This is a genomic window from Rathayibacter sp. AY1A3 (assembly GCF_002930975.1).
Taxonomy (GTDB): domain Bacteria; phylum Actinomycetota; class Actinomycetes; order Actinomycetales; family Microbacteriaceae; genus Rathayibacter.
The window spans coordinates 1-56,110 of sequence record NZ_PSTO01000022.1; the positions used below are offsets into that span (position 1 = coordinate 1).

Genomic DNA, 56,110 nt, shown 5'->3' on the forward strand with positions numbered 1-56,110 from the left:
GGGGGAGAGGGGGGTTCTCGGGGCGGTGCAGGAGGAGCGCTGCGGGACGCTCCTCCCCCGGCCCGTCGCGCGGGGGCGCTCCGGGCCGGGTGGAGAGGGGATCAGCTCGCGAAGGTCCAGGTGAGCGGGAGCGAGGCGGACAGGCCCTGGTAGGCGTTGGTGGCCGACGAGTCGAGGGTCACGGCGATGGAGAAGGGGGTGGAGGTGCCGGGGGTGACCGGGGCGGTGTTGAGGGTCTTGACGGCCGAGCCGGCGAGGGTCGCGGCGGTGCCGGTGAAGACGGTGGTCCCGCCGGAGGTGATCACGACGTTGAGCTTGCCGCAGAAGTCGGTGGCGGAGCCGGAGGCGCCGGCCGCGACGTTGTTGCTCTGCGAGCAGGTGGCGCCGGGGGTCAGCGTGAAGGTGTTGGCGGCGACGGTGCCGGTGTTCTTCAGCGTGATCGCGGTGGTGACGGTCTGGCCGGGGACCATCGTGGTCGATCCGCCGAACTTGTTGATGGTCGCGCAGGTCGCGGTGTTGGTGCTGATCGAGCCGCCGTCGGTGCTGAGGCAGGTGATGGGGCTGGCGCCGGTCGACTTCTCCTCCATGACGAGCGAGCCGGAGGCGGCGGTGTTGCCGGTGTTGGAGATGCTCGCGACGAAGCCGGACAGGGTGCCGGACATCGAGACGGAGAGGAGAGCGGCGGCGGCGATGCTCGTCGCGATGGCGAGGGGAGCGAAGCGGACGCGCTTGGACTTGGCGGTGTGGGTCGACATGGCAGGACTCCTGATCGGGTGGGGCGGGCTGATGCTGAAGGGGGAGGGTCCGGCTGGTGGTCCGCCGAACTCGATTGACCGCTAAGTTACTTGATGGCAAAGATACATTGCAATCGTTCTTTCACCCCCTGTCCGGGTGACAGGCCGGGACCCCCGAGGGCGACCCGTACGATGACCCCAGCCCTACCCCGAGAAGGACGAATGACCACCGAGAGACCGACCCCGCGCGACGTCGACCAGGACGCGCCCGCCGTGCAGCTGCGGCAGTCGCTCCGCCTGCTCGAGAACGCGCAGCGGCACCTCCGCGCGAGCATCGCCGCGGGCGTGGGCGTGGGCATCTCGGAGCTCACCGCGCTCGAGGTGCTCGGCGAGTCGCCCGACCTCACGCCGAAGTGGCTGGGTCTCGAGCTCTCCCTCTCGACAGGCGCCGTGACCGCGCTCCTCGACCGGCTGGCGACCGCCGGCCACGTCGACCGGCTCGCCAACCCGCAGGACCGCCGCAGCGTCCTGCTGCGCCTCACCGCCTCCGGGGAGCAGCTGCTCGCGCAGGTGGACGAGCGCTACGACGAGGTCAGCGCGGAGGTGCTGAAGGCCTCCCCCGGGCTGAACGGCATGGCGGACGACCTGGCGCGTGCCGCCGCGGTCATCACCGCGCACACGATCCGCTGATCCGCGCCAGTCGCTAGGAGTCCAGCGCCCGGGTCAGGGTCCAGACGTTGCGCCCCTCGGAGCGCTCGTGCTCGAACGTGGTCGTCAGCGCCTGGATGAGGGCGAGCCCGCGGCCCGACTCGGCGAAGACGTCCGGCATCTCCCGCGGCCCCGTGCCGATGTCCGGCGGATCGGCCGTGTCGACCAGCTCCGCGTGGATCGCGTCTCCCTCGACGCGCACGACGAGGCGGCAGACGATCGTCGTCGTCGACGTCGCGTGCTGGATGACGTTGTCGACCAGCTCGACCAGCGCCGTCTCGACGGCCATGCGGTCGCGGGTCGGCAGGTCCGGGCGCTCGCCCCAGAGCTCGGCGAGCATCTCGTGGACGACCTCGGTGTCGTCCGGGGGCGTGCGGAACCCGACGCTGCGCTCAGTCACGGTACGCGTCGCCGGCCGTGTCGAAGAGGGTGAGCACCCGGTCGAGGTTGGACAGCTGCAGCACCATCACGACCTGCTCGCTGGGCGCCGCGATCCGCAGGTCGCCGCCCGCCTGCCGCGCGGTCTTGAGAGCGCCGACCAGGGCGCCGAGGCCGGAGGAGTCCATGAACGTCACCGCGCTGAGCTCGACGACGATGCGGGGGCTGCCCTCGTCGATCGCCCGGCGGACGGCCGAGCGCAGCTCCGGAGCCGAGGCCGCGTTGAGCCGCCCCTCCCCCCGCAGCACGGCGATGTCGGGGGCGATCGTCTCGGTCGTGAACGTCATGCGGGGTCCTTCTCGGCGGAGCGGTCGGCGCCCGTGCGGGTCAGCACGAGGGCGGTGATGTCGTCGGACGCGGAGCCGGAGGCGGCGAGCGCCCTCAGCGCCTGCAGGAACGCGGCGGTGTCGGCGGAGTCGCGGGCGAGGTCGACCGCGCGCGCCAGGGACTGCAGCGTCCCGTCGTAGAGGTCGAGGACGCCGTCGGTGAAGGCCAGGAGCGAGTCGCCGACCGCGAGCTCCACGGTCTGGGTGATCCAGCCGCCGTCCTCCGCGATGCCCAGCGGGAGGCCCAGTGCCGCGAGCCGCTGGAACGAGCCGTCGGCGCGGAGGAGGACGGTGAGCCCGTGGCCCGCGTCGACGAAGTCGATCCGGCCGGACGCGGTGTCGAGGCGCCCGTGGAAGAGGGTCGCGAAGGTCTCGGTGGCCGTGAAGTCGTCGTGCAGCTGGGCGCTCACCGCGCTGACGACCGCGTCGGGGTCGCCGCCCAGGCGCGCCCGGAACGCGGAGCGGATCGAGGCGGCCACGATCGCCGCTGCCGTCCCCTTGCCCATCACGTCCACGAGGGTCAGGTCGACCGTCTCGTCGTCGCCGCGCCAGCTGTAGAAGTCGCCGGTGATCGTCCACCGCGGCAGCGAGAGCCCCGAGAGCTCGTAGCCGGCGGGGTGGTGGAGGGAGGAGGGAGCCATCTGCGTCTGCATGTCGGCGGCGCGGTCGCGCTCCGCCGTGTCGCGCAGCTCCCGCTCGACCCACTCGCCGAACTCCTCGAGCAGCTGCCGCTCGTCCGGGGTGAGGCTCCGGGGCACGAAGTCGATGAGGCAGAGCGTGCCCAGCTGCAGGTCGCCCTCGACCGACAGCGGCCGCCCGGCGTAGAAGCGGACGTGCGGGTACCCCGCGACGTGCTCGTGCCCGACCCACGCCTCGTCGGCACCGAGGTCCGGCACGACGAAGGTGGTGCGCTTCTCGAGCGTCGCGTCGCAGAAGGTGCCGGCGCGCGGGTAGGCGAGCACGGCGTCCGGACGCTGCGGGGACTTCGTGAACAGCGTGGTGTCGTCGAGGAAGTGGATCTCGGCCACGGGCACGCGGAACAGCTCCTCGGCCATCCGCGTGATCCGGTCGAAGCGCTCCTCCGGAGCCGACCCCATCATCTCGAGCGCCTCGAGCGCCACCAGCCGCGGATCCTGCTCGGCCTCGATCATCCGTGCCCCCTTCCCCCTGCGCGCCGCGCCGGGACTCCCCGGAGCGCACACGCACCTCCGACCGTATCGCCCCGCTTGACGGGTGGGGGACCTTCGGCGCCTCTGTACCCCTCACGGGGTACGGCTGTCGCAGATCGCGCGGTCGGGAGCGTCGGCGGTGGCCGATCCCGGCCGTCCTCGCCTCCGTCTCTTGCCGCCGGACGGAGCGGACCCCTACTCTTCACCCGACGCTCCCCCGGCGACCCGCGAGCACCCGAAGCCCGCAGGCTCGTGGGCGTCGCCTCAGGAGCGCCCGTGCCCACCCAGCCGCGTCCCCTCCGCCGAACGCGCGCGGAGACGAACCGACCCTCTCGATCCGACGCGCCCCGGCGCGGGAGCCCGCTCGCTGCGGCGCTCCTGCTGGTGACCGCCCTGATCCTCCCGCTCGCCGCCGCGCCGACCGCGTCCGCCGTCGACTCGGCGGGCGACGAGTACGACGCGATGCGCCTCGGCCTCGTCGCCGACCTGACGGGCACGATCCCGGGCAGCGCGAGCGTCGGCGGCCTCGCCGCGGCGAAGGGCCGCCTCGTCGCCGAGGCCGAGGGCTACTGGTCGACGCTCGAGACCGACGGCGGCGAGCCCTGGCCCGACCTGGTCACGGGCACCTCGGCGGTGGAGGTGTGGGCCGCCTACAAGCGGGTCACCGTCCTCGCGACCGCGCTGAAGACCCCCGGCACCGCCCTCAGCGGCGACCCGGCGCTCCTCCGCGACGTCGTCACGACCGCCGACTGGCTCTCGGCGAACCGCTACAACCGCTCGACCACCGGCACCTCCCGCTGGTGGGAGCAGCAGATCGGCATCCCGCTCGAGCTGAACAGCATCACCGCCCTCCTCTTCCCCGACCTCTCGGCGGAGCAGGTGCAGGCCTACCTGTCGGCCTCGACGCGCTTCGCCGACACCGTCACCCGGACCGGCGCCAACCGCGTCTGGACGGCGGCGGTCATCGCCGGGCGGGCGGTGCTGCTGAAGCAGCCGGCGAAGATCGCGGAGGCGGCCGCCGGCATCGACCCGGCGCTGCGGACGGTGGCGTCCGGCGACGGCTTCCACGCCGACGGCTCCTTCGTGCAGCACAGCGTCTTCGCCTACAGCGGCGGGTACGGGCTCTCGATGCTCGACACCCTCGACGACCTGTACGCGCTGCTCGACGGCTCCCGCTGGGAGATCACGAGCCCGGAGGGGCTCGGCGTGTGCGACCGGCTCGCCTCCTCCTTCGCCCCCGTCACCTGGTGCGGCGCCGTGATGTCGACGGTCCGCGGCCGCGAGACCGCGCGGGCGGAGTCGGAGGACGGCGACGTCGGCGTCCAGCTGCAGGCGGCGGTGCTGCGCCTCGCCGACAGCGCCCCTCCCTCGGCCAGGACACGGACGAACGCGCTGGCGAAGAGCTGGCTGGCCTGCAACTCCGGCAGCCCCGTGAGCATCGAGACGGCCGGATCCGTCAGCGACGTCGTGCGCGCGCGGCTCGTCCTCGCCGACACCGGCCTGACCGCGACCCCGATCGGCTCGGGCGTCCGGGCCTTCGCCGGGATGGACCGCTTCACGCGGACCACGGCGACCTCGGGCTTCGCCGTCGGCCTGTCGAGCACGCGGATCGCCCGCTACGAGTCGCTCAACGGCGAGAACCGCAGCGGCTGGTACACCGGCGACGGCGCGACCTCGCTCCACCTCGGCAGCGGGCGCCAGTACGACGACGGCTACTGGGCCACGGCGAACCCGTACCGGATGCCCGGCACCACCGAGGACACGATCGTCCGGAGCGCGGGCGAGGGCGCGTCGTCCCGCCCGACGACGACATTCTCCGGGAGCCTCGAGAGCCCGTCGCGGCGGACGGGGATCGCGGCGCTCGACTTCGACGCGGCGTCGGTGAGCCTGGTCGCGAAGAAGGCCTGGTTCACCTTCGACGACGAGATCCTCGCGCTCGGCTCCGGGATCACGGCGACCGACATGTCCGGGACCGGCTGGGACGGGGCGCGCCGGCGCGCGGAGACGGTGATCGACGACCGCCGCGACCTCGCTCCCGATGCGAGGCTCCGCGTGGACGGCGTCCTCCGCGGTGCGGAGGCGACCGCCACGAGCACCGCCCGCTGGGCCTCGATCACCGGTTCCGCGGAGTCGGTGGGCTACGTCTTCCCGGCGCCGATCGCCCTGACCGCGCAGGGACGGACCCGCACCGGAGCCTGGAGCGCCGTGAGCGCCGCCGGCTCGCCGGCGCCGGTAACCGGCCACTACTACTCCCTCACGACGAGCCACGGCACGAACCCGACCGGTGCCTCGTACGCGTACACGGTCCTCCCCGGCGCCTCCGAGGCGGCGACCGCCGCGTACGCGGCGGACCCGGACGTGACCGTGCTCAGCAACACCCCCCAGCTGAGCGCCGCCCGCGACCGCTCGACCGGCACCGTGAGCGCCGTGTCGTGGAAGGCCGGGACCACGAGCCCCGTGCTCGTCGGAGGCACCCGGGTCGCGAGCATCACCGGCGCCGGACTGGTCTCGATCCGGGAGGACGCGGACACGGTGACCGTCTCGACCGTCGACCCGACGCAGGTCTCGACGAGCGCGCTCACCGTGACGCTGGCGCGGCCGACCGCGGGCACGGTGTCCTCGAGCGCCGCCCTGAGCGTGACGAGCAGGACGAGCACCGCGACGACGATCACGTTCCGGCCGAGCGGGCTGAAGGGAGCGACGGCGTCCATCGTGCTCGCGAAGAGCGCCACCACCCCTGTGCCGACGACCACGCCGACCGCGACCGCAGCGCCGACCTCCACGCCGACCGCCACCGCGACGCCGCTCGCCGCCGTCGGAGCCGGCACCCACCAGAACGGCTCGCCGGCCGTCGCCGTCACGGGCACCTGGTCCACGACCTCCTCCTCCGCGGACAGCGGCGGCGGCGTCTCCTTCTCGTCGACAGGGGGCGCCTCCGCCACCCTCCGCTTCACCGGCACCGGAGTCTCGTGGGTGAGCCGCCGGTCCAGCACGTCCGGGATCGACGAGGTCCGCCTCGACGGCGTCCTCGTGGCCTCGGTCGACCGCTACAGCGCCACCACCCGCTCCGCCCAGACCGTCTGGACCAGCGGGACCCTGCCCGCCGGCACCCACACCGTCACGATCACCCGCGGCAGCACACGGAATCCGGCGGCGACCGGGGGCAATCTGATCCACGACGCCTTCGTCGTGAGGGGCTGACCGCCCGGCTATCACCGGCCGCGGTGCCTGGCCAGGCCCTCGCTCGGCGGCGGGCGGGCCCGTAGCGTCGCCAGGACCGATCGACCCGCCGGGGTCACGACGAGAGGACGCGCCACGAGCAGCACGAGCGACATGATCCGGAGCCACCCCGAGGAGCTGCGCGGCGTCGATCCGGAGGTCCTGGCCGAGTGCATCGACGCGTGCGGCGCCTGCGCACTCACCTGCACCGCCTGCGCCGACGCGTGCCTCGGCGAGGAGTCGGTCGCCGAGCTGGTCCACTGCATCCGCACCGACCTCGCCTGCGCCGACGTGTGCGCCGCGACCGGCGCCGTGCTCTCCCGCCGCGGCGTCGTCGGATCCGCGGCCGTCCGCGCCCTCGTCGAGGCCTGCCTCCTGGCCTGCCGCGCCTGCGCCGACGACTGCGAGCAGCACGCCGGGATGCACGAGCACTGCCGGATCTGCGCCGAGGCCTGCCGCCGCTGCGAGCAGGCGTGCGAGAGGCTGCTCGCGCAGCTCTGAGCGCGGGCTCCACCGCGGGACACCTCCCCCACCGGACTCGACGGGCGGCTGTCAACCGTCCTGCCCTGAGCGTCCGGCGCTCGTACGGTCGGTGGCGAGCACGGCGTCGTCGGGGCTCGGAGCGATCGCAGGCGGTCCTTCCGTCCCCGACGATCCGCAGACGCTCGAGATGGAGGACGACCGTGGCCCAGACCAGCACCGAGCGCGACCGCACCGCGCCCGACCCCGACGACTCCCGCAAGCCCGACGGACCGACCGAGGTCACCAAGCGCTCGTGGGGCTACGTCCTCAAGAAGACGCTCCGCGAGTTCGGCGCCGACCAGTGCACCGACATCGCGGCCGGCCTCACCTACTACGCCGTCCTCGCGCTGTTCCCCGGGCTGCTCGCGATCGTCTCGATCCTCGGCCTCTTCGGCCAGGCCGAGACCACGACCGACACTGTGCTCGAGATCGCCGGCGGATTCGTGTCGGCCGACGTCCTCGACACGGTCCGCGGCCCGATCCAGGAGCTCACCTCCAGCCCCGCCGCCGGTCTGGCCTTCGTCACCGGTGTCCTCGGCGCCCTCTGGTCCGCCTCCGGCTACGTCGGCGCGTTCGGGCGCGGCATGAACCGCGTCTACGAGATCGACGAGGGCCGCCCGATCTGGAAGCTGCGCCCCACGATGCTCGCCGTCACCCTCGTGACGGTCCTCCTGCTCGTGATCGCCGGGCTGATCCTCGTGCTCAGCGGACCCGTCGCGCAGACCATCGGCGACGCCGTCGGCCTCGGCGAGGTCGCCCTGACGGTGTGGAGCATCGCCAAGTGGCCGGTGCTGATCGCGATCATGGTCGTGATCGTCGCGGTCCTCTACCACTGGTCCCCCAACGTCCGGCAGCCGAAGTTCCGCTGGACGAGCATGGGCTCGCTCCTCGCGCTCGTGGTGTGGGCACTGGCGTCGGCCGGCTTCGCGTTCTACGTCGCCAACTTCAGCAACTACAACAAGACGTACGGCGCGCTCGGCGGCGTGATCGTCTTCCTCCTCTGGCTCTGGATCACGAACCTCGCCCTGCTCTTCGGGGCGGAGTTCGACGCCGAGCTCGAGCGCGGCCGCCAGCTGCAGGCCGGCATCGAAGCCGAGGAGCACATCCAGCTCCCGCCCCGCGACACCCGGCAGAGCGAGAAGAAGGCGGAGAAGCACGCCGAGGACGTCGCCGACGGCCGCGAGCTCCGCGAGAGCGCCGGGCGCCCCGAGCGGTGATTCCGACCGGGCGGGACCTCCCGGCCCGTTAGGGGAGCCGCCTCCCCGCGGCAACCCTCTTGAGGTCCCGCGGGCGGCGCGCGGAGGCTGGTCGCATGCGGAAACTGCACTACTCCAGCGGCCACCTCCTCGTCGGCGACCTGACCTGCAAGGCGGTCCTCCGGTACGCCCGGGCCCTCGCGGACGTCAACAAGTCGGACGTCGTCTCGGTGCCGGTCCTGACCGAGGGCGGCGGCCGCGCCTACGCCCACCTGCTGATCGGGCCGGCGAGCCAGCTCTGGTCGCTGCCGATCGACAGCAGCGAGGTGGAGGAGCCGGACGACGCGGAGGTCATCGCCCACATCGAGCTCGAGACGCGCCGCATGCAGCCGGCCCGCCCCTCCTGGAGCGAGGAGATGACGGACATCCCGCCGCTGGACTTCCTCGAGTACACGGACATCGCCGACCTCGAGGACGCCCGGCGCGACCCGATGGACTAGGCCGCCGCCGGCTCCTCGGTGGAGCGGGAGTCGCTGAGGGACAGCGAGCCGATCGTCGCGATCACGCCGACGAGGACCGCCACGACCAGGAAGGCGACCCGCTCACCCGCGAAGAAGCTCCGGACGAGGTCCGCGCTCCACGCGCCCGCCGGGAGGGTGGTCGCCACCAGTGCGGCGATCAGCGTGCCGACGACGGCCGTGCCGATGCTGGTGCCGATCTCCTGGGCCGTGTCGTTGAGCGCCGCACCGATCGAGGTGCGGTTCGCGGGCATCGCCTCGACGAGGGCGACGGCGCAGATGGTCATGATCGTCCGCAGGCCCACCGTCATCACGACCATCATCACGGCGATCGCGAGGTAGCCCCGGTCCACCGCCCAGGACATCCCGAGCAGCGCGCCGACCAGGAGCCCGGTGCCGATCAGGCAGGCCGCGCGGTGCCCCAGCTTCGCGGCGAGGCGCTCGGTGATCGGAGTGGCGGCGAGCATCGTGACGATGACGGGCAGGTTCGCGAGGCCGGCGCGCACCGGGCTCCAGCCGTAGGCGTACTGGAAGTGCAGGATCAGGCCGAACAGGACGCTCGCGAAGGCGACCGAGGCGCCGAGCTGCGTGAGCGCCGCTCCCCGCGCGGGGCCGGCGCGGAAGATCGCGAGGTCGATCATGGGCGAGACGGCGCGGCGCTCGCGGACGACGAATCCCGCGACGGCGGCGACGGTGCCCGCGGCGCAGGCGATCGTGAGGAGCGACAGCCAGCCGTTCTCGACTCCGCTGGTGAGCGTGTAGCAGCCGAGCCCCACCGCGGCGACGGTGAGGGCGGTCCCCGGCAGGTCGAGCCGACCGGAGGTGAGGTCGGCGCGCTGGTCCGCGGGGACTCCGAGGCGCACGCCGATCCAGACCAGCAGCGCGATCGGGGCGTTGACGACGAGCAGCCACTGCCAGCTGACGGTGCTGAGGATCGAGCCGCCGAGGAGGGGGCCGAGGACCATGCCGGACATCCCGACGATCATCACGATCGTGATAGACCGCATGCGGAGCCTCTCGTCGTCGAAGAGCCGGAACACCAGCGACATCGTGACGGGCGCCATGGCGGCCGCGGCGCAGCCGAGCGCCGCGCGGAGGGCGATCAGCTGGCCGATGTCGGTGACGAGGACGACGGCGAGGCTGATCAGCCCGAACGCGGCGAGGCCGGTGAGGAGCACGCGGCGGCGGCCGAACCGGTCGGCGGCGGACCCGGCTGTCAGCAGCAGCCCGCCGAAGGTCAGGGAGTAGGCACCGGTCACCCACTGCAGTCCGGCGGTCGACCCGTCGAGTGAGCGTCCGATCGTCGGGAGGGCGATCGAGAGCAGCGTGTTGTCGACCATCTCGACGAAGAACGCGAGGCAGAGAGCGGCGAGCGGGAGTGCCGCGGAGCGGAGGGAGGTGTGAGCGCGGGACTCGGCGGAGGTGGTCGTCGGAGCGGACATCGAGGCGCCTTCCTATCGAACGCCGTTCGACTCTCGTACGGCGTTCGATAGTATGGAACGCCGTTCGGTAAGATGCAAGCCATGCCTGCAGATCGCCCGACGGAGACCGCTGCCGCGCCCTCCCCCGCCCGGGGCCGCCGCCGAGCGTCGCACTCGCTCGACACCGTGCTGGCCGAGGCGATCGCGATCCTCGACGAGTCCGGGGAGTCGGCCCTCACGTTCCGCGCGCTCGCGGCCCGACTCGGCGGCGGCGTGGCGAGCATCTACTGGTACGTCGGCAGCCGCGACGAGCTGCTGGAGCGGGCGACCGACGAGGTCATGGGTCGGGTCCTCGCCGACAGCGAGCCGCTCACCCACGGGCCGGACCCGATCGACAACGTCCGCGCCGTCGCACTGGCCCTCTTCGACGAGTGCGTCCGCCGACCCTGGTTCGGCCTCTACATGCTCCGCACGACCGGGGTGCAGCCCAACTCGATGGCGATGTACGAGCGCCTCGGGCAGCAGCTCATGGCTCTCGACCTGACGCCCCGGCAGCGGTTCCACGCCGTGTCGTCCATCGTCAGCTACGTCGTCGGAGTCGCGGCCGACCTGGCGCAGCCGCCGCCCCGCGAGTTCCTCGAGAGCGGGATGGAGAGGGGCGAGTTCCTCGAGCACCTGGCCGACCGCTGGCGCGCCCTCGATCCGGAGGAGTTCCCCTTCGGCCACCACGCGGCCGACGTCATGGCGACGCACGACGACCTCGACGTGTTCCGCTCCGGCCTCGACCTGCTGCTGGCCGGGCTCCGGCTGCAGGCGGGGCGGCGCTGAGGCCTCCGGCGAGACGCCCCTACTGCTCGTCCCGGGACCCGCGACAGCTCGACGAGCGCCGTACGACGAGCTCGGGCTGGAAGCGCACCTGGCGCGGCTCCCGCTCGAGGAGGAGCTCGACGGCCGTCGCGCCGAGGAGCGCGCTCGGCTGCCGGACACTCGAGAGCGGCACAACCGTGGCGGTCGCGAAGGCGATGTCGTCGTAGCCGATGAGGGCGATGTCCTCGGGGACGCGGACCCGGCCGAGGAGCACGAGCGCCTGCAGGACACCCACCGCGAGCAGGTCGTTGGCGCAGAAGACCGCGTCCGGGCGATCCTCCGCGTTCCGCTCGGCGAGAGCCCGGCCGACTTCTCTGCCCGCCAGGACCGAGAGCGCGTCGGTGGGGATCTCCTCGAGGACCGCGCCCTCGACGGCGGCGACGGCCGCGCGTGCACCGGCCAGACGGTCGGCGACCTGCCGGATCGACTCCGGACCCCCGATCACGGCGAGGCGGCGGCGACCGAGACCGAGCAGGTGCTCCGCGGCGAGGCGCCCCCCTGCGACGTCGTCGACCGAGACCGAGGAGACGGCGGGGTCGTCCGATTCGCTGTCGACCAGGACGCAGGGGATGCCGTGCGATCGGAGACGGGCGAGCCGCGTCGGGTCCTCACCCTGCGGCGAGAGGAGGACACCGGTCACCCGCTGCTCGTCGAAGAGGTCGAGGTAGGCGCCCTCACGTTCCGCGTCGCCGTCGGTGCTCGCCAGCAGGACGGCGAGACCGGCCTCCGCAGCCCGGGCCTGGGCACCCCTGGCGAGCTCGGCGAAGAAAGGGTTCCCGGCGTCGAGGACGACCAGGCCGATGCTGCGGCTGCGGCCGGCGCGGAGCTGGCGGGCGGCGTCGTTGCGCACGAAGCCGAGCTCGGTGATCGCGTCCTGCACCCGGCGGACGGTGTCGGCGTTCACGCTCGATCGCCCGTTGAGGACGTTCGACACGGTGCCGACGGCGACGCCCGCGCGGGCGGCGACGTCCCGGATGCTCACGGCCACAGCGGATCCGCCTCCTGTCGGGTCGGGTCCGACGCTCGGAGCCCCGGGCCCGAGGGTAGGCCATCCCCTCCCCGCCCGGACCGCCGGAGGCCGAGTTCTTTGACACCGGGTGGACGGGGCGACTAGGGTCGCTGCCGAGCGATGAAACGATTCATCCATCGCCTTCCGCCACCGCCGTCTCGAAGGATCCGCCCGTGACCGACCTCTCCCCCGATCTCCTCAGCCGGCTCGAGCAGCAGGCGATCGAGCTGCCCTCGTGGGCCTTCGGCAACGCCGGCACCCGCTTCAAGGTCTTCACCACTCCGGGGACCCCGCGCACCATCGAGGAGAAGATCTCGGACGCGGCGACCGTCCACGAGCTGACCGGCCTCGCACCGACCGTGGCGCTGCACATCCCGTGGGACCGGGTCGACGACTACTCCGCGCTCGGCGACTTCGCCGCATCGAAGGGCGTCGCGCTGGGCACGATCAACTCGAACACCTTCCAGGACGACGACTACAAGTTCGGCTCGCTGACGCACTCCGACCCGCGGATCCGCCAGAAGGCGATCGACCACCACCTCGCGTGCATCGACATCATGGACGCGACCGGATCGCGCGACCTCAAGATCTGGCTCGCCGACGGCTCCAACTACCCCGGTCAGCAGGACATCCGCGGTCGCCAGGATCGCCTCGCCGACTCCCTCGCCGCGGTATACGAGCGCCTCGGCGCCGATCAGCGGATGGTCCTCGAGTACAAGTTCTTCGAGCCCGCGTTCTACCACATGGATGTGCCGGACTGGGGCACCTCCTACGCCCACGTCGCCGCGCTCGGCGACCGCGCGCTCGTCTGCCTCGACACCGGCCACCACGCGCCGGGCACCAACATCGAGTTCATCGTCGCGCAGCTGCTGCGCCTCGGGAAGCTCGGCTCCTTCGACTTCAACTCGCGCTTCTACGCGGACGACGACCTGATCGTCGGCGCGGCCGACCCCTTCCAGCTGTTCCGCATCCTCCACGAGGTGGTCCGCGGCGGCGGCTTCGGTCCCGACTCGCCGGTCGCGTTCATGCTCGACCAGTGCCACAACGTCGAGGACAAGATCCCCGGCCAGATCCGCTCCGTGCTCAACGTGCAGGAGATGACGGCGCGCGCGCTGCTCGTCGACCGCGACCAGCTCGAGCAGGCGCAGCTCGCCGGCGACGTGCTCGGCGCGAACGGGATCCTGATGGACGCCTTCTACTCGGACGTCCGCCCCGCGCTGGCCGCCTGGCGCGAGACCCGGGGCCTCCCCGCCGACCCGATGCGCGCCTACGCCGACTCGGGCCTCGCTCAGCAGCTCGCCGAGGAGCGCATCGGCGGCACCCAGAGCTCCTGGGGCGCCTGACCGATCCAGGGCGGGGCCGTCCGTCGCCGCGGCGGACGGTCCCGTCCCGACCCCTCCCTCCTCCTCACCACTTCTCTCCGAACAGGAACCCCCGCACCCCATGACGAACGACACCGCCGCGGAGCTCATCGCCCGCTCGAACCGCCTCGGAGCCGACCCGCGCACCACGAACTACGCGGGCGGCAACACCTCCGCGAAGGGCGTCGAGACCGACCCCGTGACCGGCGAGCCCGTCGAGCTGCTGTGGGTGAAGGGCTCCGGAGGAGACCTGGGCACGCTCACCGAGTCCGGCCTCGCCGTGCTCCGGCTCGACCGCCTCCGTGCGCTCGTGAACGTCTACCCGGGCATCGAGCGCGAGGACGAGATGGTCGCCGCCTTCGACTACACGCTGCACGGCAAGGGCGGCGCCGCCCCCTCGATCGACACCGCGATGCACGGCCTCGTGGACGCCGCGCACGTCGACCACCTGCACCCCGACTCCGGCATCGCCTTCGCGACCGCCGCCGACGGCGAGCGCCTCACCGCCGAGGCCTTCGGCGGAACCGTCGCATGGGTCCCGTGGCGCCGCCCCGGGTTCCAGCTCGGCCTCGACATCGCCGCTGTCAAGGAGGCGCACCCCGAGGTCATCGGTGCGATCCTCGGCGGCCACGGCATCACCGCCTGGGGCGACACGAGCGAGGAGGCGGAGGCGAATTCGCTCCGCATCATCCGGACCGCGAGCGCCTACATCGCCGAGCACGGGCGCCCCGAGCCCTTCGGCCCGGCCCTCGACGGCTTCGCCGCCCTCCCGGAGGAGGAGCGCCGCGTGAAGGCCGCCGCCCTCGCCCCGCACCTGCGCGCGATCGCCTCGCACGACCGTCCCCAGGTCGGCCACTTCACCGACTCCGCCGAGGTCCTCGACTTCCTCGCGAGCACCGAGCACCCGCGCCTGGCCGCACTCGGCACCTCCTGCCCCGACCACTTCCTCCGCACCAAGGTGAAGCCGCTCCTCGTCGACATGCCGGCCACCGCGTCCGTCGAGGAGATCGTCGAGCGCCTCCCCGCCCTGCACGAGGCGTACCGCGCCGACTACGAGGCCTACTACGACGCTCACGCGACGCCGGAGAGCCCCGCGATCCGCGGCGCCGACCCGTTGATCGTGCTGGTCCCGGGCGTGGGCATGTTCTCCTACGGCGCGAACAAGCAGACCGCCCGTGTCGCCGGCGAGTTCTACGTCAACGCGATCAACGTCATGCGCGGCGCCGAGGCGATCTCGACCTACGCGCCCATCGACGAGGCCGAGAAGTTCCGCATCGAGTACTGGGCGCTCGAGGAGGCGAAGCTGCAGCGGATGCCGGAGCCCAAGCCCCTCGCCTCCCGCATCGCCCTGGTGACCGGGGCCGCCTCGGGCATCGGCAAGGCCATCGCCACCCGCCTCGCGGCCGAGGGCGCCTGCGTCGTCGTGGCCGACCTCGACCTCGCGAAGGCGCAGGCCGCGGCTGCCGAGCTCGGCTCGACCGACGTCGCGGTGGGAGTCGCGGCGAACGTGGCCGATGCCGCTGCCGTGAAGGCCGCGATCGACGCGACCGTGCTCGCCTTCGGCGGACTGGACCTCGTCGTCAACAACGCCGGTCTCTCGCTCTCGAAGTCGCTCTTCGACACCACCGAGGCCGACTGGGACCTCCAGCACGACGTGATGGCGAAGGGCTCGTTCCTCGTCTCGCAGGCCGCTGCCCGTGTGCTCGTCGACCAGAAGCTGGGCGGCGACATCGTCTACATCTCCTCGAAGAACTCGGTCTTCGCCGGCCCGAACAACATCGCCTACTCCGCGACCAAGGCCGACCAGGCCCACCAGGTGCGCCTGCTGGCGGCCGAGCTCGGCGAGCACGGCATCAAGGTCAACGGCATCAACCCCGACGGCGTCGTCCGCGGCTCCGGCATCTTCGCCTCCGGCTGGGGCGCGAACCGCGCCAAGACCTACGGCATCGACGAGGAGGACCTGGGCGCGTTCTACGCGAAGCGCACGATCCTCAAGCGCGAGGTCGTCCCCGAGAACGTCGCCAACGCCGTCTTCGCCCTCTGCACGTCCGACTTCTCCCACACCACGGGTCTGCACGTTCCCGTGGACGCTGGAGTCGCGGCGGCGTTCCTCCGATGAAGGCCGTCGTCGCCGTCGACCTCGGCGCGACCAGCGGCCGGGTGATCCTCGGCTCCGTCAGCCACGACGAGCTGCGGCTGCGGCACGTCGCGCGGTTCCCGAATCAGCCGGTGCGCACCCACGAGGGCGCCTCGTCCGCTCTGCACTGGAACATCCTGGAGCTGTACCGCTCGCTGACGGCGGGGCTGGCGAGTGCTCTCCGCGAGGAGCCGGAGACCCTCTCGATCGGCGTCGACTCGTGGGCCGTGGACTACGCGCTGTTGCGTCAGGGCCGGATGCTCGGCACCCCGTACCACTACCGCGACGAGCGGACCGTGCGCGGCGTCGCCGACATCCACGGCCGGATCGACGGCGACGAGCTGTACCGGCGCAACGGCCTGCAGCACCTGCCGTTCAACACGCTGTTCCAGTTCGCCGCCGAGCGCGACGTGCTGGCCCTGGCGGACCGGGCGCTGCTCGTCCCCGACCTCATCGGCTACTGGCTGACCGGTGTCGCGGCGACCGAGATCACGAACGCCTCCACCACTGGGCTCCTCAGCCCGCACACCCGCGCGTGGGACGAGGACCTCCTCACGCGCCTCGACCTTCCGCGCGGGATCCTCGCGCCCCTGATCGAGCCGGGCACCCGGCTCGGCACGCTCCTGCCCTCCGTCGCCGCCGACCTCGGCGCACCGGAGAGCCTGGGCGTCGTCGCCGTCGGCTCGCACGACACGGCCTCCGCCGTCGTCGCGGTGCCCTCGACGGGCGATCACGTGGCGTACATCTCCAGCGGTACCTGGTCGCTCGTCGGCGTCGAGCTCGAGAGGCCGGTGGTCTCGCTGGAGGGTCGGACCGCCGGCTTCACCAACGAGGGCGGCGTCGACGGGCGTGTCCGCTTCCTGAAGAACGTGTCGGGACTCTGGCTCCTGTCCGAGTCGATCCGGACCTGGGAGAAGCAGACCGGCGAGCGGATCGAGCTGCCGCTCCTCCTCGCCGAGGCCGCCGCGATCCGAGGCCGCGTCACCGTCTTCGACGCGGCCGACGAGCGCTTCGTCGCACCGGGGAACATCCCCGGCCGAATCGTGGAGTGGTGCGTCGAGCGCGGGCTCGCTCAGCCCCGCTCCCGCGCGGAGTTCGTGCGCTCGATCCTGGAGTCCCTCGCGGAGGCCTACGCCACGACCCTCCAGCAGGCGTCCGCGCTCTCGGGCACACCGATCGACACCGTGCACATCGTGGGCGGCGGATCGCAGAACGAGCTGCTCTGCCGGCTGACCGCCGACCGCACCGGCCTCACCGTGCTCGCCGGTCCGGTCGAGGCGACCGCGATCGGCAACATCCTCGTCCAGGCCCGCGCTCAGGACCTCGCGCACGGATCCCTCGAATCGCTCCGCTCCCTCGTGCTCCGGGCCTTCCCGCCGGTCCGCTACGACCCCCGCCCCACCTCCTCCCCCGAGAAAGGCTGACCAGCATGGTCCAGCGCCAGTTCCCCAAGCCCGTCGAGCTGCTCGAGTACCTCAGCTTCAAGAAGCCCGAGCTCGACGGCCGCAAGCGCCGCCTCGACGCCGCCCTCACGATCGAGGACCTCCGCACCATCGCGAAGCGCCGCACCCCCAAGGCCGCATTCGACTACACCGACGGCTCAGCCGAGGGCGAGATCTCGATCGCACGCGCCCGCCAGGCCTTCGAGGACGTCGAGTTCCACCCGGAGGTGCTCCGCGACGTCGCCGCCGTCGACACCACCGCCACCGTCCTCGGGGCGCCCTCCGCCCTGCCCTTCGGGATCGCTCCGACCGGGTTCACCCGCCTGATGCAGACCGAGGGCGAGACGGCGGGAGCGGGTGCAGCGGCCGCCGCGGGCATTCCGTTCACCCTCTCCACGCTCGGCACCACCTCGATCGAGAACGTGAAGAAGGTCAACCCCGACGGCCGCAACTGGTTCCAGCTGTACGTGATGCGGGACCGCGAGATCTCCTACGGCCTCGTCGAGCGCGCCGCGCAGGCCGGCTACGAGACCCTCTTCTTCACCGTCGACACCCCCGTCGCCGGCGCCCGCCTCCGCGACAAGCGCAACGGCTTCTCCATCCCGCCCCAGCTCACCGTCGGCACCGTCCTCGACGCGCTGCCGCGCCCGTGGTGGTGGTTCGACTTCCTCACCACGCAGAAGCTCGAGTTCGCCTCCCTCAGCGCCACCGGCGGCACCGTCGGCGACCTCCTCGACCTCGCCATGGATCCCACCATCAGCTTCGAGGACCTGAAGGTCATCCGCGAGATGTGGCCCGGCAAGCTCGTCATCAAGGGCGTGCAGAGCGTCGAGGACGCCCACAGGTTCGCCGACTTCGGCGTCGACGGCATCGTCCTCTCCAACCACGGAGGCCGCCAGCTCGACCGCGCGCCGATCCCCTTCCACCTGCTCCCCGAGGTCGTCCGCGAGGTCGGTGGCGACACCGAGGTGATGGTCGACACAGGCATCATGAACGGCGCCGACATCGTCTCCTCCATCGCGCTCGGCGCGAAGTTCACCCTGATCGGCCGCGCCTACCTCTACGGCCTCATGGCCGGCGGACGCCAGGGCGTCGACCGCACCATCGCGATCCTCTCCGACCAGATCGTCCGCACCATGAAGCTCCTCGGCGCTCACTCCCTCGAGGAGCTGACGCCGCAGCACGTCACCCAGCTCGAGCGCCTTCAGCCGCGGCCCCGCTCCTGACCCGAGCAGCGCGGACGTCTGCGTCCTTCCTCCGACGACGTCCGTGCTCCTCCGGACGTCTCGTCCTGTCGCCGGTCTTGAGGCCACCGCGGCACCTCGTCGCCGGAGCGACGTCGGCGATCGGAGCCCGATCGTGAGGCGCGCTCCCGGCCCCGACCCGCTGCGGCACGCTGCGCAGGCAGGCGGGGCGGGCACGAGGGCGGGTCAGCTCCTTGAGGTCCGCCGGATCGCGACCACGGTCACGTCGTCCGCCAGCAGCCCCTCGGCCGCCAGGCGGGTGACGCCGGCGACCGCAGCGGCGGCGGTCGCAGGGGCGGCGACGGCCGCGTCGGCCACCCGGTCGAGGGCGGCGAGGGAGCCGTCGAAGAGGTCCAGCACGCCGTCGCTGCAGATCAGCAGCAGGTCGCCGGGGTGGAGCCGGAGGCCGGTCGGCTCCCACTCCTGCGTGCCGAGGAGGCCGAGCGGCAGATGGGCGGAGGGGATGCGCTCGCGCGAGCCGTCGGCGCGGCAGACGATCCCGAGTCCGTGGCCGGCGTCGACGAGCGCGATGTCGCCGGTCGAGGCGCTGAGCCGCAGGTGGAGGAGCGTGACGAACGCGTCGTTCGCCGACAGGTCCGGCTCGACGACCCGGTCGATGAGCGCCATCGTCGCCGCGGGGCCGAGAGCGGGAGGAGTGACGCGCAGGGCGGCGCGGACCGTGGCCGCGATCATCGCGGCGCCGACCCCCTTGCCCATCACGTCGGCGACGGTGACGGCGAGCCCGTCGGGCGTGCAGCGCCAGTCGAAGAAGTCGCCGCTCACCGTCCCGCTGGGCACGCAGGCGCCGGCGACGTCGTAGCCCGGGAGGTCCGGGACCGAGCGGGGCTCGAGCCGCCGCTGCACCCTCTCGCCGTCGGCGAGCTCCTGCCGCGAGCGGGCGGCGCCGGCGGTGAGCATCTGCGCGACCTGCTCGCCGCTGAGCGACGCCATGCTGAACGACACCACGACCAGCAGCACCAGCGTGATCAGCGTGGTGGTCGGGGTCCCGAACCAGGTCGCGAACAGCTCGCTGCGCAGCCCCGCGGCCAGGAACACGGCGAACCGGAGCGCGTAGTAGAGGGAGAGGGCGCCCGAGCTCAGCAGCAGCGGCCAGCGCGTGCGCGAGCGTCCGGCGCCGAGCAGCGCGATCTCGCGGGTCGACAGGCCGATGAGGAGCGCCATCGAGGCGAGGTAGAGCGGCCCTCCCGACCAGTCGTTGACGGCGGGCGAGTCGAGGCTGGACACGCCCGTCACCACCACGGTCGGAGCGACCACCAGCCACCACGGCGTCGGTCGGCCGCGGAGGGAGCGGCTCGCCGTCCAGACCGCGGCGGCGCCGGCCACGATGAGCCCGTTCCCGAGCGGATTCGCCCACACCTGGTCGGCCGTGCCGTCGCGGAGGTAGGCGAGCGAGCCGCCCATGAACAGCGCGAGCGCCGTGCACCACCAGAAGCTGAAGGACGAGCGCGTCGACCGGTAGGTGACCAGCGCGAACAGCAGGAAGAGGGTGAGGGCGGTGACCCCGAAGGCGACGCGGAGGGTCGTGGCATCGAGCAAGGCGGGTCCGTGGCCCTTCCAGGAGACCGAGCGGCGGAGCGGCGGACGGGCGCCGTGATCAAGGGGATCCTGGCACGGCGCGCGGGCCGCACGGGGCGCTCCGTGGAGGCCGGCCCCGGGGATCCGCGGCAGTGCAGCCCGTCCGCCCACCCGACGGGGGGAGCAGGAGGGGAGCTCGCACGTTCGAGGAGAGACCACCGCCCTCGCGCTCGATACAGCATCGCGTGTACCGTCGCTCCCGTGCCCGCCTCCGCGACCCTCACCCACTCCGCTGCTCTCGCGCGCCTCGGATCCGCCCTGGCCGACGAGACGCGGTCCCGGATCCTGCTCGCGCTGCGAGAGGCTCCGGCCGTCCCCTCCGACCTCGCGGACGCGCTCGGGGTCTCGCGGCAGGTGATGTCGAATCAGCTCGCGTGCCTCCGCGGATGCGGGCTGGTGGAGGCCGTGAAGGACGGCCGGCACACCTGGTACCGGCTGGCCGAGACCCGGATCGCCGGGGCGCTCGACCACCTGCTCCGCCTGGCCCTGGTCGTCGATCCGGACTGCTGCTCCGGCGACGACTGCCGCTGCGCATGACCGCCCTGCGCGCTCCGCTCCTCCCCGCCCGCCGCCGCGTGCTGCAGAGGCGGATCCGCTGGATCGTCGGCGCGACCATCGCCTACAACGTGGTGGAGGCGATCGTGGCCCTCGCCGCCGGGACGGTCGCCTCGTCCACCGCGCTCGTCGCCTTCGGCCTCGACTCCGTGGTGGAGGTGCTCTCCGCCGCGGCCGTCGCCTGGCAGTTCTCGGGCCGCGATCCGGAGGCGCGCGAGCGCACCGCCCTGCGGGTGATCGCCGTCTCGTTCCTCGGCCTGGCCGCGTTCGTCGCCGTCGACTCGATCCGGGCGCTGCTCGGATTCTCGGAGGCCCAGCACTCGCCCGTCGGCATCGTGCTGGCCGCCGTCAGCCTGCTGGTGATGCCCGCGTTCTCCCTGCTCGAGCGCCGGACCGGCCGCGAGCTCGGCTCGGTCTCGGCCGTCGCGGACTCGAAGCAGACGCTCCTCTGCTCGTACCTCTCCGCCGCCGTCCTGGTGGGCCTGCTGCTGAACAGCACGCTCGGATGGACGTGGGCCGACCCTGTCGCCGGCCTCGTGATCGCCGCGGTCGCCGTCCGCGAGGGCCTGGAGGCCTGGCGCGGCGAGACCTGCACGACGCCGATCGCCGCGCTGACGAGCGAGGACTCCGAGGCCTGCGGCTGCTGCTGACGGGGGCGGGACGGCGCGGCGCACATCGGCGGTGGACGACCTCCGTCAGGACTTCGTCGCGAGGCCGGCGGCCGATCGGACCCGCTCCGGAGCTACCGACGGCCGGCCCGCGCCTCGACGACGTGCCGGCACCCGACCCCGCCGCGCTCCAGCTCCTCGCGCTCGCGGCGGAGCCCGACGCGGACCCGCCGCGCCTCGGCCAGCGGCAGCACCGCCTCCGGATCGACGGTCGCCAGCAGGAGCGCCGCCCGCGACCTCGCCGCCACTCGCACGTCGAGGCACGGCGTCGCCTCGGCGAGTCCGAGCAGCGCGGCCACCAGCAGCTCCAGCTCGACCGCCGTCGCGTGGAGCACCAGCACCCGCGAGGCCGGGCTCGACGGGCGGCGGACGAGGAGCGTCGCTCCGGTCATCGTCGCCGCCCTCCCCTGCCCGGGACCGGTCCGGGAGGTCCGCCCCGCCTCGGCCCTCGGCGACCGCCCGCGCGACGTCGGCGTGCACGCATGGGGTTCCTTCTCTCGTCCTGCTGCGGCGCGATCTGCACCGCACCTCCATGGCACGACGCGGGCACCCGGGCCGGGGAGAGGGTTGCCACGCGCGCGACGGCGGGTCAGGAGGCGCCGGGGCCGCCGGGGATGAGAGGGTTGCGCGGTGTCCACTGCGAGCGTGCCGTCGCCGCGCGCCGGAGTCCGGACCCGGCGCTTCCGGCGCCTCGCGCGCACGGGCTTCGCCGTGAACGGACTGATCCACCTCCTGATCGGCGGCCTCGCCCTGCGCGTCGCGGTCAGCGACGAGACCTCGCGGGAGGCGGACGCGTCCGGAGCGATCGGGCGCATGGCCGACTCCCCCGTCGGGCTCGTGGTGGTCTGGGCCGCGCTGGTCGGGCTGGTCGCGCTCGGCCTCTGGCAGCTCTCCCTCGGCGGGCGCTCCTCCGCGCCGGGGCTCCCCGCCCGCCTGGGCCGCCGGATCGTCGAGTCGGGCAAGGGCTTCGCCTCGCTCACGCTCGCGGGCACCACGCTCGTCTTCGCGCTCGGCGGCTCGACGAGCTCCTCGGCCACGATCCGCCGCATCAACACCGAGCTGCTGACGAGCACGGTCGGCGTCGTGATCCTCGTGATCGTCGGCGGGATCGTGCTGGGCAGCGGGATCGGCTTCGTCGCGATCGGGATCCGGCGCGGCTTCCGCAAGCTCGTCCGCATTCCCGAGGGCCCGACGGGGACGGCCGTGCTGATCCTCGGCGCGACCGGCTACATCACGAAGGGGCTCGCGCTCGGCCTGGCCGGCGGGATCTTCGTGGTCGCGGCGCTGACCGGCGACGCCCGCCAGGCGACCGGGCTCGACGGGGCCATCCGCTTCCTCGACGTCCCTCCGTACGGCACGATCGCCCTGACCCTCGTCAGCGCGGGACTGGTCATGTACGGGCTGTTCCTCGTCGCCCGGGCGAAGCTCGCGAAGCTCTGAGCCGACGCGGCAGTCGTTCACAGTCGCCACCCATATCGCTGAGTATCGTTCGGAGAAACAGGAGGTCATCATGAACGGATCGTCATCGACCGGCGCGTTCGGCACCGGCACGCCCATCGAGAGCATCTGGCGCGCGATGGAGCAGGCCCGCTCCCGCGTGGAGAAGCGCGTCGGCTCCCGGGTCGGCCGCGGGGACGTGCGCACCGCGGTGCTCGCGCTCCTCGCCGAGCAGCCCATGCACGGCTACCAGATCATCCGCGAGATCGAGGAGCGCAGCGGAGGCGACTGGAAGCCGAGCCCCGGCTCCGTCTACCCGACCCTCCAGCTCCTCGCGGACGAGGGCCTCATCACGGCCGACGAGCAGAACGGCCGCAAGACCTACACGCTGACCGACGCCGGCCGCGCGACGGTCGCCGAGCACGGCACCTCGACCCCGTGGAACGACTCCGACCACGTCGACTTCGGCGCCCTGCCCAAGGCGGGCCTCGAGCTCGCCCAGGCCGCGGCCCAGGTCGGACGCTCGGGCACCCCCGAGCAGATCCGCAAGGCCGTCGCCGAACTCGAGGACGTGCGCCGCCGCCTGTACGCGATCCTCGCGCAGGACTGACCCGGGTGGCCTCGGTCAGCCCGGGTCCTGCCGCCCCGGGCCACCGAGAGCGGGAGGACCGGCGGCGCTACCGACGGATCCTCCGCTTCGCCGCGTGGCATCTCGCGGTCACCTGGTTCTTCGACCTGCTCCTGCCGCGGGTGGGGCTCACGCGCGTCGCGCTCCGCACCCGACCCGGCCGGATGCGCCGCTTCGCCCGCAGCTTCCACGTGCTCGCGGTCGACCTCGGCGGCCTGATGATCAAGGTCGGCCAGTTCATGTCGTCGCGCCTGGACGTGCTGCCGCCCGAGATCACCCGCGAGCTGGAGGGGCTGCAGGACGAGGTCCCGCCCGTCCCGTTCCCGCGGATCCGGGCGCTGGCCGAGTCCGAGCTCGGGCTGCCGCTCGAGCGCGCGTACGCCGGAGTCGACGAGTCGCCCGTCGCCGCCGCCTCTCTCGGGCAGGCCCACCGCGCCCGGCTCTCCCCCGTCGACGCCGAGGACACCGGCTACTCCGCCGCCATCATGAAGGTGCAGCGGCCGGGGATCGACCAGATCGTCGAGGTCGACCTCGCGGCTCTGCGCCGCGTCGGCGGCTGGCTCAGCCACGTGCGCCTCGTCTCGGACCGCGTCGACGCCCCGGCCCTCGTCGAGGAGTTCGCGGTCACCAGCCTCGAGGAGATCGACTACCTGCAGGAGGCGGCCAACTCCGTCCGCTTCGCCGCCGACTTCGCGGGCGACGCCCGGGTGGCCGTCCCGGACGTGGTCTGGGAGCGCTCGACCCGCAAGGTCCTCACGCTCGAGGACGTCACCGCGATCAAGATCACCGATCACGCCGCGCTGCTGGCCGCCGGGATCGACCCGCGGGAGGTCGCTCCGGTCTTCGCGGCCGTGATGTTCGACCAGCTCTTCACCAACGGCTACTTCCACGCGGATCCGCACCCCGGCAACGTCTTCGTCACGCCGACCCCCGGGGGCGAGCTGCCCTGGCGCCTCACCTTCATCGACTTCGGGATGATGGGCGAGGTGCCGCCGAGCACCCGCGCGGGCCTGCGCCGGATGCTGATCGCCGCCGCCTCCCGCGACGGCAAGGGGCTCGTCGACGCGGCCCGCGCGGTCGGCGTCCTCCTCCCCTCGGCCGACTCCCGCGAGCTGGAGCGGGCGCTCACGCAGCTCTTCGCCCGCTTCGGCGGCATGGGCTTCGCCGAGCTGCGGGAGGTGGATCCGCGCGAGTTCCGCGACTTCGCCGTGCAGTTCGGCGACGTCGTGCGCGCGCTGCCGTTCCAGCTCCCCGAGAACTTCCTGCTCGTCATCCGCGCGATGTCGCTGACCTCGGGCGTCTGCAGCGCGCTCGACCCGGCCTTCAACCTGTGGGACTCGGTCGAGCCCTACGCGCAGCAGCTGATCCGCGAGGAGCGCGGCTCCGTCGTGCAGGACGTCGGCAAGCAGGCCGTCGACACGCTCGGCCTGATCTGGCGCCTGCCGCGCCGACTCGACGAGCTCGTCACGACCCTCGACGACGGCGAGCTCGCGGTCACCGTCCCCACCATCGAGCGCCGGCTGAACCGGCTCGAGGGCACCGTCCGCCGCGTGAACTCGGCCGTGCTGTTCGCGGGCCTGCTGATCGCGGGCGCCGTCGTGCGCCCGGACGACAGCGGCTTCGGCACGGTGCTGATGATCGCGTCGGCGCTGCCGCTGCTGCACGCCCTGCTGGCCCGCGGCCCGCGCGGCTGAGAGCCGCCGGCCGAGCCCCGGGAGACCAGACGCCCGCCATACGCCCCGGTCCGTAGCATGACGGCATGCGCGTGCTGATCGTCGAGGACGAGCCCTATCTCGCCGAGGCGGTGCGCGACGGGCTGCGCCTCGAGGCGATCGCCGCCGACATCGCCCCCGACGGCGAGACCGCCCTCGAGCAGCTGGCGGTCACCGACTACGACGCCGTGCTGCTCGACCGCGACCTGCCCGGCATTCCCGGCGACGAGGTGCTGCGGCGGATCGTCGCGGACGCGCTGCCGGTGCGGGTGCTGATGGTGACCGCGGCGGACCGGCTCGACGAGAAGGTGCGCGGCTTCGAGCTCGGGGCGGACGACTACATCACCAAGCCCTTCGCCCTCCGCGAGGTGGTGATGCGCCTGCGGGCCGTCGCGCGCCGGCCGGCCGAGGGCGCGCCCCCGGTGCTGGAGTTCGCCGGGCTCCGGCTCGATCCGTTCCGCCGCGAGGTCTACCGCGGCGACCGCTACGTGGCGCTGACGCGCAAGGAGTTCGCCGTGCTCGAGGTCCTGATGGCCGCGCGCGGCGGGATCGTGAGCGCCGAGACGCTGCTCGAGCGGGCCTGGGACGCGAACGCCGATCCGTTCACCAACGCCGTCCGCATCACGATCTCCTCGCTGCGCAAGCGGCTCGGCGACCCCTGGGTCGTCCGCACCGAGCCGGGCGTCGGCTACGGGATGGTCGACCCCGGCGCCCCGGCACCGTGAGCGTCCGCCTCCGCCTCACCCTCAGCTACGCGGGGTTCCTCCTCGTCGCGGGCGGAGCGCTCATCGCCCTGCTGTTCTACGTCCTCCGCTTCGTGCCCGACGAGCAGATCGACGCGGGCGGCCCCTTCGTGCCGAGCCGCACGGACCTGATCGAGGCACTCCTCCCGCGGGTGTGGCAGGTGCTCCTCGCCCTGGCGGTGGTGGGGCTGATCGGCGGCTGGTTCCTCGCCGGGCGGATCCTGCGCCCGCTGGCGAGGATCAGCGCGGTCGCCCGGGAGGTGGCCGCCGGCTCGCTCGACCGGCGGGTCGGGCTCGGGGGCCGACCCGACGAGTTCGGCCTGCTCGCCGACGCCTTCGATTCGATGCTCGAGCGACTGGAGCGCTCCTTCGCGGAGCAGCGGAGGTTCGCGGCGAACGCCTCGCACGAGCTGCGGACCCCGCAGGCGATCGCGCGCAGCATCCTCGACGCGGCCCTCGCCGATCCCGGGAGCGGCGACCCGGGCGAGACGCTCCGGCGCCTCGACGAGACGAACCGGCGGGGCACCGAGATCGTGGAGGCGCTGCTCGCCCTGGCGGCCCTCGACTCGTCCGAGCCGCTCCTCCGGGAGCCCGTCGACATCGCCGAGACCGCCTCCGACGTCGTCGACGAGCTGCGCCCGCTGGCCGAGGCCTCCGGGATCGTCGTGGTCGACGAGCTGGGCGAGGGCTCGTTCGACGGGCATCCGGTGCTGGTGCGGCAGCTGCTCGGCAATCTCGTGCTGAACGGCGTCCGCCACAACGTGCCGGAGGGCGGCCGGGTGGTCGTCGCGACGCGGACGGCCCCCGACGGAGCGGTCGAGGTCGCGGTCGTCAACACCGGACCGGTGGTGCCCGACGCGCTGCTCGCCACGATGACCGAGCCCTTCGTGCGCGGCGCCGGACGCACCGCGGGCGGGGCGGGCCCGCGCGGCGCCGGGCTCGGGCTCGCGCTCGCCGCCCGGATCGTCCAGGTGCACGACGGCGAGCTGCGCCTCGACGCCCGCGACGAGGGCGGGCTCACGGTGACGGTGCGGTTCCCCCCTCCCGGCGTATGGTCGGCGTCTGCTCGGCCCTGACGCTCCCGTCACCCCTCCCCTGGTGTGCTCGCTGCATGCGCTCCACTCTCGTCTCCCCTCACCGCCCTCGCCGCGCCGGCTCCGCCGTGATCGCCGCCTCCCTGGCCGTCGTCCTGCTCGCCGCCCTCCTCGGAGCGGCGTCGTGGGCCCTCCTGAGCGAGCGGCGCGGCAGCGCGCCCGCGGCGGCCGAGCTCTTCTCCGACCCCCTCGGCGACGAGGACGGCTACATCGAGGAGGGCGAGTCGGTCTCGCCCTTCGCCGACGACCTCCCGGCGATCGCCCGCCTCGACCCCGCCCTGCGCGCGGCCGTCCAGGCCGCCGCCACGGACGCGGCCGCCGACGAGGTGCCCTTCGTGGTGACCAGCGGCTGGCGCAGCGAGCGCTACCAGCAGGCGCTGGTCGACGACGCCGTCCGCGAGTACTGCGCGGAGGAGGCGGGCCGCCGCGTCGCATCCGTCACCTCCTCCGCCCACCTCACCGGCGGCGCGGTCGACATCGGCTACACGGACGCGGACAGCTGGCTCGCGCAGCACGGCACCGACTACGGGCTCTGCCAGATCTACGCGAACGAGATCTGGCACTTCGAGCTCGCCACCGAGCCGGGCGGCGACTGCCCGGAGCAGCTGCCCGACGCGAGCGCGACCTGAGCGGCTCTCCCGTGCTCCCGGGGATCCGATGCGTCGCGAAGGGTCGTCATCGGAGGCGAACGGGAGCCGTTCGCGACGCATCGATCGCGCAGGCGGCCGGGCTCAGCGGCTGGTGAGCAGCTCGACGAACTCGTCGGCCATCGCGAGCTGGGCGCTCAGCGCCTCGCGGCGCTCGCGGGCCTGCGCGACGAAGCCGTCGAGCTGCGCGCGGACCTCGGCCGGCGCGTCGTCGCCCTCAGCCTCGAGGGTGTCGATCACGCGGAGCAGCGCGGCCATCTCCTCCAGCGAGAAGCCGAGCGGCTTCATGCGGCGGATGAGGATCAGGCGGTCGTAGTCGGTGGACGTGTAGAGGCGGAAGCCGCCCTCGGTGCGGCCGGACGCCTTCACGAGGCCGATCTCGTCGTAGTGGCGCAGGGTCCGGAGCGAGAGGCCGGTCCGCTCGGCGAGCTCGCCGATGTGCATGGTGCCGATCCTGCTCACCCCTTCAGATCTACCCTTACGTGAGGGTAGGGTTGCCCGTGCTGCTGACACGCCTCTGCAAGCTTGGCATCCCCGCCCGCTTCCGCCGACCCGATGCCGCAGCCCTCCGCGCTCCTCGTCGAGCACCCCTCCCACTCCCTGGAGCCGCCGCGATGGCCCTCGCCTCGAAGACCCCTGCCCGCCCGCACGCCGAGCCCACCGTGATGACGGCGCTGCGCACCCCCCGCATCCTGACCCGCGAGGTCCTCGCCGGCCTCGTCGTCGCGCTCGCGCTCATCCCCGAGGCGATCTCGTTCTCGATCATCGCGGGCGTGGATCCGCGGGTCGGCCTCTTCTCGTCGTTCGTGATGGCCGTGTCGATCGCGTTCCTCGGCGGCCGCCCCGCGATGATCACCGCCGCCACCGGCGCCGTCGCCCTCGTGATCGCCCCCGTCGCCCGCGACTACGGGATGGACTACTTCATCGCGACGGTGATCCTCGCGGGCGTGTTCCAGATCGTGCTCGGGCTGCTCGGAGTGGCGAAGCTCATGCGCTTCATCCCCCGCAGCGTGATGGTCGGATTCGTGAACGCGCTGGCGATCCTGATCTTCTCGGCGCAGATCCCCAACCTGATCGGAGTGCCCTGGCTGGTCTACCCGCTGGTCGCCGCCGGCATCGTGATCATGGTGGTGATGCCGCGCCTGACGAAGGCCGTTCCGGCGCCTCTCGTCGCCATCGTCCTCATCACCGCGGCGGTCGTCGTCACGGCGGTCGCCGTCCCCACCGTGGGCGATCAGGGCGAGCTGCCCCGCAGCCTCCCCGAGCTGTTCCTGCCGAACGTACCGCTGACCTGGGAGACCTTCACGACCATCGCGCCGTACGCCGTCGCGATGGCGCTCGTCGGACTCCTCGAGTCGCTGATGACTGCGAAGCTCGTCGACGACATCACCGACACCCCCTCCCGCAAGACCCGCGAGTCGCTCGGGCAGGGCGCCGCGAACGTGCTCTCCGGCCTGTTCGGCGGCATGGGCGGCTGCGCGATGATCGGCCAGACGATGATCAACGTGAAGGCGTCCGGCGCCCGCACCCGCATCTCGACCTTCCTCGCCGGCGTGTTCCTCCTGATCCTCGTCGTCGCGCTCGGCGACCTCGTCGCGATCATCCCGATGGCCGCGCTGGTCGCGGTGATGGTGATGGTCTCGGTGGCGACCTTCGACTGGCACAGCATCCGCCCGTCGACCCTGAAGCGGATGCCCGTGGGCGAGACGGTCGTCATGATCGCCACGGTCGTCGTGGTCGTCCTCACCCACAACCTGGCGATCGGAGTCGTCGTCGGCGTCCTCGCCGCCATGGTCGTCTTCGCCCGCCGGGTCGCCCACTTCGCCACCGTCGAGCGCACCCTCTCGGCCGACGGATCGACGGCCCACTACACGGTCACCGGCGAGCTGTTCTTCGCCTCCAGCAACGACCTCACCACGCAGTTCTCGTACGCGGAGGACCCTGCGCACGTCGTGATCGACCTCTCCGGCTCCCACATCTGGGACGCCTCGACCGTCGCCGCGCTGGACGCCGTCACGACCAAGTACGAGCGCCACGGCACCCGCGCCGTGATCGCGGGCATGAACGACGCCTCCACCCGGATGCACGGCCGCCTCGCCGGGAACCTCGGCGCGGGGCACTGAGGGCGGGGGCCGCGGGACCGCACGCGCAGCCCCTCAGAGCGGCGCGAGCACCAGCGACCAGAGCCAGCGCCCGCCGACGACCCGGTGCACGACCACGAACAGGGCGGTGATCGCGAGTCCGACCGGCAGCAGCACGGCGCCGGCCGCGAGGCGGTCGGCGGGCACGGCGAGCAGCAGGCCGAGCGGCACCGACGCGCAGGCTGCGACCAGCGCCGCGACGAGAGCGGCGCGGCGGTCCCGGGTCGGCTGCGGCACGACGCCGATCCGGCGCCGGACCAGCCAGTGGGCGAGGCCCCACGCGGCCGTGGTCCCGAGGGCGGTGCCGCCCGCGATCGCCGGCACGACGAGTTCGGCAGGCAGGAGGAGCCCGCCGACGAGCGCCCCCGCCGCGACGCCGACGGCCGAGACGACCTGGGTCGCCAGCGAGTCGCGGGCCCGGCCCAGCGCGAACATCGCCCGGTTGAGGACGTAGGTCTGGCTGAAGCCGACCAGGCTCAGGGCGAGCAGCTGCAGGACTCCGCCGATCACCGGTGTGCCGAAGACGAGCTGCGTGAGCAGTGGCGCCGCCGCGACGAACAGGAGCGTCGCGAGCAGAGTGACGGCGAGCACCGCGTCCTCGGTCCGCCGCAGATTCACCGCCGCGGCCATCCGGTCGCCGCGGTGCAGGTCCCGACTGAGCGGCGTGAACATCGCCGTGGCGACGGAGACGACCAGGATGCCGTGCGGCAGCAGGAGCAGCAGCTGCGCGCTCGAGAAGGAGTTGAGGCTCGGCCCGTCGACGCCGGCGCGGTTCATGGCCTGGCCGGCCGCCGTCGCCGCGTTCGAGACGACGATGTACGACACCTCCGCGACGAGGGCGCCGAGGAACACCCAGACCGCGTCCCGCGACACTCCGCCGAGCCCTGCGACGCCGAAGCGCGGCCGCAGGCGGACGCCGACGGACCGCGAGAACGCGACCGCGATAGCCCCCTGCACCACAATTGCCGCGGTGGCGCTGCCGCACAGGAGCGCCACCATCTCCGGCGTCCACTCGTCGGCGGGCGTCGACGCCGCCTCGGGGTGGATCAGGAGGAACACCGCGATCCCGAGCACCGAGATCACGTTCGCGCAGGCGGGCGCCCACGCGCCCGGCCCGTACTTCTCGGCGGAGTTGAGCAGCTGCGAGAAGACGGCGAAGACGATGTAGAAGAAGATCTGCGGCAGGCACCAGTAGGCCATCTGGGTGGCGAGCAGAGCCCAGTCGGCCGACCAGCCCCCGGCGTAGAGCCCGACGATCAGCGGCGCCGCGAGCGTGCAGGCGGCCGTGAGGAGCGCCGCTCCGCCGAGGCACACGGTGAGCAGCCGCTCGAGGGTCCGCACGCCCTCCGGTCCGTCGGCCCGCGCCCGGACCATCTGCGGCACGAGCACCGCGCCGAGCACCCCGCCCGCGATGAGCCCGTACAGGTAGGTGGGCGCGGAGTTCGCGACCTCGAACACCTGCCCGCCGACCGACGCGCTCGTGCCGCCGACCGCCACGATCAGGAGCGCCAGCCGGACGAACCCGAGGATCCGCGAGACGAACGACGCGACCACCATCCCCCCGGTCGCGCTGCGCATCCGGGCAGCATAGGCGGTGCGACCCGGGTCGCTGCCCTCCGCGGCGCCCACCGGGGTCGATGCGTCACGAACGGTCGTCACGGGCGCGGGAGAGGGGCCGATCGTGACGCATCGATCCCGGGGAGGGCGGGCTAGACGCGCACGGGTGCGACGGACGCGCGGCGGATCAGGCGCGTCTCGAGTTCCATGCGGGTGGCCGAGGCGCCCGAGGCGAGCGGAGTCGCCGACCGGTGCGCCTGGTGCAGCATCCGGAAGGCGATGGCGCCCATCTCGCCGATGGGCTGCTGGATCGTGGTCATCGGCGGGGTCGCCCAGGCCGACTCCTCGACGTCGTCGAAGCCGATGACGCTGAGGTCGCGGGGGATGCGGAGGCCGGCGTCGTCGGCGGCCTCGTAGACGCCGAGCGCCATCACGTCGGAGCAGGCGAAGAAGGCGGTCGGCGCGTCCGGCTCGGCGAGCATCAGCCCGGCGGCCTCGCGGGCCAGCTCGCGGTCCCAGTCGCAGTAGGCGACGCGCGGATCCTCGACTCCGGCGGCGCGGAGCGCGGTGGTGAAGCCGTCGATCCGGGCGCTGCTGTAGAGCTGGGTGCGGGTGCCGCCGAGGACGCCGAAGCGGGTGTGGCCGGCGTCGAGCAGGTGCTCGGCGGCCATGCGGCCCCCGTCCCAGTTGGTCGCGCCGACGCTCGCGACGTCGGCCGGCGGCCGCGTGCTGGGGTCGACGACGACGACGGGCAGCTCGGCGGTGGTCAGCAGGTGCAGCTGCGCGGCCGAGACGTTGACCAGCACCACGATGGCGCCGAGCGAGGGGCGGCGGAGGAGGCGGCTGATCCAGGCGCCGTCGTCGCGGGCGCGGGTGAGCACCAGGTCGACCCCGGCGGCGGAGGCCTCGGCCTCGATGCCCTCGAGGACCGGGCCGATCCAGGTGCCGCCGATGTGGCCGACGACGACGTCGACGATCTGGGCGGAGTGCGGATCCTCGACCGGCGGGCGCAGGCGCGGACGGCGGCGGTAGCCGAGCGCGTGCGCCGCCTCCATCACGCGCAGACGGGTCGCCTCCGAGACGTCGGTGCCGCCGTTGAGCACCTTCGAGACGGTGGGGACGCTGGTCCCGGCGCGCTCGGCGATGAGCGCCATGGTCGGGCGGGTGGTCGCTCCGGAGACGTCGTCGTGGTCGGGCATGTGCTCACCGTAGCGGATACCGACTTTCGCAACTGGACCGGCGCGCGGACGGCTTGCTCCCGCCGGGAACCGCGGTGCATGATGGTCGGACGCCGGGGCTCCCGCGCAGAAGTTGCGCAAGTCCTGTTCGATGACGAACCGCGGAGCGATCCGCCCGCACGTGAGGACGACGATGACCGACCACTCCCCGACCACTCCCGGCAAGACGGCCCTCGTCGTCCGAGGGGGCTGGGACGGCCACCAACCGGTCGAGGCGACCGAGCTGTTCCTGCCGTTCCTCCGCGACAACGGCTACGACGTGCGCGTCGAGGAGTCGACCGCCGTGTACGCCGACGAGGCGTACATGCGGACGGTCGACCTGATCGTGCAGTCGAACACGATGACCTCCATCCAGTGGGAGGAGTTCCTGGGCCTCCGCGCGGCGGTCGAGCGCGGCACGGGCCTCGCCGGCTGGCACGGCGGGATCGCCGACTCCTACCGCGACAACTCCGACTACCTGCAGCTGATCGGCGGCCAGTTCGCCTCGCACCCCGGCAAGCACCCGGACGAGCGCACCGGCGAGCAGTCGGACAACTACATGCCGCACACGATCGAGATGACGGCCCTCGCCGCCGACCACCCGATCACGCAGGGCATCACCGACTTCGAGCTGGTCACGGAGCAGTACTGGGTGCTGCACGACGACTACAACGACGTGCTCGCCACGACCACGCAGGCCGTCCGCCCGTGGGACCCGTGGAAGCGCCCCATCACCTCCCCCGCGATCTGGACCCGCCTCTGGGGCGAGGGCCGCATCTTCGTCTCGACGCCGGGCCACCGCGTCGAGATCCTCCAGGACGACAACGTCCGCACGATCATCGAGAGGGGAATGCTGTGGGCGTCCCGCTGAGAGTCGGCATCATCGGCGTCGGGAAGATCAGCGAGCAGTACCTCGCGAACCTCCCGACCTTCCCCGGCCTCCGCCTCGTCGCGGTCGCCGACCTGAACCAGGAGCGGGCGCAGCAGGTCGCCGACGAGCAGGGCGTCCGCGCCCTCACCGTCGACGCGCTGATCGACGACCCGGAGATCGACGCGGTGCTGAACCTCACGATCCCGGCGGCGCACGTCGAGATCGGCACCCGCGCCCTGAAGGCGGGCAAGCACGTCTTCGCCGAGAAGCCGCTCGGGCTGAACCCGGCCGAGGCCGCGCCGATGCTCGACCTCGCGGACGAGCTGGGCCTGCGCTTCGCGAGCGCCCCGGACACGGTGCTCGGGACCGGCGTGCAGACCGCGCGCCTCACCCTCGACTCCGGCGCGATCGGCACCCCGATCGCCGCGCAGGTGCACTGGGCCGCTCCCGGCCACGAGCGCTGGCACCCGGCGCCCGAGTTCTACTACCAGCCCGGCGGCGGCCCGCTGCTGGACATGGGCCCGTACTACCTGACGGCGCTCGTGCACTTCTTCGGGCCGGTCGTCCGCGTCACGGGCCTGGCCACCCGCTCCGACCGCCCGCGCACGATCGAGACCGGGCCGAAGGCGGGCACGCCGATCGAGGTGACGATCGACACGCACATCACCGCGCTTCTCGAGCACGCGAGCGGAGTCGCCACGACCGTCACCGTGAGCTTCGAGGTCTGGCGCAGCCGGGCCCCGAAGTTCGAGGTCTACGGCACCGAGGGCACCATCTCGGTCCCGGACCCGAACATGTTCTCGGACCCGGTCGAGGTCGCCGTCCGCGACGAGGACTGGCGGGTCGTCCCCGACTCCGCCGGCGTGATCGACACCGGTCGCGGAGTGGGACTGGCCGACCTCGCAGAGGCGATCGCGGAGGACCGCCCGCACCGCGCCTCCGGCCGCGTGGCCCTGCACGTGCTCGAGATCATGGACGCCGTGCTCCGCTCGAACGAGGAGAAGGCGGTCGTGACGATCGCGAGCACCGCCGAGAAGCCCGACGTGATGCCGCTGCGCACGGCCGGCTCGATCGGCGCCTGACAGCGCCGGGGGGCGACGACGGGAGGCGGGGGATCGCCGCCAGCGCGTCGCTCCCCGTTCGGGGGTGACCGCGGCGCGCGACGCCGTAGACTCGGCGGATCGACGGTCCTCAGCCGCCGTCGCACGCGGAGGGGGATCGGCCGTGGCAGTCGGCTTCCGGCGGAGCGGTGAGCTCCGTGCCCTCGTGCGCCCCCGGCTCCGGGCGGTCGGCGACCCGCTCTCCCCCGAGGACCACCGCTCCCGGCTGTCCGGCTGGCTCGGCATGCCCGGCGGGCCGGGTCTCGTGCGCCCCTCCGCCCTCGCTCCGGCGTGGGAGGCGCCCCTGCTCCGGCTCGTGCGCGCCGGGGCGCCGGCGGAGGACCTGCACGCGGCGACCACCGGCTCCCCCGAGGGCTCGCGCCTCGCGGCCGTCGTCGAGCTCGTCCGCGACGCCCTTCACTCCGCGGACGACGATCGCGCTCTGCGGCTCACCGGCTGGCTGGTGCGCATCCGCTACGACCCGTCGGCCGACTCCTTCCTCCGCCGCTACGGGATCGCGCTGACCGTCCGCCTGCCGCTGAGCGGCGGCCTCGACGTGGAGGTGCCGCTCGACGCCGCGGCGCTGCGCCTGCTCTACGCCGAGCTGGCAGCACCGATGGATCCGACCGCGGCTGTCGTGGCGGTCGAGACCCTGGAGCCGTCGACCCTCGCGGCGTCGACCCTCGCCTCCCTCTACTCCGCCCGCCGCCGCTGGAGCGACGTGGCCGAGTTCTCGGCGCCCGTCGAGAACGTGGACGCCGCCTCCGCCGCGGTGCTCATCCGCCGCGGCGTCGCTCTCCGCGAGCTCGGCCTGATCGAGGGCGCCCTCGAGGCGTTCGACCGCGTGGTGCGCCCGACCGTCACCAGCGCGCGTCCCGTGGAGCTGCGGGCGGAGGCGCTGCTCGAGCGCGCGAGCACGCTCCTCTCGGACGGGCGCACGGCTCCGGCTCGGCGCGATCTGGAGCGCGTGATCTCCCGCTACCCGGACAGCGCCGCGGCGCACGAGCTGCTGGCGGTCACCGGGCGCTGACGCGACGGAGGGGCGCACCCTCTGCAGGATGCGCCCCTCCGGGGAGTGCGTCGGCTCAGTGCGTCGGCTCAGCCCTCGGCCTTCGAGGGCTTGCCCTCGGCGGGCAGGACCTCGTGCGGGGTGTCGCGCTCGTCCTCGCCCTCGGCCTGCGACGGCTTGTCGGACTGGTCGTCCGGGTCCTCGACGGGGCTCGGGGTCTGGTCGCTCATCGGAGTCCCTCCGGCTCGTCGGACGTGGCGGACGGCTCGGGGTGCGCCTCGAACTCCATCCAGGCGCGGTCCAGATCGGCCTGCGCCGACTCGGGCTCGCTGGCGAAGTAGCCGTCGTAGATCGCGCGGCCGCCGTGCTCGGGCAGGTCGTCGCGACCGCCGAAGGCCTGCGCGAAGCGGCCGACCTCGTCGTCCCTCTTCTGCTGATCCCGCAACCAGGCGGGGAAGGTCTGCGTCATGGTGACACCTCTCTCTCCTGCCCTCCAGCCAATCCCCCGCCGCGGATCCGGGCAAGCCCTTCCGCCGCGGGCCCCGAGGGGCCAGGCTCCGCCCTGGAGAAGCGGCGCTCCGCCCTGGAGGGCCCGGGCTCCGCCCTGGAGGAGCGGCGCTCCGCCCTCTAGAGGACATGTCCGCTACAGGGCGCCCCCGCCCCCGCCGCGGACAAGAGCCGGCCCCTAGCGTGAGCCCGTGACCGACCCCGCTTCTCCGCGTCCCGCCCGCACCGCCGCGGGTCTGCGCCGCACTCTGCTCGCTCTGACCGCGACCGTCGCGCTGCTCGCCGGCACCGCGGCTCCCCTCGCCTCCGCCGAGCCGGACCCGGTGCCGGTCGGGAACGACCACCTCGCCAACGGCGTCGCCGCCTGGGGGCGCTACCTCAACGGGGAGTGGGACGTGCCGGTGGGCATGTCCGACCTCACGGACGTCGCGAGCAGCTACAGCCACACCCTCGCGCTTCACACCGACGGCACCGTCGAGGCCTGGGGAGCGGATCTGGAGGGCGAGCGGGACGTGCCGGCCGGGCTCCGCGAGGTGACCGCGATCTCGACCGGGTACCTCCACAGCATCGCCCTCACGATGGAGGGGACGGTCGTCGCGTGGGGCGACGACCGTCAGGGCCAGACCGACGTCCCGGCCGGACTCGGCGGCGTGACCGCCGTCGCCGCGGGCAGCTACCACACCCTCGCTCTGCGGGGCGACGGGACCGTGGCGGCCTGGGGCTCCGATCAGTTCGGAGCGACCGACGTGCCGGCGGGTCTCTCCGGAGTGGTCGCGATCGCCGCGGGCGGCTGGAACAGCCTCGCGCTGCGCGCCGACGGGACGGTCGTGGCGTGGGGCGGCGACGACAGGGGCGCGTACACCGCCCCGGCAGGCCTCCGCGACGTCGTCGCCGTTTCGGTCAGCTACTCCCACAGCCTCGCCCTGAAGCGGGACGGCACCGTCGTCACCTGGGGCGACCCCGCCGACTCCGGCTTGCCGCGGGTCCCCGCCGATCTCGGCGGCATCACCGCGATCGCCGCCGGCATCGGCTTCAGCGTCCTGCTGACGTCCGACGGCACCGTCGTCTCCCTGCACCCCGACGGCGACACGGAGCTGGACGTCCCGGCCGGGATCACGGGCGCCACCGGCATCGCGGTCGGCTTCAACCACGCCTTCGCGATCGGCCCGCTGCCGACCCTCACCGCCGACACCGCCGAGACGCTCGTCAAGACCGGGACCCGCTACTCCGCGACCTTCACGGCGTCCGGCCCGGCTGCGACCTTCGAGGTCTCGTCCGGCGCCCTTCCCGCGGGGGTGGCCCTCTCGCCGGAGGGCGTCGTCTCGGGCAGGCCGACCACCGCAGGCGACTCCACCTTCACGGTGAGCGCGCGGAACGCGTACGGCACCACGGCCGGCGTGCCGCACACGGTCACCGTGGTCCCCGCGAACACCCCGCCCGTCGTGACGGTCGCCTCCGCCACCGACGGCGCCTCCTACGAGAAGGGCTCGGAGCCGAGGGCCGCCTGCGCGATCACGGATGCGGAGAGCGGAACGTTCAGCGAGGAGGCCGTCGTCACCGGCACGCTCGTGAACGGCCTCGGCACCCGCACGGCGACCTGCACCTGGACCGACCCCGGAGGACTGACCACGACCGCCACCGCGACCTACCGGATCGTCGACACCGGCGTCCCCACCATCGCCGCGACGACCGCGCCGACGGCTCCGAACGCCGCGGGCTGGTTCCGCTCCCCCGTCTCCGTCGGCTTCTCCTGCGCCGACGGCAGCGGCTCCGGGATCCGCAGCTGCACCCCCGCGCGGATCCTGCGCGAGGGCCCCGGCCAGAGCGTCACCGGCACCGCCGTCGACAACGCGGGCAACCGCGCCACGACGACCCGCAGCGGCATCGCCATCGACACCACGAAGCCGCAGCTCTCGTTCACGTCGAGGCCCGAGGGGTCCTACCCCTACGGCACGGTGCTCCCGGAGGCGCGCTGCCTCGCGGACGACGCGCTCTCGGGCCTCACCGGCGCCTGCGTGATCACGGGCGGCGGCCGCTCCGTCGGACCGCACGTGTACCGGGCGACCGCGACCGACCGGGCGGGCAACGTCTCGACCCTCACCGCGTCCTACACCGTCACCCCGTGGACGATCGGCGGGCTCAGCACCTCGGTGAAGAGCGTGGCCGCCGGAGCCGCGACCGGCATGACGTTCCAGGTGACCTCGACGTCCTCCGCGGGAACGTTCCGCCACTCCGCCCTCGCCGACGTGCGCAGCGTCACGCAGAAGCAGACCTCCTGCACCGCCGGCGCCGTCCTCACCGGAGCGCCGACGACCGCCCTGACCGGACGCCTCCGCTACGACACCGCGACGAACCGCTACGTGAAGGCGTGGACGGTGCCCGCGAAGCGGGGCACCTGCTGGACGCTGACGGTCACGACGGCGGACGGCAGCACGGGGAGCGCCCGGTACTCGGTGAAGTAGCGGCGCCGGACGGCCGCCGCGGTCCGGTCAGGCTCCCGCCGCGGCGTACCGCTCCGCGAGCACGCGGAACGCGGCGGCCAGCTCGGGCGGCTCGGCCCCGGCCATCGGAGCGTCGAACCGGCCGAACGACGCGGCGAGCGCCTCCCACGACCAGGCGCCGAGGGCGAGTCGGCAGCCCGCGTCGCCGAGGTCCTCCACCTCCCCGTCGCCCGCGTAGGGCAGGACCTCGGCGGCGGGCGCCTCCAGCACCACCGAGCCGCGGCACGGCCACCCCTCCCCGGGCGCTCCGCCGCGGAACCGCGCCTCCAGGAACTCGGCGGGACTCCCGACCGGCAGCGCCCGGCGGCGGAAGCGGGCACCGCGGGGCGAGCGCGGCTCGAGCCGGTCGACGCGGAACACCCGCCAGTCGTCGCGGTCGAGGTCGAAGCCGATGAGGTACCAGCGGCCCTGACGCGCGACCAGGTGGTGGGGCTCTACGCGGCGCACCGCCTCCGCGTACGCGAAGCGGAGCACCTCCGAGGCCCGGACGGCCGCCGCGACCGCGACCAGCCGCTCCGGAGGGACCGCGGGGGCCGGCGCCGCCGCGACCGTGAAGCGCAGCGCATCAGCTCGGGGCCGGAGCCGGGCGGGCAGGACCTGCCGCACCGTCGCCAGCGCACGGGCCGACGCCTCCTCGAGCCCCGCGATCGGCGCGCGCAGGGCGGCGGTGAGGGCGAGCACCTGCTCGTCGTCGAAGAGCAGCGGCGGGAGCTCGGCGCCGGCCTCGAGCCGGTACCCGCCGTCGGGGCCCTTCGCCGCGTCGATCCGGTAGCCCATCGTGCGGAGTCGGTCGACGTCGCGACGCACCGTGCGCGGCGCGATCCCCAGGCGCTCGGCGAGCACTCCGCCCGGCCAGTCGCGGCGGGTCTGCAGGAGGGAGAGGAGCAGGAGGAGCCGCTCGGTCGTCGTGGGCACGTCCCGAGGGTATTCCGAGAAGAGGACCGTTCCCGTCCTCTTCTCCTGGGAGCGTCGGGGCACCGGGTGATCGACCCGGCACGACTGCGAGGAGCGCACCATGAGCATCACCACGACGACCCACCTCAACTTCCGCGGACAGGCCCGCGAGGCGCTGGAGTTCTACGCCTCGGTCACGGGAGGCCGGATCGACGCGGTGACCTACGCGGACGCGAACGCCGTCACCGCGCCCGACGAGGCCGACCAGCTGATGTGGGGCCAGGTCGTCTCCGAGGCCGGCTTCCGCGTCATGGCGTACGACGTCCCCGCGCACACGGCCTACGACCCGGGCACGATCCCGGTGTTCGTGTCGCTGCGCGGCTCCGACGTCGACGAGCTGCACCGCCTCTGGGACGGCCTCTCGGAGGGGGCGGCGGTCGTCGTGCCCCTGGCCCCGGCGACCTGGTCGCCCCTCTACGGGATGCTGCGCGACCGCTTCGGAGTGACGTTCGTCGTCGACCTCGAGGTCGCCTGGGGCTGAGGCCCGCGGGCTCGGCGGCGGGGCGCGTCCCACTGCGGACGCGCCGGCCGCCGACTCGGTACGCTCAGCACCGGATCCGGTCGGAGGGACGCTGCATGCTGGAGACGATCTCCGAGGCCCTCTCGCTGGTCACCCTCCCCCTCGGCGTGCTGTTCCTGCTCGCCGCGTTCGTCGCGGCGCTGATCGACGGACGCTGGCTGACGACGACCGCCTACCTCGAGGAGGGTCCGCCCCTCGCGCTGCACTGGGTGACCCGGGCCGGCGAGGTGCGATCGCGTCCGCTGTCCGCCGGGGACCCGCTGACGCCGACGCGGTCGGACCAGCGGGAGGTGCACTACCGCGAGGAGGATCCGCACCGCATCCGCCTGCACCGGTGGAGCGACGCGGTGCGGGCGCTGCGCCTGACCGGCCTGATCCTGCTCGGGGCGGGCGTCGTCCTCGGGATCCTGTCGACGGCGCTGGCGGTCCTCGCCTAGGCGGCGCTCCGTGCGCGAGGATCGGACCCGTGGATGCGGAACGGGTTCTCGGAGACGGTCGGGCCGACGGGGTGTGGTGCCGGCTCGGGGAGCCGCTGACGGTCGCGCAGATCGCGCGCGGCGGGCCGGCTTGGCTGTGCCTGGACGCGCAGCACGGCGCGTTCGACGACGCCGCGGTCCTCGCCTCCCTTCGCGCACTCGGCGCCGTGAGCGGGAGGCCGCCCGTCGGCGTCCGGGTCGCGGGGCTCTCCGACGCGCTGATCGGCAGGGCGCTCGACGCCGGAGCGGACGTCGTCGTCGTCCCGATGATCGAGACGGTCGAGGAGGCGCTCGCGGCCGTCCGCGCCGCGCACTACCCGCCGCTCGGCCGCCGCAGCTGGGGGCCGATGTCCGATCTCTGGGGCGCCGCTCCCCCGTCGGCCGCCGAGGCGCGCACCGCGCTCTGGGTCATGATCGAGACGCAGGCCGGCCTCGACGCCGTCGATCGGATCCTCGCGGTGCCGGGCGTGAGCGGAGTCTTCGTCGGCCCGTTCGACCTCGCGATCGGCCTCGGACGGGACCTGTCCGACCTGCTCGCCGCGGACGGACCGGACGACCCGCTGCCGAGGATCGCCGCGGCGGCCCGGCGCGCGGGCAAGGGCGCCGGGGCCTACGCGGGCGACCGCGAGCGCGCCGGGCTGCTGCGAGCGCTCGGCTTCCCGAGGGTCGCGGTCGCGACGGATCAGTCGCTGATCGCGCTCGGCACCGCGGCGGCGCTCGACGCGGACGCCGCCGACTCCGACTGCTGAGCCCGAGGCCGGGCACGGGGCCGGCCGCCGGTCACCGGCGAGCGCTCCCGCCGGGGGGACGCACGGGCTCCGGCGGCTCGGGGACGAAGCGGAGGCCGCCGGCGGAGTTCGCGAGATCGGTGAGCGCCGAGATCCAGGCGGGGTTGATGCGGGGCATGCGGCCGCCGGCGTAGGTGTAGCGGAGCGTGTGCGAGGGGTGCAGCCAGATCGCGCTGCGGCCGTCGCTCATCCCGTTCTCGTCGCGCCAGGTGAGCAGGCACGACTCCCCCCGGCGCAGCTTCGCGGTGAGGACGATCTGCAGGTGGGCGAGCACCCGGTCCTCGACGTCGACCTCGACCGATCCGTCGTAGTGCAGCTTCCCCCTCGGCGTCTCCCGGCCTCGTCCTCGGAGGACGGGCGCGCCTCCGGCCCACCATCCTCGGGTGTCGTCCAGTGACCAGTTCGGGGCGACGACAACCGGCGGATCAGCTGGCATCGGCGGATCCGCTGGTCTCGACGGGGCGGGGCTCAGGCCGGCGGGTTCGCCGCCATGAAGTCGCGCATCGGCAGCAGGTTCTGGAGGGGCGCGAAGTACCCGAAGCGGGGCAGGTCGAAGACCACTCCCGCGACTCCGGAGGATCCCATCGCCGCGATCCACTCGAGCGCGGCCGGCATCGGCACCTTCAGCACGCGCGACGCGTCCTCGTCGGAGAGGCCGGCGTGCAGCGCCCCGGCGCGCGCCCGCTCCCCCGTGGTGAAGGCGAAGACCATCGGCCCCGACTCCAGGCCGCCGACGAAGGGGGTGGGCGCGTCGTCCGGCCCCCGCGCGATGAAGCACCACATCGGCAGGGCGTAGACGCTGCGCCAGAGCGCGTCCATCGCCGCGAAGCTCTCGGGGTCGGCGCGCAGGGCCTCCGCCCGGGCGTCGATCTCGACGGTCTGATCCATGGGGCTCCCCTCGGCGCCGGCGATCGGCGCGGACCTCCACGCTAACGATGCTCCCGCTGGGCCGCACCCGCGATCGATCCGTCAGCAGCGGCCCGTCCCCGCGGCGGGCACGGGCCGTAGACGACGGATCGATGCGGCCGCGGCCCGCTCAGGCCGTCGCGTGCAGCGCGGCGTACGCGCCGCCCGTCGCGAGCAGCTCATCGTGCGTCCCCTGCTCCACGACGCGCCCCTCGCTGAGCACCACGATCCGGTCGGCCGTGCGGACGGTGCTCAGGCGGTGGGCGACGATCAGCGTCGTGCGCCCCTCGCGCAGCCGGTCGAGGGCGAGCCGGACCTCGCGCTCGGTGCGCGGATCGAGTGCGGCGGTCGCCTCGTCGAGCACGAGCAGACGGGGGTCGCGGATCAGGGCCCGCGCGATCGCGAGGCGCTGGCGCTGGCCTCCCGACAGCAGGGCGCCCCGCTCCCCCACGACCGTGTCCCAGCCGTCGGGCAGCTCGAGGACGAACTCCGCGTTCGCCGCCCGCAGCGCCGCCTCGAGCCGGTGGTCGTCGGCGTCCGCTGTCCCGTAGAGCACGTTGTCGCGGATGCTGCCGCGGAAGAGCACCGACTCCTGCGGCACGACCGAGACGAAGCGGCGGGCCGTGCGCATGTCGAGGGCGGCGATGTCACGGCCGTCGAGCAGCACGCGGCCCTGCGAGGGGCGGACGAATCCGAGGACCACCCGGGTCAGCGTCGACTTCCCCGAGCCGGAGGGGCCGACGAAGGCCACGGTCTCCCCCGGGGCGATCCGGAGCGACACGTCGTGCAGCACGCGCCGGTCGCCGTAGTCGACGCTCACCCGGTCGAGCTCGACTCCTCCGGCGAGGGCGTCGACGACCGGCTCGCCCTCGTTGTGCTCCACGTCGGGGTCCGCCAGGACCTCGGCGATCGAGCGGCGCGACTCGAGGCCGCGGGTGACCAGCGGAGCAGTCTGGAACGCCGCCGTGATCGTCCCGGTGAGCAGCGCGAAGTAGGAGCTCAGCAGCACGACCTCGCCGACCGTCACCGGCAGGACGCCCGTCATCGCGATGACGGCTGCGCCGAATAGCGAGCCGAGCGTGATGAGCTGGTAGCTGCTCCACGACAGCGCCCCGAAGCGCCCGTTCAGGCGGTCGAGGGCGACGCCCGCCCGCTCGACGCGGCGGGCGGCCTCCACCACCCGCTGGACCGAGACCTTCTCGAGGCCGTGGGCGCGGGTGACCTCGAGGAGCGCGGACATCTCGCCGACGGTGCCGGACATCGTCTCGACGTGGCGCCGGAACGCCTCGTTGCCGGCCGCTGTCCGCCGACGCAGCCAGAGCACGAGTGCGGCCGCGAGCGGGACGGTCAGCGCGAACACCAGCAGGAACTGCGGCACCCTCGTGCCCGTCGCCACTCCGGCTCCGACGAGCACCACCAGCGCTGTCAGCACCGGCCCGAAGGCCTGCTGCAGCATCAGCTCGAGGCTCTCGACGTCGCGCACCACCTTCGTCTGGGCGATGGAGGCGCTGCCTCGCGAGTGGTAGTCGAGCGAGAGGCTCTGCAGCCGCTCGGCGAGCGCCTCCCGCAGCCGCAGGCCCAGCGCGCGGACGGCGGACGAGGAGAGCCGCACGTAGACCGCGTTCGCCCCGATGTTCGCGAGGATCGTCGCCGCGGCGGCCGCGGCCGGCACGACGAGCGCCGATGGCGACCGGCCGTCGACGAGGGCGTCGACCACGGCGGCGGTGACGAGCGGCAGGATCCACAGCGGGCTGTCCTTGACGACGTAGGCGAGCGCCGCCCCGACGACCCGGTGCCGCGACGGGCGCAGGGCCGAGCGGAGCGGATGCTCGGAGGAGATGCCGCTCACGGCACGAGGGCGGGCTCGCGCGCCGCCGCCGTCGATCGGAGGATCAGGGCGGCCGCGCCGATCAGAGGCCCCTCCCCGCCGAGCCCGGACGGGCGGACGTCGAGACCGCGGGCGTAGTCCAGGACAGCGTGCTCCCGGGCGCTCGCCTGCACGAGGTGGAGGTAGTCGCGGGTCACGCCCGCGAAACCGCCGCCGACGGCGAAGTCGTGCACGTCGAGCAGGGTCGCCGCGCCCGCGATCGCCGTGCCGACGGCCTCGGCGGAGCGGCGGACCGCGGACAGGGCCACGGCGTCGCCGTCCGCGGCCGCGCGCCCGAGCTCCTCCCCGGTGCTCCCGGCGAAGCCCCGGCGCCGGGCCCAGGCGACGGTGCTCGGTCCGGAGGCGATGCTCTCGAGCGTCCCGTCGCTCCCCTCCTCGGGGTCGGCGTCGGCGACGTGCACCTGGCCCAGGTGGCCGGCGTTGCCGGAGCGGCCCGCCAGCACCCGGCCGTCGAGGACGATCCCGCCGCCGATCCCGGTCGACACGACGAGGCTCACCGAGGAGACGGCGCCCCGGTTGGCCCCGTACCAGTGCTCGGCGAGGGCGATGCAGGTCCCGTCGAGGCGCAGCTCGACCGGCCGACCGGGCACGAGCCGCTCGAGCGCCTCCCGGAGCGGGACGCCGTGGAGCAGCGGGAGGTTCTTCGGTCGGATCCGGCCGCCGTCGAGGTCGATCGGCCCCGCGGATCCGGCGCCGACGCCGACGACGTCCGCCCCGGCCGTCGAGGCGGCGACGCACTCCGCGAGCGCCCGCTCGAACTCCTCAGGAGTCAGGGCGGGGCCGGTCGCGCGCCGGTGCCGCGTGCCGGGCACGAGCCCGCCCCCGACGTCGACGAGGGCGGTCTCGATCTTCGTGCCGCCGACGTCGACGGCCAGGGCGGGCTGCGTGCTCACCGCGGATCAGGCCCAGTCGGCGACGAGCTGGTTGGCCGTGCGCAGCACGCTCGGCGACACCAGAGCCTCGGTGTCGAGACCGGAGCCGCGCACCGTGAAGACGACGCTCTCGCCCGGCAGCAGCGTGACCAGCTGGTCGTCGACGACGGCGGACGGGTCCACCTTGTCGACCAGGAGGGTGACGTCGCGCACGAGGTTCTCGGCGGTGACGGTCACCTGCACTCCGCCCTCGACGGGGGCGGCGCTCGTGCGCAGGCGCGCGGCCTCCAGGGCGGAGTCGCGGTACTCGGCGAAGAACCAGAACGCGCGCGTCCCGGCGAAGTCGACGACGAGCAGCTCGGCGGCGGCGTCCTCGGGCGTCGCCACGCCGGACCCGATCGGCAGGGTGCGCACCGAGCGCGCCCCGACCGCGAGCTCCTGCCGCTCCTCCGCCAGCACCGTCCCGTCGAACGCCAGGCGGCGCACGACGCACTCGCCGGCCCACTCCTCGGGGGAGTCGCCCACGGCGACCACGGCGAGCCCCTCCCCGCGCGGCTGCACGGTGAGCAGACGGTCCTCGAAGACGTGCTTGAGCGCGTAGAGGAGCGGCTTGGCGGTGCCGTCGCCGTCCACCGCGGCCCACGAGGTGACCGGCCAGCAGTCGTTGAGCTGCCAGACGATCGAGCCCATGCAGCGCGGGCTCTCGGAGCGCTGGTGCTCGATCGCGAGCGTCACCGCGAGCGCCTGGTTGAGCGACATCGCCCAGTGCCAGTCCTCCGTGTCGTCGGGCAGCGGGAGGTGAGCGACGAGACCGTCGGTCAGCTTGTCGTTGCCGTCGGTCGCCTTCTGGTGGTGGATCATCCCGGGCGACTCGGGAGTCAGCGGCGAGTCCGAGATCGAGCGCTGGATGGTCGACCACGACGCCGGCCCCTGCCAGCCGAACTCGGCGACGAATCGCGCGTGGGCGTCCCGGTAGGCGGGGTAGTCGACGCGGTTCCACAGCTCCCAGAGGTGCACGGAGCCGTGGTCGAGGTCGTTCGCGAAGATCTGCGGGTCGCCCGACCAGGGGCTCCCGGGCGTGTACGAGCGCGCCGGGTCGAGCTCGGCGACCAGGCGCGGGAGCAGATCGAGGTAATAGCCCAGGCCCCAGGTGCGGCCCTGGAGGCGCTTCTCCCAGCCCCACTCCTCGAAGCCCCAGATGTTCTCGTTGTTGCCGTTCCAGAGCGCGAGGCTCGGGTGCGGCATGATCCGCGTGACGTTGTCGCGGACCTCCGCCTCGACCTCGCTGCGGAGCGGCTCCTCCTCCGCGTAGGCCGCGCAGGCGAAGAGGAAGTCCTGCCAGACGAGGATGCCGCGCTCGTCGCAGAGGTCGTAGAAGTCGTCGGACTCGAAGTAGCCGCCGCCCCAGATGCGGAGGAGGTTGAGGTTCGCGGACTCGGCCTGGTCCATCCTGCGGGCGAGGCGCTCGCGGTCGACCCGGGTGATGAAGGCGTCGTCCGGGATCCAGTTGGCTCCGCGGATCCAGACGGGCTCGCCGTTGACGACGAAGCGGAACGAGGTGCCCTCGTCGTCGCGGTCGAGCTGCACCTCCAGGGTCCGGAAGCCGATCCGCTGGGAGCGCTCGTCGATGACGGCTCCGCCCTGCAGGAGCGCGACCTCGAGGTCGTGGAGCGGCTGCCCGCCGAAGCCCCGCGGCCACCACAGGGCCACCTCGGCCGCCTCGAGGTGGAGGACCGCGGTGCGCTCGCCACCGGGGACGCTCGCCACGGCCTCCGCGCCGGCGACGGAGGCGCGCACCTCCACCTCGGCGTCCGAGGCCCGGTCGAGCCCCACGTGCAGCTCGACGCGGCCGGTCGTCCCGTCGACCGTGACCACGGGGCGCACCGAGGCGAGGCGCGCACCGCTCCAGGCCTGGAGGGTCACCGGCTTCCAGATGCCGGCGGAGGCGGCGTCCAGCCCCCAGTCCCAGCCGAAGTTGCAGGCGGCCTTCCGCAGGGCGTTGAAGGGGTGGGAGTAGGTGTGCGGCCGGTAGCCGATCTCGAGGCTCGCTCGGTCGGCCTCGGCGACGGGCGAGGCGAAGGCGACGACCAGCTCGTTCGCCCCCTCCTGCAGAGCCTCGTCGACGCGGATCCGGTAGGTGCGGTGCTGGTTGCGGGTGCGGGCGATCTCGTGCCCGTTCAGCGTGACGACGGCCACCGTGTCCAGGCCCTCGAAGACGAGCTCGTGCACGTCGCGGCCGTCGGGGGCCCAGTCGAACGAGGAGGAGTACTCCCAGTCCGTCTCGCCGATCCAGGTGACCTTCTTCTCGTTCTGGTCGAGATAGGGGTCGGGGATCAGACCCGCGGCGAGCAGGTCGGTGTGCACCAGGCCGGGCACGACCGCGGGGACGACGGCGGCGACGAGCTCGGCGGGGACGGGCCCGCGGGTCGCGCGGACGCTCCAGCCCTCGTGCAGGCGGCGGGTGGCCGCGGTGGTCGCCCGGCTGTCGGTGTCGATGGTGTGGGTCACTTCGTGGCTCCTGAGGTCAGTCCGTTGTAGATGAAGCGCTGGAGGAAGAGGAAGGCGACGAGGGTCGGCACGATCACCAGGATCGTGCCCGCCGCGATGACCTCCCACTGCGCCCCGAAGGGCCCCATGAAGCGGAAGAGGGAGGTCGAGATCACGCCGAGGTCGCGGGAGGGCATGTAGAGGAAGGGGATGTAGAACTCGTTGTAGACCGCGATCCCCTTGATGATCACCACGGTCGCGATCGCGGGCTTCAGCAGCGGGAGCACGATCCGCCAGTACACGGTGAAGCGGCTCGCTCCGTCGAGCATCGCGGCCTCGTCCAGCGAGACCGGGATCGACTGCATGAACTGCAGGAAGATGTAGATCGCGACGATGTCGGTGCCCGTGAACAGCAGGATCGCCGACCAGCGGGTGTTGAAGAGGTCGAGGGCGTTGATCACCTGGAACGTCGCCACCTGCGTGGTGACGGACGGGACCAGCGTCGCGAGCAGGAAGAGCCCGGTCACCATGCTCCGCCCGCGGAAGCGGAACCGGTCGATCGCGTAGGCGGCCATCGTGCCGATCAGCACGGTGCCCACGATCGAGACGACGAGGATGATCCCGGTGTTGAGGAACCCGGTGACCATCCCGCCCTGCGTGAAGGCGATGGCGAAGTTCTCGAGGTTGAACCAGTTCGAGGGCGGCGTGAGCGGTCCGGTGCCCCGGTACTCCGCCGAGGTCTTGAACGCGAGCATCACGATCGTGACGATCGGCACGAGAGCGAAGAGGCAGGCCACGATCAGCGAGCCGTACTTCCCGATCGAGCCGAGGACGGATCCCGCCGACCGGCGGGTGCGCCGCTCCTTCATGGCCGCCTGCCGCGTCACCGGGAGACCGGTGACCGCCGGGGGGCGCTGCTGGGTGCTGGTCATTCCTGGCTCGCCTTCTCGTCGGGGAACACGCGCCGCTGCACGGCCGTGATGATCAGCACGATCGCCAGCAGCACCACGGCCATCGCCGACGCGAGGCCGACCTTGGAGTAGCGGAAGGCGGTGTCGACGGTCTGGATCACGAAGGTCTCGGACCCGTTCGCGCCGCCGGTCATGATGTAGGGCATCTCGAAGGCCGAGAGCGCCCCGGCGATCGCGAGGATGAAGGACAGCCCGAGGATGCGCCGGATGCTCGGCACGATGATGTAGCGGAACTTGTCGAACGCGCTCGCGCCGTCGAGATCCGCCGCCTCGTACTGCTCCTCCGGGACCGACTGGATAGCACCGAGGAACAGCACGAAGTTCAGCCCCATGTAGCGCCAGACCGAGGTGGCCGCGAGGGACACGTTGACGACGGAGGGGTCGCCGAGCCACTGCGGGGTGTTCTGCACGCCGAAGACCCCGAGCACCGCGTCGAGCGTTCCGTCCGGGCGGAAGAAGTAGAGGAACATCAGCCCGATGGCGACGCCGTTGATCAGGTAGGGGAAGAAGATGACGCCCTTGAAGAAGTTGCGGAACCGGGTGCGGAAGCTCAGCAGCGTCGCGAAGAAGAGGGCGAGGCCGAGCTGCGCGATCGCGCCGGCGAGGTAGAACAGGCTGACGAAGAAGACCCGGAAGATCTCGGGCCGCGTGAAGATCTCGACGTAGTTCTCGAGGCCGACGAAGGTCTTGTCGGGGTCCAGGCCGTCCCAGTCGGTGACGCTGTACCAGAACATGTTCGCGACCGGGATGTACGTCAGCACGACCAGGAACGCCAGCGGGACCGCCAGGAAGAGCCAGGGGGTGATGCGCCTGCCGGTGAGGCGCTGCCGGCGGCGGGGCCGGATCCGCTTGCTCGCTCCGACCTCGATGGGCGGAGCGTCGGTGATCGCCATGGTCGATCCTTCCGTCGTTCGGGGGTGCAGGAGCGGTGGGGCTCCGGAGGGAGGGGGCGGGCGGCCGCGGGAGGCGGCCGCCCGCGGGGACTACTCGGCGACGTCGGCGCGGGCCGCGGCCCAGCGCGAGTTGAGGTCGGCGAACAGCGACTCCTTGTCGCCGGCGCCCGCACCGCGCGCGGCGTCGATCAGCTCCTGGCGGTAGGCGTTGCCGAACAGGTCGATCTCGGCCTCGTTGGCGATGTCGTTGATGACCGCCTCCTTGCCGACCGGGTCCGGGGCGAGCTCGAGGTACTGCACGCCGAGCGCGTCGAAGTCCGCGAGGGTGTCGGGAGCGGGGTCGCTGATCACGGGGCTGATCGCGCCCTGGCTCTCGGCGTAGCCGGACTCGTTCGTGAACCAGTCGATCCACGCGCGGGCGGTGGCCTTGTTGTCCGAGTTCTTGTTGATGGCGAGGAACTTGTCCGAGGCGGTCACCGAGGTGAAGGTCCCGTCCTGCGCCCACGGCATCGGCCAGAAGCCGATGACGTCGCGGGACTTCCCGGCCTTCTCGGCCGCGTCCTGCATCTGCGAGACGGCCCAGGAGCCGAGCACCATCGAGCCGATCTCCCCGCTCGCGAGGAGGTCCTTCGACTCCTCCCAGTTCGTGGTGGTCGGGTCCGCCTCGCTGAGGCCCTGCGCGACCGTGTCGTAGAGCAGGCCGTCGATGTTGTACTGGTCGTTGCCCTCGGTCCAGGGCGCGTCGTCCGCGATCATCTCGGTGCGGACGTCCGCCCCCTGCACCGTGCCGAGGTTGCCCTCGATCGTCGCGAGGGGCCAGCCGTCCTTGTAGTTCGTGTAATAGGGGACGACGCCGTCGGCCTTGATCTTCTCGAGGTCGGCGAGGTACTCCTCCTCCGTGGCGGGCGGATCGGTGATGCCCGCCGCGGTCCAGACGTCGCGGTTGAACACGTAGCCCATGGCCGAGCCGAAGGTCGAGACGCCGTAGGCGGTGCCGTCGAACGAGCCCTCGTTGGTGAAGCGGTAGGTCTTCGACAGCTCCTCCGTCGAGCCCAGCGGCTCGAAGTAGTCGGAGTAGTCGTCCTTGGTGACGTTGGAGCTCGGGATGAGCAGCACGTCGCCGTAGTCCTTCGAGTTCAGGCGGATCTTGGTGTCGCCCTCGTAGTCGGTCAGGGCCTCGAACTTCACTGTCGTCCCGGGGTACTTCCCCTCGAACGTCGTCGCGTAGTCGGCGAAGGTCGTGTCGACCAGGTCGGTGCGGTTGGTCAGCACAGTGATCTCGCCGGCCGGCTCGCCGGAGTCGTTCCCCGCCGATCCGCCGGAGCAGCCGGCGAGCGCGAGGGAGGACGTGACGGCGACGGCGACGATGCCGATCAGCGTGGTCCTGCGGTTTCTGGTGGGTCGTTGCACGGGTGTTCTCCTCGGTAGGGCGTCGCGGTGCGACGGTGAGTGCAGTGGGTGCGGGACGGAGGTCAGTGACGGGCCTGCCACCAGTGCCGGATCGTCGGGAGGTACTGGCGCACCAGCGACTCCAGCCACGACGGCACGTGGGGGTGGGGCGAGGGTCCGGCCGTCGGCGGCGCGGTGGGAGTCGTCGGCGGTGCGGTGGGCGTCGTCGTCGGCGGGGTGGTCGGCGTCGTCGTGGGCGGAGCGGTCGGCGTCGGCGTCGGGGCGGGCCCGGCGGCGACCACCGTCGCCACGTCGTCGACGGTGAGGACTCCGGTCCCCGATCCGTTCACGTAGAGGGCGTACTGGGTCACCGAGGTCAGATCGAGATCGGCCTCCGGGGCCCACGACGGCGGAGCGAAGGCTGAGAAGGGGACGACGGTCGGCCCCTCCGTCGCCGGGGTGACGGAGGCCTCCCAGTAGGCGCCGTTCGCGACGAACTGCACCGAGAACGGGGCCGCGGCGTCCACGTCGAGGGTCAGCCCGGAGTAGCCCCACCAGTTCTGCGGAGCATCGAACGTCTTCACGACGCCCGCGTAGCCGGCCGTGCCCGTGTCGTAGTCGAAGCGCGCGGCGCTGCCGGCGCCGGAGGGCACCAGCGTCGGCGCGATGGTGCCGCCCCCGCTGTTCCGGACGTAGGCCTCGCGGACCGCCGCGTCGTCGGCGTAGCCCTCGAAGTCGTCGACCACGACGGGCTCCGTCGGCACGGCCGAGGTCTCGAACGAGCGGACCTCGGACACGGTGGAGCCGACGCCGTTCACGGCGGTCACCCGCCAGGAGTAGCGCGTCTCGGGGGCGAGGTCGACGTCCGGGCGGACGGTGGTCGCGGTGAGCCCGGTCGTCTCCACGATCGGGTCGGAGAGGTCCTCCGATGCCGAGAGGGTGAAGCGGTAGAACGCGGCGTCGGCGGCGGGCTCCCACGAGAACGCAGGGGTCGCGGTGATCCCGTCGGCGCCGGCGGCCGGCGCGACGAGCGCGGGGGCGGCCGGGGCGCCGAGCGGAGCGGCGTTCGGCGAGAAGAGGTTCACGGAGCCGATCTGCGGCGTCCACGCCTCGCCCGGGCCCTGCGGCCACGAGACGCGCAGCTGGTTCACGCCGGAGAGGCCGCGCACCGACAGCGTGTACTGCTTCCAGTTCCCGGTGCCGCCGCGGGTGTCGACCGCGATCGGCGCCCACGTCGCGCCGTCGGCCGAGCCCTCCACGGTGAGCGGGGCGACCGGCTGGTCGGGCCAGTACCAGGCCGTCACGTCGGCGCCGCTGATGTCGTCGAAGCTCCAGGTGAGGCTCGCCGGATCGGTGCTCTCGCGCTTCACGCGGGAGACGTCTCCGCCGAACTGCGCGGGCGAGCCGGAGTCGATCGCGAGGCTGCCCGTGCGGGCCGACACCTTCGAGAAGTCGTCGAGCGGGTCCGCGAGGGCCACCGCCTCCGCCGCGCTCGTGACGGTGGCGCGCTCGAGGGTGGCGCTGCCGCTCCAGGAGAGGCGGACGGCGTCGCCGTCGAGGCCGACCGCCCGGAGGGCGCCGCCGTCGACCGTGGTCACGGACGGAGTCCAGGTCGTCCCGTCGGTGCTCGTCGAGACGGTCGCGGCCGAGGGGTCCGAGAGGAGGAACTCGGCGGCGGTCACGCCGTCGCGCTGCCAGGTGATGCTCGCAGCGCCCGTCGCGGCGACGACTCCGCCGGCCGGCGTCGGCTCGAGCCGCGCGTTCTCGTGTGCCGAGCTGAGGGTCCAGGTCTGCAGCGGATCGACGAGCACCGTGCCGGCCTCGGGCGCGGCCACGGGGTCGGAGGCGGGGCCGGGGCGATCGCCCTCGCCGACCGCGACCACGCGGTAGCGCGCTCCGTCGGGCGAGTCGTAGTCGGTGACCGGGGAGGCGGCGGCGGAGACGGCGCCGTCGGTCACGTCGCTCCAGGCACCGCCGTCGACCGAGCGCTGCACGAGATAGCCCTGCGCTCCCGCGGTCCCGCGCCACGAGACGGTGGTGATGCCGTACACCTGGTCGAGGGCCGTGACGAGCGGGGCGCCGAGCTCATGCCGGCCGGGCGTGCTGCCGACGGCCGCGCTGTAGCGCTCGACCGCGTCCACGCTCTCCCGCTCCCGCGGCGAATCGCCCGGGTAGTGGAGGGTGAAGCCGTCGTCGTGCGGGACGAAGCCCCCGCGGTCGTTGTTCCCGAACAGCGACCAGAAGAACATGCCCGAGACGTTCCGGTCGGCCGCGGCCGCGTCGAGCAGCGTGGCGGAGGCGGCCGTCGAGGCGTACTCCCCCGCGATGTAGACCTTGCCCGCGTCCGCGACGGTCCGCGCGTCGGCCGAGACCCGCTCGGCGGTCGGCGGGTAGTAGTGGACGTCGACGATGTCGAGGTCCGGCGACGCGAGGGTGTCGGGATCGATGTCGAAGCGGCGGCCGGCGGCGACGAGCTGCTCCGGGGCCTTCTCCTTCAGGTGCGCGACCTGGGCGTCGATCCACTCGCGGGTCATGCCCTCGAGCTCGTTGCCCAGCTCCCACGCCATGATCGTCGGGTCGTCGACGAAGCGCGTCCCGGTGATCGTGTTCGTGTGGTCGAGCACGTGGTCGACGTAGTCCTGGTATGCCGCGATCGCGGCCGGGTCGGTGTAGAAGTCGTCCGACTCGAGGCCGAGCGGAGTCGTGAAGTCGCGGTGACCGCCGTGGTAGTACTCCCACTGGTCGGTGAGCGGCAGCACCAGGCGGATGCCGAGAGTGCCCGCGTAGGCGACCGCGAAGTCGATGGTGCGGAACGCCTCCTCGTTGTACTCGCCGAGCCGCGGCATCAGCGCGAGCGGGTCGGCGTCGTCCTGGCTGGTCGACGTCATCATGTGCGAGCGCACGACGGTGACCCCGAGCCCGGCCGCCGTGTCGAGGGCGTCCTTGATGCGGAAGTAGGTCGGGTAGTCGATCCCGCCGACGTTCTCGTCGAGGCCGAGCCAGTAGATGTTCGTCCCGCTGGCACGGAAGCGCTCGCCGTCGAGGGTGAGGGCGCTGCCGTCGCGCTGGACGAACGCGGTGTTGGCGCTGGTCCAGTCGGCCGGCGCGGCCTGGGCGGCCTGGGCGGAGGACGCGGTCGCGACGAGGGTCGAGGCGACGACGGCGGCGATCGCTCCGCCGGCGAGGGCCGAGCGGAGGCGGGAGCGCCTCGGGGCGGGCGGTGCTGCGGCACGGGTCATGTGTGTTCCAGGGCTCCTTCGACCGGGGTGGAGGACCGGCTCGCGTCGTTCCGCTCTCGGGATCGGGGCTCGTCGCCCCGCCCTCGTCGGCCGGTCCTCGGACAGACTCCCCTGTCCTCCCCGTCGAGGTCAATATCAAAAGTAAATAATTTATGTAACGAATCGAGACGGCAGTGCTAGCACGCGGGGCGTGGTGACGGCCGTCGACCGGCGGTCGGAGATGCTCAGGCCGCCGGCGCGCCCGTGGATCCGCGCGGGACGATCACGACGGCGGGGCTGCTGATCGCACGGCTCTCGCCACCCGCGATGCCGGCCAGGAGCTCCCGGCCTGCGAGCATCCCGATGACCTGCACGTCGTGCGAGACCGCCGAGAGCGGGGGCTCGCTGAGCTGGCACTGCGCGGAGTCGTCCCAGGCGAGGAGCGAGAGCTCGCCCGGGACGGCGAGACCGCGATCGCGGGCCTCGTCGAGTCCGCCGAGCGCCATCAGGTCACTGTCGAAGACGACCGCCGTCGGCCGCTCGTCGCCGTCGAGCAGGGCCGCCAGAGCACGGGCCCCGGAGGCCCGCGAGTAGTCGCCCCCGGCCGTCGGTCCGGACACTCCGTGCCGCGCGCACTCCTGCGCGAACGTCTCCTCGCGGATGCGCGTGTGCAGCAGCTCCGCGGGTCCGGCGACGCGGCCGAGCCGGGAGTGGCCCTGACCGGCGAGGAAGTCGACGGCCGCGCGCATCGCGTTGTCGTCGTCCGTCCACACCGCGCGGAAGCCGACGGCGGCGCTCGGCGGGCCGATCACGACGGCGGGGAGGCCGAGGCCGCGCACGAACTCCGGCCGCGGATCCCCGTCCTCGAGGTCGACCAGGATCACGCCGCTCACCTCGCCGTCCTCGCTCCACCGCCGATAGGTCGCGAGCTCTGCGTCGGCGTCGGGCAGGACGTTGAGGAGCACCGAGTAGCCCGAAGGGCGGACCGCCCGCTCGACACCGGCGATGAACTCGTGGAAGTACGGCTCCGCGCCCATGATCTCGGTCGCCCGCACCAGGGCCAGGCCGATCGGTCTCGTCCGCGTCATCGCCACCGCCCTTCGTCGCCCGTCCAGAGTAGGGGGCCGATCGGCGGCGGAGCCGTCCCGTACGCTGACGAGCGGAACGGGAGGTGACGGCATGGCACGGCGCGAATCGACACCCGCGGCCCCCGGGAGCCGCGCCCTCGTCGTGGACCTGATCCGCTCCTCCGGGCCGATCAGCCGCGTCGAGCTGACCGCCGCGACCGGCCTCACCCAGCCCGCGATCTCGATGATCGTGCGCAAGCTCCTCACCGACGGCATCGTCCGCCAGACCGGCTCGACCTCGACCGGGGGCAAGCCGCGGCAGCTGCTCGAGATCAACGCGCGGGCGAGGATCGCCATCGGCCTGCAGCTCGGCTTCGAGTCGATCACCCTGGTCGCGACCGACACGGGCGGAGGCGTGATCGCACGCCAGCAGATCGACGGCGCCGCGCTCGCCTCCCCGGAGGAGGTCACCGCGCGCCTGGTCCGGGCCTACGACGACTTCATCCGCGGGACCGGGATCGACCGCGGCTCGATCGCGGGCGTGGCGGTCGTCGCTCCCGGCCCGATCGACCAGGCCGCGGGCCGCGTCCTCGGCCCGCCGACGCTGCACCACTGGCGCGACCACCCGCTCCGCCAGGAGCTCGGCGCCGGTCTGGGCGCGCCGATCCTGCTCGACAACGACGCCGCCGCCGCCGCGATCGGCGAGTTCTGGAGCCGCGGCGTCTCGCGGCACCGCACCTTCGGGAGCATCTACGTCGGCACCGGCATCGGGGCCGGCGTCGTCCTCGACGGCGCACTGCTGCGCGGGGCGAGCTCGAACGCGGTCGAGATCGGCCACGTCACGATCGTGCCGGGCGGGCGCGAGTGCTTCTGCGGCAACGTCGGCTGCCTCGAGCGGTACGCCTCGCCGACGGTGGTCGTGGAGGAGGCGCGCTCCGACCGCGCCGCGTTCGCCGACCTCGACCTCGCCTTCCGCCCCGAGGAGCACGCCCGCGACTTCGACGTGCTCAGCCTGGCGGCGATCAACGGCCATCCGGCGGCCCTCGCCCTGATCGAGCGCGCGGCCGGGCACCTGGCCGACGGCGCTCTGATCCTGGCCAACCTGTTCGACCTCGACGAGCTGGTCCTCACCGGCCCCGGAGTCGCCATCGCCGGATCGATCCACACCCGCGCGATCCGCGCCCGCCTCGACGAGCGCCGCTTCGCCCGCCGGGCCCACCCGATCGAGGTCGAGCTCTCGAGCAACCCGCGCGACGCGGCCGCCGTCGGAGCGTCCTCCCTCGTGCTGCAGAGCACCCTCTCGCCCGGGCACGGGCCGGTGCTCCTGCAGCCCGGAGGGCGCGATGGCTGAGGCCGTCGTCTCCGCCGGCCGGCTGCTCGGGCGGAC

At 73.2% G+C, this 56,110-nt stretch carries 52 protein-coding genes (1 of these 52 cut by a window edge); 28 read left to right on the plus strand and 24 right to left on the minus strand.

Features of this window, described 5'->3' with window-relative positions; translation table 11 throughout:
- Window positions 1-101: 101 nt before the first annotated feature.
- Window positions 102-755 (minus strand): hypothetical protein, encoded by a 654-nt coding sequence (locus tag C5C10_RS11235; protein ID WP_104234050.1) that lies wholly within the window; start codon window positions 753-755, stop codon window positions 102-104.
- Window positions 756-956: 201 nt separating this feature from the next.
- Between C5C10_RS11235 and C5C10_RS11240 the strand changes: the two genes are divergently transcribed.
- The gene (locus C5C10_RS11240) at window positions 957-1,424 is read left to right on the plus strand and encodes a MarR family transcriptional regulator (RefSeq protein ID WP_104224277.1); all 468 of its coding nucleotides are present in this window, start codon (window positions 957-959) and stop codon (window positions 1,422-1,424) included.
- Between the two features lie 13 nt (window positions 1,425-1,437).
- Here the strand turns inward: C5C10_RS11240 and C5C10_RS11245 are convergent, their stop codons facing one another.
- Genes C5C10_RS11245 through C5C10_RS11255 form a run of 3 tightly spaced genes read right to left on the minus strand, consistent with a single transcriptional unit; the run spans window position 1,438 to window position 3,357 of the window.
- Window positions 1,438-1,842, minus strand: a complete 405-nt coding sequence (locus C5C10_RS11245) for an ATP-binding protein (protein ID WP_104256700.1) — start codon at window positions 1,840-1,842, stop codon at window positions 1,438-1,440.
- Window positions 1,835-2,167, minus strand: a complete 333-nt coding sequence (locus C5C10_RS11250; protein ID WP_104224279.1) for an STAS domain-containing protein — start codon at window positions 2,165-2,167, stop codon at window positions 1,835-1,837. The genes C5C10_RS11245 and C5C10_RS11250 overlap by 8 nt, the downstream gene beginning before the upstream one ends.
- Entirely contained in the window at window positions 2,164-3,357 is a 1,194-nt protein-coding gene (locus tag C5C10_RS11255; protein WP_104282584.1) for a PP2C family protein-serine/threonine phosphatase, read from the minus strand. The genes C5C10_RS11250 and C5C10_RS11255 overlap by 4 nt, the downstream gene beginning before the upstream one ends.
- 402 nt (window positions 3,358-3,759) lie before the next feature.
- Between C5C10_RS11255 and C5C10_RS11260 the strand changes: the two genes are divergently transcribed.
- The 4 genes from C5C10_RS11260 to C5C10_RS11275 all read left to right on the plus strand — a co-directional run bounded on the left by C5C10_RS11260 (window position 3,760) and on the right by C5C10_RS11275 (window position 8,812).
- Window positions 3,760-6,576: a polysaccharide lyase 8 family protein gene (locus C5C10_RS11260; RefSeq protein WP_104329256.1), complete on the plus strand. Its 2,817-nt coding sequence runs from the start codon at window positions 3,760-3,762 to the stop codon at window positions 6,574-6,576.
- Between the two features lie 132 nt (window positions 6,577-6,708).
- Window positions 6,709-7,095, plus strand: a complete 387-nt coding sequence (locus C5C10_RS11265) for a four-helix bundle copper-binding protein (protein ID WP_104329257.1) — start codon at window positions 6,709-6,711, stop codon at window positions 7,093-7,095.
- Between the two features lie 182 nt (window positions 7,096-7,277).
- Window positions 7,278-8,333, plus strand: coding sequence for a YihY/virulence factor BrkB family protein (locus C5C10_RS11270; RefSeq protein WP_104329258.1), 1,056 nt, complete (start codon window positions 7,278-7,280; stop codon window positions 8,331-8,333).
- Window positions 8,334-8,428: 95 nt separating this feature from the next.
- Window positions 8,429-8,812, plus strand: coding sequence for a hypothetical protein (locus tag C5C10_RS11275; RefSeq protein ID WP_104227132.1), 384 nt, complete (start codon window positions 8,429-8,431; stop codon window positions 8,810-8,812).
- Here the strand turns inward: C5C10_RS11275 and C5C10_RS11280 are convergent.
- Window positions 8,809-10,272 (minus strand): MFS transporter, encoded by a 1,464-nt coding sequence (locus tag C5C10_RS11280; RefSeq protein ID WP_104269623.1) that lies wholly within the window; start codon window positions 10,270-10,272, stop codon window positions 8,809-8,811. The genes C5C10_RS11275 and C5C10_RS11280 overlap by 4 nt on opposite strands.
- 81 nt (window positions 10,273-10,353) lie before the next feature.
- Between C5C10_RS11280 and C5C10_RS11285 the strand changes: the two genes are divergently transcribed.
- The gene (locus C5C10_RS11285) at window positions 10,354-11,079 is read left to right on the plus strand and encodes a TetR/AcrR family transcriptional regulator (RefSeq protein WP_219813256.1); all 726 of its coding nucleotides are present in this window, start codon (window positions 10,354-10,356) and stop codon (window positions 11,077-11,079) included.
- Between the two features lie 19 nt (window positions 11,080-11,098).
- Here the strand turns inward: C5C10_RS11285 and C5C10_RS11290 are convergent, their stop codons facing one another.
- On the minus strand, window positions 11,099-12,106 hold the full coding sequence (locus C5C10_RS11290; RefSeq protein WP_104329260.1) for a LacI family DNA-binding transcriptional regulator: 1,008 nt from the start codon (window positions 12,104-12,106) through the stop codon (window positions 11,099-11,101).
- A 194-nt stretch (window positions 12,107-12,300) separates the two neighbouring features.
- Between C5C10_RS11290 and rhaI the strand changes: the two genes are divergently transcribed.
- From rhaI to C5C10_RS11310, 4 genes are all read left to right on the plus strand, one after another.
- Window positions 12,301-13,470, plus strand: coding sequence for an L-rhamnose isomerase (gene rhaI / locus C5C10_RS11295; protein WP_104329261.1), 1,170 nt, complete (start codon window positions 12,301-12,303; stop codon window positions 13,468-13,470).
- 100 nt (window positions 13,471-13,570) lie between these two features.
- Complete coding sequence (locus tag C5C10_RS11300) at window positions 13,571-15,607, plus strand: bifunctional aldolase/short-chain dehydrogenase (protein WP_104329262.1); 2,037 nt, start codon at window positions 13,571-13,573, stop codon at window positions 15,605-15,607.
- The gene (locus tag C5C10_RS11305) at window positions 15,604-17,049 is read left to right on the plus strand and encodes a rhamnulokinase family protein (protein WP_104329263.1); all 1,446 of its coding nucleotides are present in this window, start codon (window positions 15,604-15,606) and stop codon (window positions 17,047-17,049) included. Before C5C10_RS11300 ends, C5C10_RS11305 begins: the two co-directional genes overlap by 4 nt.
- Window positions 17,050-17,054: 5 nt before the next feature.
- Complete coding sequence (locus C5C10_RS11310) at window positions 17,055-18,293, plus strand: alpha-hydroxy acid oxidase (RefSeq protein WP_104329264.1); 1,239 nt, start codon at window positions 17,055-17,057, stop codon at window positions 18,291-18,293.
- A 204-nt stretch (window positions 18,294-18,497) separates the two neighbouring features.
- On the opposite strand, the gene C5C10_RS11315 is transcribed toward C5C10_RS11310, so the two are convergent.
- Window positions 18,498-19,868 (minus strand): PP2C family protein-serine/threonine phosphatase, encoded by a 1,371-nt coding sequence (locus C5C10_RS11315; RefSeq protein ID WP_104329265.1) that lies wholly within the window; start codon window positions 19,866-19,868, stop codon window positions 18,498-18,500.
- Between the two features lie 240 nt (window positions 19,869-20,108).
- Between C5C10_RS11315 and C5C10_RS11320 the strand changes: the two genes are divergently transcribed.
- Window positions 20,109-20,444, plus strand: a complete 336-nt coding sequence (locus C5C10_RS11320; protein WP_104329266.1) for a helix-turn-helix transcriptional regulator — start codon at window positions 20,109-20,111, stop codon at window positions 20,442-20,444.
- Window positions 20,441-21,112 carry a cation diffusion facilitator family transporter gene (locus tag C5C10_RS11325; RefSeq protein WP_104329267.1) on the plus strand — a complete coding sequence of 224 codons (672 nt, stop codon included), beginning with the start codon at window positions 20,441-20,443 and terminating at the stop codon, window positions 21,110-21,112. The genes C5C10_RS11320 and C5C10_RS11325 overlap by 4 nt, the downstream gene beginning before the upstream one ends.
- A 92-nt stretch (window positions 21,113-21,204) precedes the next feature.
- Here C5C10_RS11325 and C5C10_RS11330 read toward each other — a convergent pair whose 3' ends face one another.
- The gene (locus tag C5C10_RS11330; RefSeq protein ID WP_104329268.1) at window positions 21,205-21,522 is read right to left on the minus strand and encodes a hypothetical protein; all 318 of its coding nucleotides are present in this window, start codon (window positions 21,520-21,522) and stop codon (window positions 21,205-21,207) included.
- A 238-nt stretch (window positions 21,523-21,760) separates the two neighbouring features.
- Between C5C10_RS11330 and C5C10_RS11335 the strand changes: the two genes are divergently transcribed.
- The 6 genes from C5C10_RS11335 (at window position 21,761) to C5C10_RS11360 (ending at window position 27,373) form a co-directional block, all read left to right on the plus strand.
- On the plus strand, window positions 21,761-22,570 hold the full coding sequence (locus C5C10_RS11335) for a DUF1206 domain-containing protein (RefSeq protein ID WP_104227140.1): 810 nt from the start codon (window positions 21,761-21,763) through the stop codon (window positions 22,568-22,570).
- A gap of 70 nt (window positions 22,571-22,640) precedes the next feature.
- Window positions 22,641-23,177 (plus strand): PadR family transcriptional regulator, encoded by a 537-nt coding sequence (locus C5C10_RS11340; protein ID WP_104329269.1) that lies wholly within the window; start codon window positions 22,641-22,643, stop codon window positions 23,175-23,177.
- 5 nt (window positions 23,178-23,182) lie between these two features.
- Window positions 23,183-24,889, plus strand: coding sequence for an AarF/ABC1/UbiB kinase family protein (locus C5C10_RS11345; RefSeq protein WP_104329270.1), 1,707 nt, complete (start codon window positions 23,183-23,185; stop codon window positions 24,887-24,889).
- Between the two features lie 65 nt (window positions 24,890-24,954).
- Window positions 24,955-25,632, plus strand: a complete 678-nt coding sequence (locus tag C5C10_RS11350; protein WP_104282595.1) for a response regulator transcription factor — start codon at window positions 24,955-24,957, stop codon at window positions 25,630-25,632.
- Window positions 25,629-26,726 carry a HAMP domain-containing sensor histidine kinase gene (locus C5C10_RS11355; protein WP_104329271.1) on the plus strand — a complete coding sequence of 366 codons (1,098 nt, stop codon included), beginning with the start codon at window positions 25,629-25,631 and terminating at the stop codon, window positions 26,724-26,726. Before C5C10_RS11350 ends, C5C10_RS11355 begins: the two co-directional genes overlap by 4 nt.
- Before the next feature lie 35 nt (window positions 26,727-26,761).
- Complete coding sequence (locus C5C10_RS11360; RefSeq protein ID WP_104329272.1) at window positions 26,762-27,373, plus strand: D-alanyl-D-alanine carboxypeptidase family protein; 612 nt, start codon at window positions 26,762-26,764, stop codon at window positions 27,371-27,373.
- A gap of 102 nt (window positions 27,374-27,475) precedes the next feature.
- Here the strand turns inward: C5C10_RS11360 and C5C10_RS11365 are convergent, their stop codons facing one another.
- Window positions 27,476-27,835 carry a MerR family DNA-binding transcriptional regulator gene (locus tag C5C10_RS11365; RefSeq protein ID WP_104224294.1) on the minus strand — a complete coding sequence of 120 codons (360 nt, stop codon included), beginning with the start codon at window positions 27,833-27,835 and terminating at the stop codon, window positions 27,476-27,478.
- Between the two features lie 170 nt (window positions 27,836-28,005).
- Here C5C10_RS11365 and C5C10_RS11370 point away from each other — a divergent pair, with 170 nt between their 5' ends.
- Window positions 28,006-29,514 carry a SulP family inorganic anion transporter gene (locus C5C10_RS11370; protein WP_104329273.1) on the plus strand — a complete coding sequence of 503 codons (1,509 nt, stop codon included), beginning with the start codon at window positions 28,006-28,008 and terminating at the stop codon, window positions 29,512-29,514.
- A gap of 33 nt (window positions 29,515-29,547) precedes the next feature.
- On the opposite strand, the gene murJ is transcribed toward C5C10_RS11370, so the two are convergent.
- Both murJ and C5C10_RS11380 read right to left on the minus strand, forming a co-directional pair.
- Window positions 29,548-31,110 (minus strand): murein biosynthesis integral membrane protein MurJ, encoded by a 1,563-nt coding sequence (gene murJ / locus C5C10_RS11375; protein ID WP_146082159.1) that lies wholly within the window; start codon window positions 31,108-31,110, stop codon window positions 29,548-29,550.
- A gap of 131 nt (window positions 31,111-31,241) precedes the next feature.
- Window positions 31,242-32,288 carry a LacI family DNA-binding transcriptional regulator gene (locus C5C10_RS11380; RefSeq protein WP_104224297.1) on the minus strand — a complete coding sequence of 349 codons (1,047 nt, stop codon included), beginning with the start codon at window positions 32,286-32,288 and terminating at the stop codon, window positions 31,242-31,244.
- Window positions 32,289-32,460: 172 nt separating this feature from the next.
- Here C5C10_RS11380 and C5C10_RS11385 point away from each other — a divergent pair, with 172 nt between their 5' ends.
- From C5C10_RS11385 to C5C10_RS11395, 3 genes are all read left to right on the plus strand, one after another.
- Entirely contained in the window at window positions 32,461-33,177 is a 717-nt protein-coding gene (locus C5C10_RS11385; protein ID WP_104227162.1) for a ThuA domain-containing protein, read from the plus strand.
- Window positions 33,162-34,259, plus strand: a complete 1,098-nt coding sequence (locus C5C10_RS11390; RefSeq protein WP_104255953.1) for a Gfo/Idh/MocA family protein — start codon at window positions 33,162-33,164, stop codon at window positions 34,257-34,259. Before C5C10_RS11385 ends, C5C10_RS11390 begins: the two co-directional genes overlap by 16 nt.
- A gap of 142 nt (window positions 34,260-34,401) precedes the next feature.
- Complete coding sequence (locus tag C5C10_RS11395) at window positions 34,402-35,307, plus strand: tol-pal system YbgF family protein (protein WP_104329275.1); 906 nt, start codon at window positions 34,402-34,404, stop codon at window positions 35,305-35,307.
- Between the two features lie 68 nt (window positions 35,308-35,375).
- Here the strand turns inward: C5C10_RS11395 and C5C10_RS17875 are convergent, their stop codons facing one another.
- On the minus strand, window positions 35,376-35,516 hold the full coding sequence (locus tag C5C10_RS17875) for a hypothetical protein (protein WP_159940045.1): 141 nt from the start codon (window positions 35,514-35,516) through the stop codon (window positions 35,376-35,378).
- Window positions 35,513-35,755: a hypothetical protein gene (locus C5C10_RS11400; protein WP_104227148.1), complete on the minus strand. Its 243-nt coding sequence runs from the start codon at window positions 35,753-35,755 to the stop codon at window positions 35,513-35,515. Before C5C10_RS11400 ends, C5C10_RS17875 begins: the two co-directional genes overlap by 4 nt.
- A gap of 229 nt (window positions 35,756-35,984) precedes the next feature.
- On the opposite strand from C5C10_RS11400, the gene C5C10_RS11405 reads away from it, so the two are divergent.
- The gene (locus tag C5C10_RS11405) at window positions 35,985-38,255 is read left to right on the plus strand and encodes a PxKF domain-containing protein (RefSeq protein ID WP_104329276.1); all 2,271 of its coding nucleotides are present in this window, start codon (window positions 35,985-35,987) and stop codon (window positions 38,253-38,255) included.
- A gap of 27 nt (window positions 38,256-38,282) precedes the next feature.
- On the opposite strand, the gene C5C10_RS11410 is transcribed toward C5C10_RS11405, so the two are convergent.
- Window positions 38,283-39,209, minus strand: a complete 927-nt coding sequence (locus C5C10_RS11410; protein ID WP_244229559.1) for a YafY family protein — start codon at window positions 39,207-39,209, stop codon at window positions 38,283-38,285.
- 100 nt (window positions 39,210-39,309) lie between these two features.
- Here C5C10_RS11410 and C5C10_RS11415 point away from each other — a divergent pair, with 100 nt between their 5' ends.
- The 3 genes from C5C10_RS11415 (at window position 39,310) to C5C10_RS17885 (ending at window position 40,993) form a co-directional block, all read left to right on the plus strand.
- Window positions 39,310-39,729: a VOC family protein gene (locus tag C5C10_RS11415; protein WP_104329277.1), complete on the plus strand. Its 420-nt coding sequence runs from the start codon at window positions 39,310-39,312 to the stop codon at window positions 39,727-39,729.
- 95 nt (window positions 39,730-39,824) lie between these two features.
- The gene (locus C5C10_RS17880) at window positions 39,825-40,205 is read left to right on the plus strand and encodes a hypothetical protein (protein WP_104267914.1); all 381 of its coding nucleotides are present in this window, start codon (window positions 39,825-39,827) and stop codon (window positions 40,203-40,205) included.
- Between the two features lie 29 nt (window positions 40,206-40,234).
- Complete coding sequence (locus C5C10_RS17885) at window positions 40,235-40,993, plus strand: HpcH/HpaI aldolase/citrate lyase family protein (protein ID WP_181073448.1); 759 nt, start codon at window positions 40,235-40,237, stop codon at window positions 40,991-40,993.
- Window positions 40,994-41,024: 31 nt separating this feature from the next.
- Here the strand turns inward: C5C10_RS17885 and C5C10_RS11425 are convergent, their stop codons facing one another.
- The 10 genes from C5C10_RS11425 to C5C10_RS11470 form a co-directional block, all read right to left on the minus strand.
- A complete protein-coding gene (locus C5C10_RS11425; protein WP_308471662.1) occupies window positions 41,025-41,468 on the minus strand; it encodes an ATP-dependent DNA ligase in 444 nt (147 codons plus the stop codon).
- A 32-nt stretch (window positions 41,469-41,500) separates the two neighbouring features.
- Window positions 41,501-41,920, minus strand: coding sequence for a hypothetical protein (locus C5C10_RS11430; protein ID WP_104224305.1), 420 nt, complete (start codon window positions 41,918-41,920; stop codon window positions 41,501-41,503).
- A gap of 148 nt (window positions 41,921-42,068) precedes the next feature.
- Window positions 42,069-43,787 (minus strand): ABC transporter ATP-binding protein, encoded by a 1,719-nt coding sequence (locus C5C10_RS11435; RefSeq protein ID WP_104329279.1) that lies wholly within the window; start codon window positions 43,785-43,787, stop codon window positions 42,069-42,071.
- Window positions 43,784-44,719 carry an ROK family protein gene (locus C5C10_RS11440; RefSeq protein ID WP_104329280.1) on the minus strand — a complete coding sequence of 312 codons (936 nt, stop codon included), beginning with the start codon at window positions 44,717-44,719 and terminating at the stop codon, window positions 43,784-43,786. Before C5C10_RS11440 ends, C5C10_RS11435 begins: the two co-directional genes overlap by 4 nt.
- Window positions 44,720-44,725: 6 nt before the next feature.
- Entirely contained in the window at window positions 44,726-47,206 is a 2,481-nt protein-coding gene (locus C5C10_RS11445) for a glycoside hydrolase family 2 protein (protein WP_258060552.1), read from the minus strand.
- Window positions 47,203-48,054, minus strand: coding sequence for a carbohydrate ABC transporter permease (locus C5C10_RS11450; protein WP_219813257.1), 852 nt, complete (start codon window positions 48,052-48,054; stop codon window positions 47,203-47,205). Before C5C10_RS11450 ends, C5C10_RS11445 begins: the two co-directional genes overlap by 4 nt.
- 59 nt (window positions 48,055-48,113) lie before the next feature.
- Complete coding sequence (locus C5C10_RS11455; protein ID WP_104258021.1) at window positions 48,114-49,049, minus strand: carbohydrate ABC transporter permease; 936 nt, start codon at window positions 49,047-49,049, stop codon at window positions 48,114-48,116.
- A 90-nt stretch (window positions 49,050-49,139) separates the two neighbouring features.
- Window positions 49,140-50,459: an ABC transporter substrate-binding protein gene (locus C5C10_RS11460; RefSeq protein ID WP_104234024.1), complete on the minus strand. Its 1,320-nt coding sequence runs from the start codon at window positions 50,457-50,459 to the stop codon at window positions 49,140-49,142.
- Window positions 50,460-50,521: 62 nt separating this feature from the next.
- Window positions 50,522-53,677 carry a carbohydrate binding domain-containing protein gene (locus tag C5C10_RS11465; RefSeq protein ID WP_104329282.1) on the minus strand — a complete coding sequence of 1,052 codons (3,156 nt, stop codon included), beginning with the start codon at window positions 53,675-53,677 and terminating at the stop codon, window positions 50,522-50,524.
- A gap of 224 nt (window positions 53,678-53,901) precedes the next feature.
- Entirely contained in the window at window positions 53,902-54,744 is an 843-nt protein-coding gene (locus C5C10_RS11470) for a LacI family DNA-binding transcriptional regulator (RefSeq protein WP_208543581.1), read from the minus strand.
- Between the two features lie 91 nt (window positions 54,745-54,835).
- Between C5C10_RS11470 and C5C10_RS11475 the strand changes: the two genes are divergently transcribed.
- Entirely contained in the window at window positions 54,836-56,074 is a 1,239-nt protein-coding gene (locus C5C10_RS11475; RefSeq protein ID WP_104329283.1) for an ROK family transcriptional regulator, read from the plus strand.
- Window positions 56,067-56,110: the 5' end (the start) of a carboxylesterase/lipase family protein gene (locus C5C10_RS11480; RefSeq protein ID WP_104329284.1), read on the plus strand. The gene runs 1,390 nt beyond the window's last position; the window shows 44 of its 1,434 coding nt (coding positions 1-44); the start codon lies at window positions 56,067-56,069; the stop codon falls past the right edge of the window. The genes C5C10_RS11475 and C5C10_RS11480 overlap by 8 nt, the downstream gene beginning before the upstream one ends.

What these genes read in the sequence shown, in the direction of transcription:
- C5C10_RS11235 (WP_104234050.1), bottom strand. Translation starts at nt 755, where the DNA reads ATGTCGACCCACACCGCCAAGTCCAAGCGCGTCCGCTTCGCTCCCCTC.
- C5C10_RS11240 (WP_104224277.1), top strand. Translation starts at nt 957, where the DNA reads ATGACCACCGAGAGACCGACCCCGCGCGACGTCGACCAGGACGCGCCC.
- C5C10_RS11250 (WP_104224279.1), bottom strand. Translation starts at nt 2,167, where the DNA reads ATGACGTTCACGACCGAGACGATCGCCCCCGACATCGCCGTGCTGCGG.
- C5C10_RS11255 (WP_104282584.1), bottom strand. Translation starts at nt 3,357, where the DNA reads ATGATCGAGGCCGAGCAGGATCCGCGGCTGGTGGCGCTCGAGGCGCTC.
- C5C10_RS11265 (WP_104329257.1), top strand. Translation starts at nt 6,709, where the DNA reads ATGATCCGGAGCCACCCCGAGGAGCTGCGCGGCGTCGATCCGGAGGTC.
- C5C10_RS11275 (WP_104227132.1), top strand. Translation starts at nt 8,429, where the DNA reads ATGCGGAAACTGCACTACTCCAGCGGCCACCTCCTCGTCGGCGACCTG.
- C5C10_RS11280 (WP_104269623.1), bottom strand. Translation starts at nt 10,272, where the DNA reads ATGTCCGCTCCGACGACCACCTCCGCCGAGTCCCGCGCTCACACCTCC.
- C5C10_RS11285 (WP_219813256.1), top strand. Translation starts at nt 10,354, where the DNA reads ATGCCTGCAGATCGCCCGACGGAGACCGCTGCCGCGCCCTCCCCCGCC.
- C5C10_RS11300 (WP_104329262.1), top strand. Translation starts at nt 13,571, where the DNA reads ATGACGAACGACACCGCCGCGGAGCTCATCGCCCGCTCGAACCGCCTC.
- C5C10_RS11305 (WP_104329263.1), top strand. Translation starts at nt 15,604, where the DNA reads ATGAAGGCCGTCGTCGCCGTCGACCTCGGCGCGACCAGCGGCCGGGTG.
- C5C10_RS11310 (WP_104329264.1), top strand. Translation starts at nt 17,055, where the DNA reads ATGGTCCAGCGCCAGTTCCCCAAGCCCGTCGAGCTGCTCGAGTACCTC.
- C5C10_RS11325 (WP_104329267.1), top strand. Translation starts at nt 20,441, where the DNA reads ATGACCGCCCTGCGCGCTCCGCTCCTCCCCGCCCGCCGCCGCGTGCTG.
- C5C10_RS11330 (WP_104329268.1), bottom strand. Translation starts at nt 21,522, where the DNA reads ATGACCGGAGCGACGCTCCTCGTCCGCCGCCCGTCGAGCCCGGCCTCG.
- C5C10_RS11340 (WP_104329269.1), top strand. Translation starts at nt 22,641, where the DNA reads ATGAACGGATCGTCATCGACCGGCGCGTTCGGCACCGGCACGCCCATC.
- C5C10_RS11350 (WP_104282595.1), top strand. Translation starts at nt 24,955, where the DNA reads ATGCGCGTGCTGATCGTCGAGGACGAGCCCTATCTCGCCGAGGCGGTG.
- C5C10_RS11360 (WP_104329272.1), top strand. Translation starts at nt 26,762, where the DNA reads ATGCGCTCCACTCTCGTCTCCCCTCACCGCCCTCGCCGCGCCGGCTCC.
- C5C10_RS11365 (WP_104224294.1), bottom strand. Translation starts at nt 27,835, where the DNA reads ATGCACATCGGCGAGCTCGCCGAGCGGACCGGCCTCTCGCTCCGGACC.
- C5C10_RS11370 (WP_104329273.1), top strand. Translation starts at nt 28,006, where the DNA reads ATGGCCCTCGCCTCGAAGACCCCTGCCCGCCCGCACGCCGAGCCCACC.
- murJ (WP_146082159.1), bottom strand. Translation starts at nt 31,110, where the DNA reads ATGCGCAGCGCGACCGGGGGGATGGTGGTCGCGTCGTTCGTCTCGCGG.
- C5C10_RS11380 (WP_104224297.1), bottom strand. Translation starts at nt 32,288, where the DNA reads ATGCCCGACCACGACGACGTCTCCGGAGCGACCACCCGCCCGACCATG.
- C5C10_RS11385 (WP_104227162.1), top strand. Translation starts at nt 32,461, where the DNA reads ATGACCGACCACTCCCCGACCACTCCCGGCAAGACGGCCCTCGTCGTC.
- C5C10_RS17875 (WP_159940045.1), bottom strand. Translation starts at nt 35,516, where the DNA reads ATGAGCGACCAGACCCCGAGCCCCGTCGAGGACCCGGACGACCAGTCC.
- C5C10_RS11400 (WP_104227148.1), bottom strand. Translation starts at nt 35,755, where the DNA reads ATGACGCAGACCTTCCCCGCCTGGTTGCGGGATCAGCAGAAGAGGGAC.
- C5C10_RS11415 (WP_104329277.1), top strand. Translation starts at nt 39,310, where the DNA reads ATGAGCATCACCACGACGACCCACCTCAACTTCCGCGGACAGGCCCGC.
- C5C10_RS17880 (WP_104267914.1), top strand. Translation starts at nt 39,825, where the DNA reads ATGCTGGAGACGATCTCCGAGGCCCTCTCGCTGGTCACCCTCCCCCTC.
- C5C10_RS11425 (WP_308471662.1), bottom strand. Translation starts at nt 41,468, where the DNA reads ATGCCAGCTGATCCGCCGGTTGTCGTCGCCCCGAACTGGTCACTGGAC.
- C5C10_RS11430 (WP_104224305.1), bottom strand. Translation starts at nt 41,920, where the DNA reads ATGGATCAGACCGTCGAGATCGACGCCCGGGCGGAGGCCCTGCGCGCC.
- C5C10_RS11450 (WP_219813257.1), bottom strand. Translation starts at nt 48,054, where the DNA reads ATGAAGGAGCGGCGCACCCGCCGGTCGGCGGGATCCGTCCTCGGCTCG.
- C5C10_RS11455 (WP_104258021.1), bottom strand. Translation starts at nt 49,049, where the DNA reads ATGGCGATCACCGACGCTCCGCCCATCGAGGTCGGAGCGAGCAAGCGG.
- C5C10_RS11465 (WP_104329282.1), bottom strand. Translation starts at nt 53,677, where the DNA reads ATGACCCGTGCCGCAGCACCGCCCGCCCCGAGGCGCTCCCGCCTCCGC.
- C5C10_RS11470 (WP_208543581.1), bottom strand. Translation starts at nt 54,744, where the DNA reads ATGACGCGGACGAGACCGATCGGCCTGGCCCTGGTGCGGGCGACCGAG.
- C5C10_RS11475 (WP_104329283.1), top strand. Translation starts at nt 54,836, where the DNA reads ATGGCACGGCGCGAATCGACACCCGCGGCCCCCGGGAGCCGCGCCCTC.